Origin of the sequence: Thermosynechococcus sp. (assembly GCF_046299635.1) — a bacterium.
In the GTDB taxonomy this organism is placed as follows: domain Bacteria; phylum Cyanobacteriota; class Cyanobacteriia; order Thermosynechococcales; family Thermosynechococcaceae; genus Thermosynechococcus.
In genome coordinates this window covers 1-53,703 of record NZ_JBKBHV010000004.1, presented here as the reverse complement: position 1 = coordinate 53,703, position 53,703 = coordinate 1, and the positions used below count along the sequence as shown (strand labels likewise).

At 53.6% G+C, this 53,703-nt stretch carries 63 protein-coding genes and 1 pseudogene (1 of these 64 only partly in view); 23 read left to right on the top strand and 41 right to left on the bottom strand.

The annotated features are described in order from the left end of the window. Positions 1-780, bottom strand: the 5' portion of a protein-coding gene (locus ACK4IR_RS02620) for an RNA polymerase sigma factor, RpoD/SigA family (protein ID WP_409872193.1). 198 nt of this gene lie to the left of the window's left edge; the window shows 780 of its 978 coding nt (coding positions 1-780); its start codon is at positions 778-780; its stop codon lies off the left edge, out of view. Positions 781-1,018: 238 nt separating this feature from the next. Next, positions 1,019-1,690 (bottom strand): lipoyl(octanoyl) transferase LipB, encoded by a 672-nt coding sequence (gene lipB / locus ACK4IR_RS02615; RefSeq protein ID WP_409872190.1) that lies wholly within the window; start codon positions 1,688-1,690, stop codon positions 1,019-1,021. A 162-nt stretch (positions 1,691-1,852) separates the two neighbouring features. Here lipB and hpf point away from each other — a divergent pair, with 162 nt between their 5' ends. Further along, the gene (gene hpf, locus ACK4IR_RS02610) at positions 1,853-2,470 is read left to right on the top strand and encodes a ribosome hibernation-promoting factor, HPF/YfiA family (RefSeq protein ID WP_409872187.1); all 618 of its coding nucleotides are present in this window, start codon (positions 1,853-1,855) and stop codon (positions 2,468-2,470) included. A 163-nt stretch (positions 2,471-2,633) separates the two neighbouring features. Here hpf and ACK4IR_RS02605 read toward each other — a convergent pair whose 3' ends face one another. From ACK4IR_RS02605 to ACK4IR_RS02595, 3 genes are all read right to left on the bottom strand, one after another. Then, a complete protein-coding gene (locus tag ACK4IR_RS02605) occupies positions 2,634-3,140 on the bottom strand; it encodes a hypothetical protein (RefSeq protein WP_409872184.1) in 507 nt (168 codons plus the stop codon). Between the two features lie 118 nt (positions 3,141-3,258). Next, complete coding sequence (locus tag ACK4IR_RS02600) at positions 3,259-3,918, bottom strand: HEAT repeat domain-containing protein (RefSeq protein WP_409872181.1); 660 nt, start codon at positions 3,916-3,918, stop codon at positions 3,259-3,261. Between the two features lie 143 nt (positions 3,919-4,061). Next, positions 4,062-4,187 carry a photosystem II protein Y gene (locus tag ACK4IR_RS02595; protein WP_250682146.1) on the bottom strand — a complete coding sequence of 42 codons (126 nt, stop codon included), beginning with the start codon at positions 4,185-4,187 and terminating at the stop codon, positions 4,062-4,064. 358 nt (positions 4,188-4,545) lie between these two features. On the opposite strand from ACK4IR_RS02595, the gene ACK4IR_RS02590 reads away from it, so the two are divergent. Next, positions 4,546-5,610, top strand: a complete 1,065-nt coding sequence (locus tag ACK4IR_RS02590) for a pentapeptide repeat-containing protein (RefSeq protein WP_409872371.1) — start codon at positions 4,546-4,548, stop codon at positions 5,608-5,610. A gap of 182 nt (positions 5,611-5,792) precedes the next feature. Then, positions 5,793-6,509 (top strand): pyridoxine 5'-phosphate synthase, encoded by a 717-nt coding sequence (locus ACK4IR_RS02585; protein ID WP_409872178.1) that lies wholly within the window; start codon positions 5,793-5,795, stop codon positions 6,507-6,509. Here ACK4IR_RS02585 and ACK4IR_RS02580 read toward each other — a convergent pair. Beyond that, complete coding sequence (locus tag ACK4IR_RS02580) at positions 6,499-6,960, bottom strand: YbjN domain-containing protein (protein WP_409872175.1); 462 nt, start codon at positions 6,958-6,960, stop codon at positions 6,499-6,501. The genes ACK4IR_RS02585 and ACK4IR_RS02580 overlap by 11 nt on opposite strands. Positions 6,961-6,986: 26 nt before the next feature. Further along, entirely contained in the window at positions 6,987-7,424 is a 438-nt protein-coding gene (locus ACK4IR_RS02575) for a hypothetical protein (RefSeq protein WP_409872172.1), read from the bottom strand. A 193-nt stretch (positions 7,425-7,617) separates the two neighbouring features. Here ACK4IR_RS02575 and ACK4IR_RS02570 point away from each other — a divergent pair, with 193 nt between their 5' ends. The 6 genes from ACK4IR_RS02570 (at position 7,618) to scpB (ending at position 12,134) form a co-directional block, all read left to right on the top strand. Next, positions 7,618-8,226: a DUF3038 domain-containing protein gene (locus ACK4IR_RS02570; protein WP_409872169.1), complete on the top strand. Its 609-nt coding sequence runs from the start codon at positions 7,618-7,620 to the stop codon at positions 8,224-8,226. Then, complete coding sequence (locus ACK4IR_RS02565) at positions 8,226-8,885, top strand: DUF4335 domain-containing protein (RefSeq protein ID WP_409872168.1); 660 nt, start codon at positions 8,226-8,228, stop codon at positions 8,883-8,885. The genes ACK4IR_RS02570 and ACK4IR_RS02565 overlap by 1 nt, the downstream gene beginning before the upstream one ends. Positions 8,886-8,950: 65 nt before the next feature. After that, entirely contained in the window at positions 8,951-9,484 is a 534-nt protein-coding gene (locus ACK4IR_RS02560; RefSeq protein ID WP_409872165.1) for a gamma carbonic anhydrase family protein, read from the top strand. A gap of 110 nt (positions 9,485-9,594) precedes the next feature. Beyond that, positions 9,595-10,620, top strand: a complete 1,026-nt coding sequence (plsX, locus tag ACK4IR_RS02555; RefSeq protein WP_409872162.1) for a phosphate acyltransferase PlsX — start codon at positions 9,595-9,597, stop codon at positions 10,618-10,620. After that, the gene (locus ACK4IR_RS02550; protein ID WP_409872159.1) at positions 10,620-11,609 is read left to right on the top strand and encodes a beta-ketoacyl-ACP synthase III; all 990 of its coding nucleotides are present in this window, start codon (positions 10,620-10,622) and stop codon (positions 11,607-11,609) included. Before plsX ends, ACK4IR_RS02550 begins: the two co-directional genes overlap by 1 nt. A 3-nt stretch (positions 11,610-11,612) precedes the next feature. After that, on the top strand, positions 11,613-12,134 hold the full coding sequence (scpB, locus tag ACK4IR_RS02545) for an SMC-Scp complex subunit ScpB (protein WP_409872156.1): 522 nt from the start codon (positions 11,613-11,615) through the stop codon (positions 12,132-12,134). Here scpB and ACK4IR_RS02540 read toward each other — a convergent pair. Beyond that, the gene (locus ACK4IR_RS02540) at positions 12,094-12,972 is read right to left on the bottom strand and encodes an FHA domain-containing protein (protein WP_409872154.1); all 879 of its coding nucleotides are present in this window, start codon (positions 12,970-12,972) and stop codon (positions 12,094-12,096) included. The genes scpB and ACK4IR_RS02540 overlap by 41 nt on opposite strands. Before the next feature lie 51 nt (positions 12,973-13,023). Next, positions 13,024-13,245, bottom strand: coding sequence for a hypothetical protein (locus tag ACK4IR_RS02535; protein ID WP_409872152.1), 222 nt, complete (start codon positions 13,243-13,245; stop codon positions 13,024-13,026). Between the two features lie 588 nt (positions 13,246-13,833). On the opposite strand from ACK4IR_RS02535, the gene ACK4IR_RS02530 reads away from it, so the two are divergent. From ACK4IR_RS02530 to cysE, 3 genes are all read left to right on the top strand, one after another. After that, positions 13,834-14,388 (top strand): late competence development ComFB family protein, encoded by a 555-nt coding sequence (locus tag ACK4IR_RS02530; protein ID WP_409872149.1) that lies wholly within the window; start codon positions 13,834-13,836, stop codon positions 14,386-14,388. Further along, positions 14,385-15,995, top strand: a complete 1,611-nt coding sequence (gene cimA / locus ACK4IR_RS02525) for a citramalate synthase (RefSeq protein WP_409872147.1) — start codon at positions 14,385-14,387, stop codon at positions 15,993-15,995. The genes ACK4IR_RS02530 and cimA overlap by 4 nt, the downstream gene beginning before the upstream one ends. A 75-nt stretch (positions 15,996-16,070) precedes the next feature. Then, a complete protein-coding gene (gene cysE, locus ACK4IR_RS02520; protein ID WP_409872144.1) occupies positions 16,071-16,811 on the top strand; it encodes a serine O-acetyltransferase in 741 nt (246 codons plus the stop codon). On the opposite strand, the gene ACK4IR_RS02515 is transcribed toward cysE, so the two are convergent. From ACK4IR_RS02515 to ACK4IR_RS02475, 9 genes are all read right to left on the bottom strand, one after another. Beyond that, positions 16,792-17,325 carry a DciA family protein gene (locus ACK4IR_RS02515; protein WP_409872141.1) on the bottom strand — a complete coding sequence of 178 codons (534 nt, stop codon included), beginning with the start codon at positions 17,323-17,325 and terminating at the stop codon, positions 16,792-16,794. The two genes, cysE and ACK4IR_RS02515, sit on opposite strands and share 20 nt — an antisense overlap. Before the next feature lie 16 nt (positions 17,326-17,341). Continuing rightward, entirely contained in the window at positions 17,342-18,232 is an 891-nt protein-coding gene (locus tag ACK4IR_RS02510) for a PRC-barrel domain-containing protein (protein WP_409872138.1), read from the bottom strand. Between the two features lie 148 nt (positions 18,233-18,380). Beyond that, positions 18,381-18,851 (bottom strand): allophycocyanin, encoded by a 471-nt coding sequence (locus ACK4IR_RS02505; RefSeq protein ID WP_409872136.1) that lies wholly within the window; start codon positions 18,849-18,851, stop codon positions 18,381-18,383. A gap of 21 nt (positions 18,852-18,872) precedes the next feature. Next, complete coding sequence (locus ACK4IR_RS02500; RefSeq protein ID WP_409872134.1) at positions 18,873-19,346, bottom strand: allophycocyanin; 474 nt, start codon at positions 19,344-19,346, stop codon at positions 18,873-18,875. Between the two features lie 55 nt (positions 19,347-19,401). After that, complete coding sequence (locus ACK4IR_RS02495) at positions 19,402-20,088, bottom strand: V4R domain-containing protein (RefSeq protein WP_409872131.1); 687 nt, start codon at positions 20,086-20,088, stop codon at positions 19,402-19,404. 153 nt (positions 20,089-20,241) lie between these two features. Continuing rightward, positions 20,242-22,314, bottom strand: a complete 2,073-nt coding sequence (ligA, locus tag ACK4IR_RS02490) for an NAD-dependent DNA ligase LigA (protein WP_409872128.1) — start codon at positions 22,312-22,314, stop codon at positions 20,242-20,244. Between the two features lie 6 nt (positions 22,315-22,320). Continuing rightward, positions 22,321-23,244, bottom strand: coding sequence for an NAD(+) kinase (locus ACK4IR_RS02485; protein WP_409872126.1), 924 nt, complete (start codon positions 23,242-23,244; stop codon positions 22,321-22,323). 8 nt (positions 23,245-23,252) lie between these two features. Further along, positions 23,253-24,245 carry an NAD(P)H-binding protein gene (locus ACK4IR_RS02480; RefSeq protein WP_409872123.1) on the bottom strand — a complete coding sequence of 331 codons (993 nt, stop codon included), beginning with the start codon at positions 24,243-24,245 and terminating at the stop codon, positions 23,253-23,255. Between the two features lie 107 nt (positions 24,246-24,352). Further along, positions 24,353-24,880 carry a pentapeptide repeat-containing protein gene (locus tag ACK4IR_RS02475; RefSeq protein ID WP_409872120.1) on the bottom strand — a complete coding sequence of 176 codons (528 nt, stop codon included), beginning with the start codon at positions 24,878-24,880 and terminating at the stop codon, positions 24,353-24,355. 48 nt (positions 24,881-24,928) lie between these two features. Between ACK4IR_RS02475 and aat the strand changes: the two genes are divergently transcribed. The 3 genes from aat to ACK4IR_RS02460 all read left to right on the top strand — a co-directional run bounded on the left by aat (position 24,929) and on the right by ACK4IR_RS02460 (position 26,740). Continuing rightward, positions 24,929-25,519, top strand: coding sequence for a leucyl/phenylalanyl-tRNA--protein transferase (aat, locus tag ACK4IR_RS02470; RefSeq protein WP_409872118.1), 591 nt, complete (start codon positions 24,929-24,931; stop codon positions 25,517-25,519). 364 nt (positions 25,520-25,883) lie between these two features. Further along, on the top strand, positions 25,884-26,402 hold the full coding sequence (locus tag ACK4IR_RS02465; protein ID WP_024125793.1) for a hypothetical protein: 519 nt from the start codon (positions 25,884-25,886) through the stop codon (positions 26,400-26,402). Between the two features lie 77 nt (positions 26,403-26,479). Next, positions 26,480-26,740, top strand: coding sequence for a YkvA family protein (locus ACK4IR_RS02460; protein ID WP_409872115.1), 261 nt, complete (start codon positions 26,480-26,482; stop codon positions 26,738-26,740). Between the two features lie 3 nt (positions 26,741-26,743). Here the strand turns inward: ACK4IR_RS02460 and ACK4IR_RS02455 are convergent, their stop codons facing one another. From ACK4IR_RS02455 to ACK4IR_RS02420, 8 genes and pseudogenes are all read right to left on the bottom strand, one after another. Then, positions 26,744-27,013, bottom strand: coding sequence for a hypothetical protein (locus ACK4IR_RS02455; RefSeq protein WP_409872112.1), 270 nt, complete (start codon positions 27,011-27,013; stop codon positions 26,744-26,746). Between the two features lie 2 nt (positions 27,014-27,015). Next, entirely contained in the window at positions 27,016-27,453 is a 438-nt protein-coding gene (locus ACK4IR_RS02450; RefSeq protein WP_409872109.1) for a tetratricopeptide repeat protein, read from the bottom strand. Between the two features lie 12 nt (positions 27,454-27,465). Further along, complete coding sequence (locus ACK4IR_RS02445) at positions 27,466-27,819, bottom strand: HesB/IscA family protein (protein ID WP_409872106.1); 354 nt, start codon at positions 27,817-27,819, stop codon at positions 27,466-27,468. Positions 27,820-27,859: 40 nt separating this feature from the next. Continuing rightward, positions 27,860-29,296 carry a dihydrolipoyl dehydrogenase gene (lpdA, locus tag ACK4IR_RS02440; protein ID WP_409872104.1) on the bottom strand — a complete coding sequence of 479 codons (1,437 nt, stop codon included), beginning with the start codon at positions 29,294-29,296 and terminating at the stop codon, positions 27,860-27,862. A gap of 59 nt (positions 29,297-29,355) precedes the next feature. Then, positions 29,356-30,318 (bottom strand): DUF362 domain-containing protein, encoded by a 963-nt coding sequence (locus tag ACK4IR_RS02435; protein WP_409872101.1) that lies wholly within the window; start codon positions 30,316-30,318, stop codon positions 29,356-29,358. A 39-nt stretch (positions 30,319-30,357) separates the two neighbouring features. Further along, positions 30,358-30,607 (bottom strand): annotated as a pseudogene (locus ACK4IR_RS02430) (zinc ribbon domain-containing protein); the annotation flags it as partial. An 83-nt stretch (positions 30,608-30,690) separates the two neighbouring features. Next, the gene (locus ACK4IR_RS02425; RefSeq protein ID WP_409872098.1) at positions 30,691-32,898 is read right to left on the bottom strand and encodes a glycosyltransferase; all 2,208 of its coding nucleotides are present in this window, start codon (positions 32,896-32,898) and stop codon (positions 30,691-30,693) included. 31 nt (positions 32,899-32,929) lie between these two features. Continuing rightward, positions 32,930-34,009, bottom strand: a complete 1,080-nt coding sequence (locus tag ACK4IR_RS02420; RefSeq protein WP_409872095.1) for a PIN/TRAM domain-containing protein — start codon at positions 34,007-34,009, stop codon at positions 32,930-32,932. A gap of 244 nt (positions 34,010-34,253) precedes the next feature. Here ACK4IR_RS02420 and ACK4IR_RS02415 point away from each other — a divergent pair, with 244 nt between their 5' ends. From ACK4IR_RS02415 to ACK4IR_RS02405, 3 genes are read left to right on the top strand one after another with little or no spacing between them, the layout of a single operon-like run. Next, a complete protein-coding gene (locus ACK4IR_RS02415) occupies positions 34,254-35,276 on the top strand; it encodes an ATP-binding cassette domain-containing protein (protein ID WP_409872369.1) in 1,023 nt (340 codons plus the stop codon). Further along, positions 35,276-35,686: a hypothetical protein gene (locus ACK4IR_RS02410; protein WP_409872093.1), complete on the top strand. Its 411-nt coding sequence runs from the start codon at positions 35,276-35,278 to the stop codon at positions 35,684-35,686. Before ACK4IR_RS02415 ends, ACK4IR_RS02410 begins: the two co-directional genes overlap by 1 nt. A gap of 4 nt (positions 35,687-35,690) precedes the next feature. Beyond that, positions 35,691-36,830, top strand: a complete 1,140-nt coding sequence (locus tag ACK4IR_RS02405) for an LptF/LptG family permease (protein ID WP_409872090.1) — start codon at positions 35,691-35,693, stop codon at positions 36,828-36,830. Here ACK4IR_RS02405 and ACK4IR_RS02400 read toward each other — a convergent pair. The 5 genes from ACK4IR_RS02400 to ndhO form a co-directional block, all read right to left on the bottom strand. Beyond that, complete coding sequence (locus ACK4IR_RS02400) at positions 36,827-38,008, bottom strand: M20 family metallopeptidase (protein ID WP_409872088.1); 1,182 nt, start codon at positions 38,006-38,008, stop codon at positions 36,827-36,829. The genes ACK4IR_RS02405 and ACK4IR_RS02400 overlap by 4 nt on opposite strands. Positions 38,009-38,058: 50 nt before the next feature. Continuing rightward, the gene (locus tag ACK4IR_RS02395) at positions 38,059-38,532 is read right to left on the bottom strand and encodes a CYTH domain-containing protein (RefSeq protein WP_409872085.1); all 474 of its coding nucleotides are present in this window, start codon (positions 38,530-38,532) and stop codon (positions 38,059-38,061) included. Between the two features lie 3 nt (positions 38,533-38,535). After that, a complete protein-coding gene (locus ACK4IR_RS02390) occupies positions 38,536-39,999 on the bottom strand; it encodes a carotenoid oxygenase family protein (protein ID WP_409872082.1) in 1,464 nt (487 codons plus the stop codon). Continuing rightward, positions 39,996-41,351, bottom strand: a complete 1,356-nt coding sequence (locus tag ACK4IR_RS02385) for a folate/biopterin family MFS transporter (protein ID WP_409872079.1) — start codon at positions 41,349-41,351, stop codon at positions 39,996-39,998. Before ACK4IR_RS02385 ends, ACK4IR_RS02390 begins: the two co-directional genes overlap by 4 nt. A gap of 129 nt (positions 41,352-41,480) precedes the next feature. Then, on the bottom strand, positions 41,481-41,693 hold the full coding sequence (gene ndhO, locus ACK4IR_RS02380) for a photosynthetic/respiratory NAD(P)H-quinone oxidoreductase subunit O (protein WP_409872076.1): 213 nt from the start codon (positions 41,691-41,693) through the stop codon (positions 41,481-41,483). 174 nt (positions 41,694-41,867) lie between these two features. On the opposite strand from ndhO, the gene ACK4IR_RS02375 reads away from it, so the two are divergent. Then, the gene (locus tag ACK4IR_RS02375) at positions 41,868-43,298 is read left to right on the top strand and encodes a mannose-1-phosphate guanylyltransferase/mannose-6-phosphate isomerase (RefSeq protein ID WP_409872074.1); all 1,431 of its coding nucleotides are present in this window, start codon (positions 41,868-41,870) and stop codon (positions 43,296-43,298) included. Between the two features lie 15 nt (positions 43,299-43,313). On the opposite strand, the gene ACK4IR_RS02370 is transcribed toward ACK4IR_RS02375, so the two are convergent. The 8 genes from ACK4IR_RS02370 to ACK4IR_RS02335 form a co-directional block, all read right to left on the bottom strand. Further along, on the bottom strand, positions 43,314-43,760 hold the full coding sequence (locus tag ACK4IR_RS02370) for a divergent PAP2 family protein (protein WP_409872366.1): 447 nt from the start codon (positions 43,758-43,760) through the stop codon (positions 43,314-43,316). A gap of 54 nt (positions 43,761-43,814) precedes the next feature. Continuing rightward, on the bottom strand, positions 43,815-44,738 hold the full coding sequence (gene crtE / locus ACK4IR_RS02365; protein WP_409872071.1) for a geranylgeranyl diphosphate synthase CrtE: 924 nt from the start codon (positions 44,736-44,738) through the stop codon (positions 43,815-43,817). Between the two features lie 10 nt (positions 44,739-44,748). Further along, positions 44,749-45,669, bottom strand: coding sequence for a bifunctional methylenetetrahydrofolate dehydrogenase/methenyltetrahydrofolate cyclohydrolase FolD (folD, locus tag ACK4IR_RS02360; RefSeq protein WP_409872068.1), 921 nt, complete (start codon positions 45,667-45,669; stop codon positions 44,749-44,751). A gap of 163 nt (positions 45,670-45,832) precedes the next feature. After that, positions 45,833-46,168 (bottom strand): hypothetical protein, encoded by a 336-nt coding sequence (locus tag ACK4IR_RS02355; protein WP_409872065.1) that lies wholly within the window; start codon positions 46,166-46,168, stop codon positions 45,833-45,835. Continuing rightward, complete coding sequence (locus ACK4IR_RS02350; RefSeq protein ID WP_409872062.1) at positions 46,165-46,362, bottom strand: DUF454 family protein; 198 nt, start codon at positions 46,360-46,362, stop codon at positions 46,165-46,167. Before ACK4IR_RS02350 ends, ACK4IR_RS02355 begins: the two co-directional genes overlap by 4 nt. A gap of 77 nt (positions 46,363-46,439) precedes the next feature. Next, positions 46,440-47,084 carry a pentapeptide repeat-containing protein gene (locus ACK4IR_RS02345; protein ID WP_409872059.1) on the bottom strand — a complete coding sequence of 215 codons (645 nt, stop codon included), beginning with the start codon at positions 47,082-47,084 and terminating at the stop codon, positions 46,440-46,442. 5 nt (positions 47,085-47,089) lie between these two features. Beyond that, the gene (locus tag ACK4IR_RS02340; RefSeq protein ID WP_409872057.1) at positions 47,090-47,551 is read right to left on the bottom strand and encodes a Fur family transcriptional regulator; all 462 of its coding nucleotides are present in this window, start codon (positions 47,549-47,551) and stop codon (positions 47,090-47,092) included. A 141-nt stretch (positions 47,552-47,692) separates the two neighbouring features. Next, positions 47,693-47,986: a TMEM165/GDT1 family protein gene (locus ACK4IR_RS02335; RefSeq protein ID WP_409872055.1), complete on the bottom strand. Its 294-nt coding sequence runs from the start codon at positions 47,984-47,986 to the stop codon at positions 47,693-47,695. Between the two features lie 162 nt (positions 47,987-48,148). On the opposite strand from ACK4IR_RS02335, the gene ACK4IR_RS02330 reads away from it, so the two are divergent. From ACK4IR_RS02330 to ACK4IR_RS02320, 3 genes are all read left to right on the top strand, one after another. After that, positions 48,149-49,126: a hypothetical protein gene (locus ACK4IR_RS02330; RefSeq protein WP_409872052.1), complete on the top strand. Its 978-nt coding sequence runs from the start codon at positions 48,149-48,151 to the stop codon at positions 49,124-49,126. Further along, entirely contained in the window at positions 49,123-49,449 is a 327-nt protein-coding gene (locus ACK4IR_RS02325; protein WP_409872049.1) for a hypothetical protein, read from the top strand. Before ACK4IR_RS02330 ends, ACK4IR_RS02325 begins: the two co-directional genes overlap by 4 nt. 112 nt (positions 49,450-49,561) lie before the next feature. After that, positions 49,562-50,704: a histidine kinase gene (locus ACK4IR_RS02320; protein ID WP_409872046.1), complete on the top strand. Its 1,143-nt coding sequence runs from the start codon at positions 49,562-49,564 to the stop codon at positions 50,702-50,704. Here the strand turns inward: ACK4IR_RS02320 and ACK4IR_RS02315 are convergent. Both ACK4IR_RS02315 and lpxD read right to left on the bottom strand, forming a co-directional pair. Then, positions 50,701-51,660: a hypothetical protein gene (locus tag ACK4IR_RS02315; protein WP_409872043.1), complete on the bottom strand. Its 960-nt coding sequence runs from the start codon at positions 51,658-51,660 to the stop codon at positions 50,701-50,703. The two genes, ACK4IR_RS02320 and ACK4IR_RS02315, sit on opposite strands and share 4 nt — an antisense overlap. Positions 51,661-51,772: 112 nt before the next feature. Next, a complete protein-coding gene (gene lpxD / locus ACK4IR_RS02310; protein ID WP_409872040.1) occupies positions 51,773-52,789 on the bottom strand; it encodes a UDP-3-O-(3-hydroxymyristoyl)glucosamine N-acyltransferase in 1,017 nt (338 codons plus the stop codon). A gap of 294 nt (positions 52,790-53,083) precedes the next feature. Here lpxD and ACK4IR_RS02305 point away from each other — a divergent pair, with 294 nt between their 5' ends. Then, a complete protein-coding gene (locus ACK4IR_RS02305; protein WP_024125509.1) occupies positions 53,084-53,269 on the top strand; it encodes an NblA/ycf18 family protein in 186 nt (61 codons plus the stop codon). Positions 53,270-53,703 lie beyond the last annotated feature (434 nt).

The following is a 53,703-nucleotide window of genomic DNA, read 5'->3' as shown; positions in this document are numbered from 1 at the left end:
CAGGTTGACATCATCCCGTAGAGACTCCACTGTAGTAAATTGCTCAGGCGAAAGACTGTCATCCTCGAGCAGTTCACCGAGTTCAGTGTCCTGATTATCCCCGACCCGCAGGTCAAGGGAAACGGGTTGGCGAGCAAGGGTCAGGTATTCGCGAATTTGCTCCGGTTCGAGTTCTAGCGCGGCTGCCACCTCGGCAGGAGTCGCACTCCGTCCCAGTTTTTGCGCCAGTTCGCGTTGGGTGCGTTTGATCTTGTTGAGCTTCTCGGTGATGTGAATGGGCAGCCGAATCGTCCGCGCCTGTTGGGCGATCGCCCGCGTAATGGCTTGCCGAATCCACCAGTAGGCATAGGTCGAGAATTTGTAGCCTCGCGTGGGATCGAACTTTTCCACCCCCCGTTCCAGACCGAGGGTGCCCTCTTGCACCAAGTCCAGCAATTCAAGGTTGCGTTTTTGATACTTCTTGGCCACCGAAACCACCAGCCGCAGGTTGGCTTCAATCATTTTTTGCTTGGCGCGTTCGCCGCGCTTGATAAGATTGCGTAATTCCGTTGGAGTCAGGTTACAGGCAGCCGCCCATTCTTCAAAAGTTGGTTCACATCCTATTTCTTTGGTTAGGGCCTCGCGTTTTTCCCGCAGTGCCATCATTTGCTGTACTTGTTTACCCAGAATAATCTCCTGTTCATGGGTTAGCAGCGGTACACGACCAATTTCCTGTAGGTAGGTGCGCACCATGTCGGTGCTAACCGTAGGGGATGGGGTCTTGGAAGCGGAGTTCATCATAGCGGCACAGATTCTAAACAGTATTTGGCAAGAAGGAATGTAGATAAAAGTTTTATGGAGATGAAGGTGGCGACTCGCACTGACAAAGCTGAGGTTTGTATAGCGTTAGCCTAGCAGGTGAGAGGGAGTTGGCCTGTATCCTAATCTACTTAGACTTAAATTGTGCCCCAAAAGTTGCCAACTCATAACAGCCAATTCCTGAAATAAAGATTAAAATTTGTCAACCTCAAAACCGCGATCAGACCTTTAGCAAATCGGTAAGGGCTTTGGGGACAAACTCGATGGCAAAAACACGGCCAAAGGCAGCGACAAACTGCTGGCGCACCTCCTCTAAGTCAATGTCGGCACGAAACTGCTGTAGGTTCCCGACGGGGCGATCGCCAATGCCACAGGGGACAATGCGACCAAAGCCCTGCAAATTGTTCACCACATTGAGGGCAATGCCGTGGAAGGTAATCCAGCGGGTCACCTTGATCCCGATTGCGGCCACCTTGTATCCCTCCACCCAAACACCTGTAAGACCAGCAACGCGCTCCCCTTTAATGCCATAGTGCCCTAGGGTTTGAATCACCACTTCCTCCAACTGGTGGAGATACCAATGGAGATCGCAACGATGGCGGCGTAAATTCAAAATCGGATAGGCCACCAATTGGCCGGGGCAGTGGTAGGTGACATCGCCACCCCGCTCAATGCGCAATACCTCAATGCCTGTGGCTACAGGATCAAAGTGAATATGGGCGGTGGTTGCCCCTTGGCCAAGGGTATAGATGGGGGGATGCTCAAGGGTCAGTAAGACATCGCGGGTGGTGGGATCGTGACAGCGCTCCGCTACCAGTTGCTGTTGCCAATGCCAAGCATCGCGGTAGGGGATGATCCCCAAGGCACAATGCCAACCGAGAGCAGCTTCCATAGGGGATACCAGATTGTCAAGGGCTAGAGGATAAGAATTATCACAGAACACGAATAAAGGTGAAGAGCCTCAGGATGCCCTGTAATCCCCGATACGAAGATGTTAGGGTGGAAGTAGATCAGCCTTAGATTTATTTGTTTTTTGCTCAGGGGAGGCAACCCTATGAGGCTAGTGATTCACGGTAAAAACATTGACATTACGGATGGCATTCGCAGCTATGTGAACCAAAAAATGGAGCGAGCCACCAGTCATTTCCAAAATGTAATTAACGAAGTTGATGTGCATCTTTCCGTAGCTCGGAACCGCAGTACAGCTCCGCAACAAACCGCTGAGGTGACCCTATTTGTTAATGGCTCAGTGATTCGTGCCGAAGAAAGCAGTGAAAATCTCTACGCCAGTATTGATCTCGTTGCCGACAAAATTGCGCGCAAACTCCGTAAACTCAAAGAAAAACGCCAAGACAAGTCCCGTGCAAAAGACACTAATAGTGTGGTGGAACCCGCAGTGGTGACAGATTTGGTGGGCGATCGCACGCCGCAACTGCCCGAACAAGTAGTGCGCATGAAATACTTTGCCATGCCGCCGATGACAATCCAAGAAGCCCTTGAGCACCTCGAAATGGTGGATCACGACTTCTATGTCTTCCGCAATCGCGATACGGGAGAAATCAACGTGGTCTATGAACGCAATCATGGGGGCTATGGCGTCATTCAACCCCGCCCCACTTCTCAAGAGGAGAATCGCCACAGTACTAAAGCAGTTGCGAAAGCTCACCACTAGATTGTCAATCCGTCTTAACAGCACCTCAGCAAAGAGGAATGTTACAGCCCTTTTCTGGGACAGGTAGGGGAATGCAATCCTTACCCATGCTGGCCTTCACTGATTTGAGCATATCCTCATCCATCAGGAAAAGGGCTGTCTTAATGACGTAGGGCGCAGCTCTCTAGGGGCGCAGGATCAACTGCCATTCTTGGGTTTGGCGATCGCGCTGAAGTTCCTCATTTTCACCAATGACATAGGGGCCCCAGTAGCGTTTGGAGCCATCCAGGGTAAAGGCAAGAACAATATCCCCGGGCTGGAGGGTGAGCTTACCTTCGGGCAGTGTTAACAACAGCCCCTTGATACTGCCCTCCATGGGGGCAAAATCCCAGTGAACTGCACTTTTATCCGGATGGGCGCGATCGCGGGCAGCAAGCAACACCACACGCACAGGAAAGCCCGTTTGATTACTAATGCGCAGACCATTCCGTTGCGGGTTGGCTGGCGCTTGGGGAGTGGGTAAAGGCTTTACAGGAGTCGTTTCTGGTTCAGCCTCGACAATCGGCGGCGGTTGGGTTAGCAGGTCTGACTCCCACCAGAGCGTAAAGTGTAGTTGTGAAAGAATGATCGCACCAATTACCCCGATCAGCACTGCCACGAGGTAGGGAAGAAATTTAATTGGGATAGACATAGAGATAGGTTACTGCCGATGCCGCGCCTTCCTTTCCAGTTTAGAGATTTGTGGCAGAAACCGCAGCAGGCAAAAAAGATTGGCCTCAACGACCCGTGCCATTGCCTGAGAATGAAGATTAATCTTGCAAGCGTTGCAAAGAAATCTGTGCGGCCGTTGCCACGTGAGGATGATCGTCTTTAGCGAGGTACTCTAGGGCAGCACGGGTTTTCGGGCTAGGCAGGTTGCCCAAGGCTTCAGCAAGCCGTTGCCGTACCAACCAATCCTCTGCGGTCACAAAGGGCAAAATATCCTCAACCACACTGGGATCACCAATTTCCCCTAGAGCCGCGATCGCCCCTTGCAGCATTACGGCTTCCTCACTTTTCAGCGCCGATCGCAACACCTCCACGGCGCGGGGATCTTTAAGATTGCCCAGCGCCACAGCGGCACTAAAGCGTACCAGCCAATCGGTGTCTTCATAAAAGGCACGCACCAGAGGCTCAAAGGCACGCCCATCTTCGAGATAGCCCAAAGCGCCAGCGGCATCAGCACGAATGCCGTAGTCCGGTTCGCTCTCGAGCAACTGCACCAGAATCTCAAAGCACTCGGGTGTGGATTTAACCCCAAGGGCAAACACGGCCATTGAGCGAATCTGGAGATTCTCGTCCCAAAGGACTTTTTTAATGAGGGGTACGGCATCCGCAGAGGGGACATCCCGTAGCGCGGCTAGCGCCAGCAGGCGATCGCGGGAATTGGGACTTTCCAGTTGATGGGCAAGCTGTTCGAGGGAGGGCATGGCAGTAACCTAAAAACCAATTTACAAAAATTAACAATATATTTCCCATTATAAAAAAGTCTCCCCAAGGTAAAATCATTGGAAAAATTCCTGCCGATCTCTTGGGGAGAAGTTGCCCAACGAAAATATCTAATGTCCAAGTCCTAGGCTGCTTTTGCTTTTTGCAGGAGCTTTTGAACCTGCTTCACTGCATAGGGCAGAATGTTGCGAGCTGCCCAACCCGCAGCCAGTAGGACAGGTAACAGGACAATCAGGACGCGCCAATCCATACCCATAACCTCCCAAAACGTTTTCTGAAAACTTTATGAATTATTGTACAGCCTTCTCTAAGGAGAGAAAGGGGGGACGGGATGCAACAAAGAAAGGTTCTGACGAGAGACCTCTTCTAAACCATTGACAGGCTAGACCTAATACCGACTTTCGCAGTTTTGAGTGTGTTCTCCCCTTTGGAAAAGGTCTGTATGATTGGTTTAATTCCTTTAAGGCCAAATCCTGATGGGCGAAGACAAAATGACCCTCCGTGAAAACCAAACAGCGGTGGCTCTGCGTCTTAGTAAAGTGTTAGCAGCTCGTAATCCTTGGCGCACGGGTTGGCAGTCCCTGCGTTCCGTGTTGATGCCGATCGCCATGGTCACTGTCTTAGTCGCTTGGGGACTCGATTGGAAGGCGGTGGGTGTGGTGGCTGCCTTGGCCTTAGGGGGACTAAGTTTCCCCTTGGTCTGGACTTCGACCTACCACTGGTTTACAGAGGATCTGACGGAACAGCAACGGCAGTTTATTGTGGCCTCGCTGGGTCTGAGTCTGACAGGGGTGGCGCTCATTGCCATGACCGGGGCGATGGACTGGATCCGCGGACGGTTTCAAGGCACCAATTGGGATGCGGTGGGGGCACTTGCTGAGGGTTTCGGTGCCTTAGGGCAAATTTTAGTGGCGCTCCTAGCGGCCTATGTGGCTTGGCGACAGTACGTGATCTCGCGGGATTTGACGACCCAACAAAACCGCATTACCCAACAGCAAACGATTGACAGTTATTTCCAAGGCATTGCCGATCTCATCCTTGATGATGAGGGATTACTGGAGGATTGGCCGCCAGAGCGGGCGATCGCCGAGGGACGCACCGCCGCCATCTTGGGGGGACTGGATGCCGAGGGGAAGGCCAAAATCATTCGCTTTTTATCCGGAGCAAAGTTGCTCTCACCCCTGAAGCGCGATCGCCGGCTGGGTCGCCCCATTTTTGACGGCCTAGGGGGCTACGAAGAAGACATCGAATACGGCGTTCGGGTCATCAATCTCGGCAGTATGCTGGCAGGAGCCGACCTCAGCGGCACAGACTTGCGCTGGACCGAATTGAGTGATGCCAATCTCACGGGAACTCTCTTTCGCAACTGTAATTTGACGCGAGCGAATCTGGCGGGGGCGATTTTGCAGGGGGCAGATCTCACGAATGCTGACCTGAGTCGTGTTCGCTTATTTTATGGCACGGTCGAGCAGGCCAGTCCCCGCGATCGCCTCAATCCTCCCAATTTTCGCACGGGGGCACAAACGGGGGCAGTGCTCGAGGATGCCAACTTTACCAATGTCAAGAACCTCTCGGAAGAACAGCGCTACTATTGCTGTGCTTGGAGTGGCAGCCGTTCCCGTGAAACGATTCCCGGTGGCTGTGAGGGGATTCCTAACAAGCTCGGACGCTGAATCCAGCTAGAACGTCCCTTGAAGGAGGTGGTCGTACAGAAAACCGAGTTCTAATCGTAGTTACGCAAGGTTTTGCCTAGGCTCTCCAGGGCAAGGGGGTAACTTTTCTGTCCTGCGCCTTTCTATAACGCGCTGTTGTATGATGCATAACCTGAATGGATGACGGTACTGGGAGAATCATCATGCCTACCTTAGGGGTCAACATTGACCATGTGGCAACGATTCGCCAAGCTCGGCGCACGGTTGAACCGGATCCCGTCGCTGCCGCCGTTTTGGCAGAACTGGGGGGTGCCGATGGCATTACGGTACATCTGCGCGAAGATCGGCGCCATATTCAAGAGCGGGATGTGCGCCTGCTGCGGCAAACGGTACGCACCCATTTGAACCTAGAGATGGCGGCCACCCTCGAAATGGTGGCGATTGCCCTTGAGATTCGGCCAGATTATGTGACCTTGGTGCCTGAGCGACGCGAGGAAGTCACGACCGAAGGGGGTCTAGATGTGGTGGCTCAGCAGGCTCCCTTGACCGAAGTGGTACAAACCCTGCAAGAAGCGGGGATTCCCGTGAGTTTATTTATTGATGCCGATCCTGCCCAACTAGAAGCCGCCGCCAAAACCACAGCTCAGTTTATCGAACTGCACACGGGGCGCTATGCCGAAGCTAGGGGAGAAGCCGCCCAACAGCAGGAATTGACCGTTTTGGCCGAGGGGGTACAGCGCGCTAAATCCTTAGGGTTGCGGGTGAATGCCGGTCATGGACTGACCTACACCAATGTGGGGGCGATCGCCCGCCTTGATGGCATTGAAGAACTGAATATTGGTCACACGATTATTAGCCGCGCTGTGCTTGTGGGCATGGTGCAAGCCGTACGGGATATGAAAGCCCTGATTAGCCCTTGAACTCCGCCCGGAGGGCGTCATCGTAGTCATCAGCTAATGTCGCCACAATCGTAATTAAGCGAGAAATTTCACAGGCAGTAATGCCCCTGAGGGTGCGGGTGGTCACCACTTGCACTTGTTCCTCGGCAATGGCAAAGTGTGCCTCGAAGGTGCTGAGCCAGTTTAACGTCAGGAGCTTACGATAGAGTGCCAATTCATCCGTTACGGGCAACGGTAATACCGGTGACCAAATGGTGAGAACGTCCTCCTCTGTGTGACCACTCAACTGCACAAAGACCTCGGCACTGCCATAGCGAAACATCCAAATTTTGCCACTGTCCGTTTGGCCAACGAGGGGGGCATCTCCTTGGTGGAGACTAGAAATGACAGTTTCAATAATCTCAACCGCATTTTCTGGAGGCGCGTCAAGGGATGCTGCGGGGACGGGCTGCACTTCACTGACCATGGTCATTCCTTATGGTGAATCAGGACAACTCGTTAGAGGACTTGGTGGGTATATGCGTGTTGTTTGACATTGTCGGCAGCGGTAACGATGCGCTCGGAGTTAAGCACTCGCTTGCGTTCTGTGGAGGTATTAAAGTTGCGGTAGGTTTCACCAAGGGAAATATGGCGGGTACTTTGGGGACGGGCAATATAGGTGCGTGCGGCTGCTGCGAGGCGATCGCCATAGTCATCGCACAGATGGGCACCGGGGGGAAACTGCTGCTGCACCTGCTGCGGGTTTTGGGCTTGACCATAGGTGAGGGCATGGGCTTCACTGTAGGAGGTGGGCAAGCCATGGAGCAATGCTTCCAACGCCGCTGAGGGAATCGGCTCAATCACCTCTATGGGCTGGAGTTTTCCCGCCACCTGCACAAAACAATGAGCCAGCCCAAGCACCACGTAGGCTTCTGGGGGGGGGATCTCTTGACTCATTGCAACCTCACAATCATGTGGTTCCCCTCAAGTTTAGCCTGCTTTTCTAAAAATCAGCGTAACGGGCAACATAAAGATAGGCAGCAGTCGTCAGCGGAGAAACGGCTAAGATCATTTAGGTCTATTTCAACATGAGTCCTGTCACCATTGCTGTATAGTGAGCACTCTAGAGAGTATGGAAACGGCAAACTCAATGCCAGCAACAATCGAATCCCCTGAAGTCGAGCTATTACCCCCGATGTTGGCAGCATTGCCCAATCCCCAAGGGGTGAGTGTGTGTCCTCGGCGGGCACGTTGGCAATTGGACTTACTGTTGCTTACCCTAGAGTGCGTTGATTTGAATGCCTCTGAATTGATGCTCCAAGTGCTGCGGGATCTACAACTGCAAGTAATGATCCCCAATCGGGTCGTGTTTTGGCAAATTCGCTGCACAAATCCTTTTCGCCAAATTACCCAGCGTACCCCCTTGCCCTTGGCGGAAACAAAGGCACTCACCGCAGTAGTTGTGCAAGTAGCACGGCGGCAGACAGCTATCCTGCGGCATTTACTTTTGATGTTGGATCAATTGCAGGCACAGAATTTGCCCCCGGAAACCTATGCCCCCTTGGCGGAATATTTGGATCGCTTTCGCCGCCATTTTCGCAAACGCATGAACCTCCAGCGATCAAGCCTCTTTCTCTACAAAAATAACCAAGTCCTCAATGAGTTGGCTCTGAAGCTGTTGGCACAACTGCTGCTCTGCGCAGGCACAAAGGGCATGGAACGCCTCTGGTTTAGTTTATTTGACGGGGAAGTGAGTTAATGCTGCTGCAACGCCAGTATTCATTGCCCAATTGCACCCTGCGAATTGAAGGACTCAGCGGTCAAGCCGGCTCAGAGCAGTTGGATATTGTCACCCTTTGCGAGTGGGAAATTACCGGCAAAGATCAACGGATCAAGGGGGGTAAGGAATTCCTTGTGGCTTTGCTCAATAGTGTGCCAGCGGCGGCGCAAACATGGTTGAGTGGTGTCAAATTGCAGCGATCGCCCCAGTACCCGATTCAGATCGAAATCGAGGCCGCCAATCAAGTCTCCCTCCATATTCCCCGTAAGCTGCTGCAAGCGTCCCCCGAAGAGAATTCAGAAACACCCACCAACGATGCCGCAGAGGAAACTCTAGAAGTCCAGCTCACGTGGCTGCAACTGGCGGACTTAATCGAGGCACTGGATCAACTCTGCAGCGATAGCCAAATGCTGCCCACGCTGATCCCTACCTTCCATTCCCTCCCCCGGCGGGCGATCGCTCCTGCCGTGCCTTTGCGCAAACAACTGATGCCCTTGGGGATTGGTGCTGCGAGCTTAGCCATCATGGCCGCGATCTTTTTCCACCTGCCGCTGCCCGAACGGCGTCCCCCCAGAGAAGAAGCTCTACCCCCCACCCCCGAAGCTGTCACGCCCTCACCGGTGCCCCCCAATCCTTAAGCCAATTTCAGGCCTACCCTCAACTTGGAAACTGTCGTTTAGATGTTTGATGCTTGGGATCAACCATGGTAATTACTGCCCCTAGTGCGTTTTGGCCACCCGTTGCCAGCGATCGCGCTGCCTTTGTTGCCCCCAATGCCACCCTTGTGGGTGATGTGCGTCTCGGTGAGGGCTGTAGCATTTGGTATGGTGCCGTTTTGCGCGGTGATGTCGAGTACATTCAGATTGGTGCCCACACCAATGTGCAAGATGGCGCCATTCTCCATGGCGATCCGGGGCAACCCACAATCCTTGGGGCAGAAGTGACGGTGGGGCATCGCGCAGTTATCCACGGGGCAACGGTTGAAGACGGCTGCCTAATTGGCATTGGCGCCATAATTCTCAATGGCGTTCGGGTGGGAGCCGGCAGTATTGTGGGTGCCGGGGCAGTGGTCAGCAAAGATGTTCCGCCGCGCTCCTTAGTAGTGGGCATTCCGGCTAAAGTGGTGCGGGAAGTGGGTGACACTGAGGCCGCCGATCTGCGCCAGCATGCCCGCAAGTATGAACAACTTGCCCATGTGCACAATGGCACCGGCACCGATCTGGGGTTCCATCGCTAGAAAGAAGTTGCTCCTTAACTGACCCCCAAAGGGTTTAATGACCGCCATTCTTAGGAAAAGGACTGTCATCTGCTAGAATTCTGAAGGATTTTCTCGTAAGAGTTCAGCCAATGACTCGTGCACGGATTGCTGTGGATGCCATGGGGGGTGACTATGCTCCCGATGAGATTGTTGCCGGTGCCCTCAGAGCCAGTGAAGAATTAGATGCCGATATTCTCCTCGTGGGGGATTCCGTTCCCATTCAGCGCTACCTCAATGAACATGCCCCCACAGCCAAGCCCCAAATTGTTGAAGCCAGTGATGTTGTGGAAATGGGGGAAGAACCCCTGAATGCCCTGAAAAAGAAACCCAAGGCTTCGATTAATGTGGCGATGGATCTGGTCAAAGCAGGGGCGGCTGATGCTGTTGTTTCCGCCGGTCACTCAGGGGCAGCGATGGCTGCGGCACTATTGCGCTTAGGCCGCCTGCCGGGGATCGATCGCCCTGCTATTGGTGCCGTCCTACCTACCCTCATTCCCGGCAAATCCGTTTTGGTTCTCGATGTCGGTGCTAATGTGGACTGCCGCCCCAAATACCTTGAGCAATTTGCGGTAATGGGCTCCATCTATAGCCAGTACGTCTTGGACGTAGAAGATCCCAAGGTGGGTTTGCTCAACATTGGCGAAGAGGACTGCAAAGGCAATGATCTGGCTCTAAAAGCGCATCAACTCCTACGGCAAAATCGTCAAATTTCCTTTTTAGGCAATGCAGAAGGCCGTGATGTCCTATCCGGACAATTTGATGTCGTGGTCTGTGATGGCTTTGTCGGCAACGTTCTGCTCAAATTTGCTGAATCCTTAGGTAGTGTGCTGGTACAGATTCTCCGCGAAGAGCTACCTCGGGGCTGGCGAGGGCAACTGGGCACGGCGCTGCTGCGTCCCAATCTCCGCAAAATTAAGCAGCGCATTGATCATGCCGAACATGGAGGTGGCCTGCTTTTGGGGGTGGATGGCATCTGTATCATTAGCCACGGTAGTTCCCAAGCGCCCTCGATTTTTAATGCCATTCGTTTAGCCAAGGAAGCGGTGGATCATCGTGTTTCAGAACGGATTCAGGCCTGTTACCAGCACGCCGTTGCCGTTGAGGATCAGGCTTAGTGACTGTGCAGGGCGTTAAATTTAGCGGCGTGGGCGCGGCAACCCCCCGTCAATGTTTGACCAATGCCCATCTCAGTGCCCTCGTGGATACCTCTGATGAGTGGATTCAGTCCCGTACGGGCATTCAAGAACGGCATGTGGCGGCTCCTGACCAACGCCTTGTGGATTTGGCTAGCGAAGCGGCAGGCGCAGCCTTAGAGATGGCGGGACTAGAACCCACAGCAGTGGAGTTGCTCATCTTAGCCACCTCTACCCCTGATGATCTCTTTGGCACCGCCTGCTTGGTACAAACTCGCATTGGTGCGGTAAATGCGGTCGCCTTTGACTTAACAGCTGCCTGTTCTGGCTTTCTCTTTGCCTTGGTGACGGCGGCCCAATATTTGCGCACCGGTGCCTACCGCAGTGCCTTGGTCATTGGGGGGGATATTCTCTCCCGCTGGGTGGATTGGGGCGATCGCCGAACGTGTATTCTTTTTGGCGATGGTGCTGGCGCGATGGTTTTGCAAGCAACTGATGTCGATCAGCTCCTCAGCTTTGAGTTGCGCAGTGATGGCCGCCTCAATGAGCATCTCACCCTTGCCTTTGCCGGGACGCCCCAGACCTTAGGGGACAATCTCGCGATCGCCCAAGGGGGATTTGCCCCCATTGCCATGAATGGCCGTGAAGTTTATCGCTTTGCCGTCACCCAAGTCCCCGAGGTCATTGAAAAAGCCCTGCACCGCGCCGGCTGTACGGTTGACGACATTGACTGGCTGGTGCTGCATCAGGCCAATCAACGCATCTTGGATGCAGTAGCTGAGCGTTTAGGGATTCCTCAGGAGAAAGTGATTAGCAATGTGGGGCAGTGTGGCAATACCTCCGCCGCCTCAATTCCGCTTGCTCTGACAGCTCCAATTCAACAGGGGCATATTCAACCCGGAGATTTAATTGCCACCGCCGGCTTTGGTGCCGGTTTAACGTGGGGAGCTGCCCTATTCCGCTGGCAATAACCTATGCAAGGGGACAGCGATCTGCGGGCATTAACAATGCGGGTGGAGGCAATTTTATACCTAAAGGCGCAGCCCCTTACCCTTGCTGAACTAGCAACCCTCGCCGGCACTGACCCTGAGGCCATTGAACTGGCACTGATTGAGTTACTCAATGACTATGCCCATCGCCAAACCGCCCTTGAAATTGTCCAAATTGACGATAGATACAGCCTGCAACTGAAACCCGCCTTTCAAGAACTGGTTCAGTCCCTTGTTCCCGTTGAATTGGGGGTTGCAACACAGCGCACATTAGCCCTGATTGCCTTTCGGGGACCCATTCGCCAAGCCGATGTGATCCAACTGCGGGGTTCTAGTGCCTACCAACACATTCAGGAACTTCTCACCCTTGGGTTTATTCAGCGGCGGCGGGATAGCCAGAGTCGCTCCTATATCCTTCAAGTCACGGAGCGCTTTCACCAGTACTTTCAGGTGGATCAACTGCCGACTATTGAGGGGGAAAGGGAGGACGATTCACATATTCACTGAGCAACTGGGAGGGCAAATCATCATTCGTGGCCAATTGTAGATTCAACAGAGATACCGCTAGCTTCTCCTGTTCTAGCTTAGTGCGCCCCAAGGGCTTGAGAATGCGCCGCAGTTGGGCCGCAATTTCTGCCCCAAACATGGTGAGATTTTCATCGGGTAGTGCGGGGAGCCAATCCATTGCTCCATGTTCTACTGCCCATTGTCGCTGCATTGGGGAAATGTGGTTGTCATAGCGGTCAATGATGAAACTACGCAACTTGGGATATGTTGCCTTAATCCAATTCAAGAGGTTGCCAATATCTGGAGTTTCCAGTTGGGAGTCAAGGAGCAATAGATCAGGGTTGCGCTGCATCACGGTCACAAAATCGCTAATAATGCGGCGGCTATTGATTTGCCCCGATTCAACGATGACTTCTAGCCCCTGACTGCGCAGCAGTTCTTGCCAAATTTGTACCTGAATGCCGGGAGGTTGAATGATGAGAATAGTGGGTTGCAGGGCAACAGGCGCACCCGGAGGTGTGGTGGAAACAGCGTCATTGGTGCGAAATTCAAGGGTTGTTTTGCCGATAATAAAGCGATCGCCCGTCTTAAGCAGGGTTGGCACCTGAATCATTTGGCCATTGAGGACACAACCATTGCGACTCCCCAAATCAATGAGGTAATAATCATCATTATCAAGGCGCTGAATCATGGCATGGCGGCGGGATGCCCAGCGATCCGCCAAAACAATTGTGCAGTCTTTGCCCCGACCAATCACCCATGAACTGCCTTCGGTAAGAGGGACAATATAGGTGCTGGCCTCTGTGGAGATGACCAATTGTGGATACTGTGATAACAAGGTGATCCCTCTTGCAACTGTCTGTAGGAATGAATTCGTACTTTCAGTGCTTTATTCAGAATGGTAGTCAGGACATTGAATAGCGGCTTCGGTGGCTGCCCAATCAGGATGCAGTGAACACTTTAGCCGATAGTCTCCTGAAAAGAAACGACAGCGAGAACAGGGAATTTGATGCAAACGGCGGGCGATCGCCAACCCATCCTGTGTGAACTGCCACACATTCCACGCCATGATTGCCAGCAGCAGCCAAGCAAAACAAAAACAAATCGGCACCAGCCATGGCTCTACTCTACGTAAAAAAGATAACAACCAAATAACCATAGGCCGCAAAAGAAGAAGTTAGAATGACGTGGGCGACTGCTATCCTTTAATTATTTCCTACGACAATTTTACCAGTTATACTAGTTTCTTATAAGATTGACCCTAGTAAGCGGGTCTCAAAGTGGACGCAAATTGGAGTGCCCGATTCTTTGCGGAGCTAGTCGTTGGTTATCCAGCCTTTATTGGCGAAATCCTCCAATTGAATTGTTATTAGCTATACATGTATGAAGATTTCGTAGTATTTGGCGTTTCTTTGCAACAGTTTTTATCGTTACAACCTTTTTCCAAAATATGGGCTACCTACGGGGAGGTAATTCTCTTCCAGCCTAGCTTTCAGGGGCTTGAGCCTCTTCTATCTCCTGAAAAACAGTGAGATCTTGTTGTTGCTAGCGGGGCAAAATCAAATTGACTTGACTGTATACATTTGTATAAGTCTTACAGAGCGGAAATGCAAAATTACTCCTACCCTTGGCAGTTCCTCAGCATATACTAAATTTTGAGTGGGGGATTGCCCCTACAGCAACCACAGCGGAAACACGTATGGGGATTCAAGAGATTGTCGAACAAGCACTGCGCAATGGCTACCTAACACCAACGCAGGAGGCAGAAGTAGGACGCATTTGCGATAAAGCCACAGAACTCTCCGTGGAAGACTATATGGCCCTAGATCGCCTCATGGGTGCCCTATTGACGGGGCAAGTGGTGGCTGTCCCCCGCAAGCAATTTATCAATGTCATGGAAGAACTGGTGCTGACAGAGGCAATTACCCGCATTGCTGCCATCGAAGCGGAGCAAGAGTGCGCCCTTGATTTGGGAGATATAGCTGCCTACGCCCTCAACCGCCTCCCCCCACTCTATGCCACAACTGAAGAGGGAGCACAGTACCAACGCCAGCGTGCCGAAGAGGAACTCATGGATCTGATTCGCACCCAAGTCCAAGAGGCCATTAACCACAGCATGGCACGGCCACAATTCCATCCGGAGCGATCGGCCATTGGCAAAACCTCCGGCAAAGAGGTCTTTAGCCAAGTCAGTTCGCTGCTGCAAGCCTACGCCAATGACTACGAGCGTCCCAAGGGAGAGTCAGCACGGTGAAAATCTGGCTGTACGATACTACCCTCCGCGACGGCGCCCAGCGGGAAGGCCTTTCCCTTTCCGTCGAAGATAAACTGCGGATTGCCCGCCAACTCGATCGCCTCGGAATTCCCTTTATTGAGGGGGGGTGGCCGGGAGCCAATCCGAAGGACGTACAGTTTTTTTGGCAGTTGCAGGAAGCCCCCCTCCAACAGGCAGAAATTGTGGCTTTTTGTGCCACTCGCCGCCCTAGCCGCAAGGCCGCAGAAGAGCCAATGTTTGAGCCAATCCTAGCCGCCGGTACTCGCTGGGTGACCCTCTTTGGCAAATCTTGGGATCTCCATGTCACCGACGGTCTGAAGACCACCTTGGCGGAAAACTGCGCCATGATCGCCGACTCCATCCAGTTCCTCAAGTCCCAAGGACGGCGGGTCATCTACGATGCCGAGCATTGGTTTGATGGCTACCTAGCCAATCCGGAATATGCCCTACAGACCCTAGAAACTGCTTTGGCAGCCGGGGCAGAATGGCTGGTGCTCTGCGACACCAATGGGGGGTGTCTGCCCCATCAAATTCAGGCGGTGGTTACTGAAGTAATGACCCACTTTGGTGGCCTTGACTGCTTGGGGATTCACACCCACAACGACACGGGAACGGCGGTGGCCAATGCCCTTGCGGCGGTGCAAAGTGGGGTGCGGATGGTGCAGGGAACCATCAACGGCTATGGCGAACGCTGCGGCAATGCCAATCTGTGTACACTGATTCCCAATCTGCAATTGAAACTCGGCTATGACTGTGTCACTCCGGAGCAGTTGGCAACATTGACGGAAGTCAGCCGCCATGTGAGTGAAATCGTCAACCTTGCCCCCGATGAGCATGCGCCCTATGTGGGGCTGTCGGCCTTTGCCCACAAGGGGGGAATCCATGTCAGTGCTGTGCAGCGCAACCCCCGTACCTACGAGCATATTGAGCCGCATTTGGTGGGCAATCAACGCCGCATTATAATTTCCGAACAGGCGGGGATCAGCAATATTTTGGCCAAAACCAGTGAACTCGGCCTAGCGTTGGATCGGCAGCATCCCCTGAGTCGAACGATTTTGGAGCGTATTAAGTACCTCGAAAGTGAAGGTTATCAATTTGAAGCGGCAGAAGCTAGCTTTGAACTGCTGATTCAGGAGGTACTGGGACAACGCCAACGCCCCTTTACCCTCAAGGGCTTTGATGTTTTTTGCCGCACGGATTCACGTCAACTGGAGGCAACAATTCGCAGCCAGTCCTTGGCCACGGTTAAAGTCGAAGTCAATGGCGAGGAGATGCTCACGGCAGCGGAGGGCAATGGTCCGGTCTCGGCTTTGGATCAGGCGCTGCGCAAGGCCTTGATGTCCTTCTATCCAGAGATTGCCGAGTTTCACCTGACGGACTACAAGGTGCGGATTTTAGATGGCTATGCCGGTACGGCAGCCAAAACGCGGGTGCTGGTGGAATCTAGTAATGGGCGCGATCGCTGGGCGACGGTGGGGGTCTCTGCCAATATCATTGAAGCCTCCTACCAAGCTGTGGCCGAAGCCCTCGAATATGGCTTACAGCGCAGTCGGCGCACACAGCCTTCCCCTTTGGTGGCCTCCTGAAGACTCTTAGACCTTGGCAAAATCCGCTAAGATCAAAACTGGTGTTTAGGTTGCATCACTGCCAAGGAGCCGCGTGTGCTCAGCACCCTCAAAGCAGATTTCCAAATTATCTTTGAGCGGGATCCCGCTGCCCGCAATTGGTTAGAGGTTGTTTTTTGCTATCCCGGACTTCAGGCGATTGTTCTCCATCGGTTGAGTCACTGGCTTTGGCGGCGGCGCATTCCCTTTGTTCCCCGCTTCATTTCCCATATTGCCCGCCTCCTCACGGGGATTGAAATTCACCCCGGTGCCACGATCGGTAAAGGGGTTTTCATTGATCACGGCATGGGGGTCGTCATTGGTGAGACGGCCATTGTTGGCGATTACTGTTTGATCTACCAGGGGGTGACTCTCGGCGGTACGGGCAAGGAAACAGGGAAGCGCCATCCCACTCTCGGTGAAAATGTGGTTGTCGGTGCCGGGGCGAAGGTGTTGGGCAATCTTACGATTGGCGACAATGTCCGCATTGGAGCGGGGTCTGTGGTCTTACGGGATGTGCCCTCAGATTGTACCGTGGTGGGGATTCCGGGGCGGATTGTCTATCGTACTGGCGCCAAAATTGCCCCCTTAGAACACGGTCAATTACCGGACTCGGAGGCAGAAGCAATCCGCTACCTCTTGGATCGCATTGAACTTTTGGAGAAACAGGTGCAAACGCTGCAACAGCAAGAAAAGGTGCCTGCCCTTGTCCAAGGTGCCGGTCAGCCATCCCAAGGCCAAGCCTGCCGCCTGAGCGATCGCCCCATTGAAGAGTTTCTCAACGGCTCTGGCATCTAGGCTGGCGCGTATAACACAGGCCACAAATGCCCCAACGCTGCAACTCTTGGATGGGCGTAGGACACTGACAGCGAGGACAGAAGGGATAGTCTTGCGATCGCCGGCGCACTTGGGCTTGCCACCGCTGAAAGGCCTCTTGGGGAGTGGCCGCAGGTGGCACAGGAGGAAGCGCTTTCGCTTTCAGTAAAGGGGCGTTGTTTAGACTTGTAAAGCAGTGGGGTCGCCAATCGCGATGGGAAAAGCAAATATCGCTGAGGAGAATGCCTAGGGTCTGCTGAATTTTGCCCATCAGGGGCGATCGCGAGAACATCAGATGGTGCGCCCAAGTACTACTGGCAACCGCCACGAGCAAAACCCCTTCACTGGTCACTTCCAGCGGTACAGTATGCTCCGCCACAATTGCCCCCACAAGCTCTGGCCAATGCTCCAAGAGACGCAAGAACTGCTGCGGCTGCTGCCATTCAGGAGCCTGCTGCCATTGCTGAAGTACGGTGGCCAGTAGGGTATAGGCCATCCTAGGCTATTCCAGACTATTCGTGATCGTATTCCTCTTGCTTTTGCCGCTGCTCAAGGCGAATCGGTTGTGGTTCTTCCCAAGGATCAGCAGTGGGTTCAGATTCCGGCAGTTCTACGGGCATGGCTTGAGCAGGGGGTTTGACTTGGCGCGAGCGGGGGCGCTCTTCGTACTCATACTCCTCCTCCTCATACTCCACATACTCGGGCTGGCGGCGACGACGCCGAGGAGCTGTTTCCCAATCTGTTTCGTAGTCACTGCGGCTGCGTTGCGGCGGATAGACGGGCGATCGCGCCCCCGAAGGCAGTTGATTACTGCTCGGCGTGACCGGTTGATAGTACTCGTCCTCGTCGCTTTCCCAAGGAGGTGCCCCCAAGCCAACTCGTTCTAAGAGACCCACTGTCAATTGCCGCAGGCGGGTTTCTGCCCCCTCAAAGACAATAATGCGGTCAGGCCCTGTGCTGACAATTTCCTCAATGGGCAGCTCGTAGGTGCTAATGAGTTGAGCCGGAATCCAAGGCAAGCCAATGGAGGCCAAAATCAAATCCGTAATGTCGCCCGTTTCGGGATCAAACTTAAAGCCCCGTACCTTCCCCAGCACTTCACCGGTTTCGGTGATGATCTCACTGTCAATCAGCGTGCTGTAGTTGTAGGTATTGAGGGACTCAATCACATCATCGTCGTGCTCAACGAGAATGACATCACCAATTTGGCGAATACTGTCGAGAAGAATATAGCGTTGCTCCCCTGTAAAGAGGGTATTGCGTACCCCCAAGGCCACCACTTGCCGCTGGTCAATGTCCACCCAAACTTGATTAATGACGCCTAACTTCCGACCAGTATCACGGGTAATTACCTGTGTACCGATCAAATCTGCCCGTTGCAGCAATTGCGCCGATATGGTCATGCCTTTGTGTATCCCAATGAATCTTAGTAATACTATAGCGGCGAATACCAATGGTACGCCAAAGGCGATCGCGGGAGTGATAAATTGCCCCGTGCAATCGGTGCTTCTAGGCTAGCGCATTTTTGCCACACTGCTGAGCTGGTTCAGCCTATTTCCCTAGGATGGACTGGGTAAGTGCCATCACAGGCTGCATTAACGGTGCTTCTTCACTCGAGAGCACTTGATTGACTGTTTGGGGCAGAACTTGGTATGTCACTTGCGCCACCTTCTCATCCCTGAAGGCTTTAATGATCGTACGGTACCACAGCAAGAAGCCCTCCCGCAGGGCATCGAGATCCGCAAATAACATCGCCGCTGCCGCTAGGCGTAGCACATGCCTGCGATCGCGCCGACACACGGCTGAATAGTCGTGATTGCCCTTACGGAAAATGTGGGGACTTTTGGCGCGCAGTTGCTGCTCCACCTGATCAAGGATTTTCTCTTCAGCATCGCGGATTTTTTCGTAGGCACTAATACGCTGCTCCGCTGCCGCTAGATAATTTTTGAGAAACTCCAGTTCTTTGGCACTGGCATAGCGCCCATCGGCCTCAAGGCTCAATTTTTCCAGTTGACGCAGCATCAATCCCACTCCATGACAGCTCTATTCTGACAAAATTGAACTGCCGAGGGCAAGAACCGGCTGCATTACCCGTTGTTCTTCGGGCGTGAGCAGTTGCTTCATCATGTTTGGCAGGTACTTGCCATAGGTGGAGGAGGAAGATGTCTCGTAGTTAAAGGATTTAACGATTGTGCGATACCACAGCAGGAAGTTATCCCGCAGTAAATCCAGCTCGGAAAAAAGCATCGCCGAAGCACACAGACGAATCGTATCCACTAAGTCACGACGGCAAATTTCCGAGCGATCGCCATTGATGAAATGAAAACAGCGGGGATTTTCTGCCTTTTGCAGGGCTTGAATTTTATCCGCCATCATTTCCGCCTCAGCGCGGATTTTTTCATAGGCACTAATGCGGGTCTCCACCGAGGCCAGATAGTCCCGCAGGAAGTCCAACTCCTCAGGGCGGGCATAGCGACCATCGGCAACAACAGTTAAGTGATTCAACTGACGGAACATGGGGCAACCCTCCCAAGAAAATAAATGAAAATAAATAAACACTCTCACCTGTAGCTTATCGTTTCACCAACTCTCCTTGGCGCAGGCGCTTTTCAATATCCTTGGCCGTGGCACCCTCGTTTTGCCAAAAGGCAGCAGCATCAATGCGATCCTGTTTACCCACGAGAAACTTGCAGTAGGTTTCCCCCATGGCATAGCACTGCAGCTCGATGCACGCTAAGGGCTTTTGAATTAATCCCGTAAAGAAACCCGCAAACAGGCCGGCGTAGATGTAGCAGACCGGTTTGCCCACATCCCCTAGGGTGCGCGCCACCACAGAGTCAAAGATATTGATGAACATAAACCCGTTCTTTTGCTCCGTGAGATCCACTTCCCAGTTGCCCCAGCCTAGGGTTGTAAAAGGCCACCACCACGCCTCAAGGATAAAAGTTAATGCGGACTTGCGTAGCTCGCGCTGGTATTCCTGCTCAAAGTGTTGTTTGAAGAGAACTGCATCGCGCTTGCCCCACTCTTCGCCAATTTTGTACATGACGAGGGCAGAGGCAGAACCAACTTCCTCTTCGAGACCTTCTACCAAGCCAATGACAAAGTCTTCTGTAGCTAGAGCAATCCGCTGGTCATACCAGTCGGTAATGCTGCCCCGTTGGTTATCAAATTGGAGATAATCCCGCAGGCTATAGTGATTCGTGCGCGTCGGATGGATTTGGCGTAACTGATGCTGATAGCCCTGAGCAGGAGTCATAGCCTTGGCACCCCCGGCAGGTCGAGATGGCGTGGTAGAGACCATAGACTGAGCGAATTCCCCCCTATCGTGCTTTTAGAAACGAAGCAGCCACACCTTTTAGGCTAAAAGATTTTTCAGCGTCGTGACTCCGTACTCCCACTGATCTTTTGTCTAACGACACATTTCTATAAGTTCTGTTTCATTGATGCAGGGAATTCCCAATTCCTGAGCACGTCGCAATTTACTCCCTGCTTTTTCGCCCACCACCAGATAATCCGTTTGCCGACTCACACTTTCACTGACTTGACCCCCATGCTGCTGGATCAGCGTTTTGGCCGCTTCACGGGTCAGGCTGGGCAGGGTACCTGTAATCACAAAACGTTTGCCCGCAAGGGGTTGTCCTGTCCTTGGCGCATTGGGAGTCTCCATTGCCAGTTGTAGCCCCAAGGCTTTGAGATCCGCAATGAGGGCTTGGTGGGCTGGGTCTTGGAACCACTCGTGAACCGCTTGGGCAATTTCCTCACCAATGCCATAGACCCCACACAGATCGGCGACAGTAGCAGCGGCCAGTGCCTCCACAGACTTGAAGTGGGTGGTAAGCACTTGGGCATTGACACTCCCAACATGGCGGATGCCTAGACCATAGAGCACCCGTGGCCACGGTTGTTGTTTCGAGTCGGCGATCGCCTGCCGGAGTTTATCAGCAGACTTTTGACCCATGCGCTCGAGACTCAAGAGTTCCGCTGCCGTTAGGCGATAGAGATCCGCAGGCGTGCGCACGATTTCCTTGGCCACCAATTGCTGCACCAGCTTTTCCCCCAACCCTTGAATATCCAAGGCCTCCCGACTCGCCCAGTGGAGGATTTGCCCACGCACGATCGCCGGACAGCGAGAATTGACACAGCGACTCACCGCTTCGTTGGCAGGACGCACCACCGGCTGATGACATTCGGGACACACTGTGGGCATCGTAAAGGGGTGAGCTGTTGCCGGTCGCAATTCGGGAAAGACCCGCACAATCTCCGGAATGATTTCCCCAGCTTTGTGGATCACCACCTTATCGCCAATATGCAAATCCAATTGGACAATGTAGTCGGCATTGTGCAGTGTTGCCCGTGATACCGTAGTGCCCGCGAGTTGCACCGGCACCAGTTCAGCCACCGGGGTGAGGGCACCTGTGCGTCCCACCTGCACCGTAATCGCCACTACATCGGTAATCGCTTGCTCCGGTTCATACTTCCAAGCAATACAACCGCGCGGAAACTTTTGCGTAAACCCAAGAGCCTGTTGCAGCCCTAAATCATTGAGCTTGACCACAATGCCATCGGTGAGATAGGGAAGGCCGTGACGGGCGGTTTGCCAGTGGTCGTAGTAGGCTTTCACCGCCTCTAGGTCAGGGCAGTCGGCATGGTGGGGATTGACGCGGAAGCCAAGGCGTTGCAGTGCATTGAGCACTTCTCGCTGCGATCGGGGTTCCCCCTCTTGTTCCTCGCCGAGGGGAACAGTGCCCCCTTCAGGCAAATGCAAGGCATAGGCAAAGAAATCCAGTTGGCGTTGGGCAACAATGCGCGGATCCAATTGACGCAGGGTCCCCGCTGCCGCATTGCGAGGATTGGCAAAGGGAGCCTCTCCTTGGGCTTGGCGTTCTTGGTTGAGTTGATGGAATCGCTCCAAAGGCAAAAAGGCTTCTCCACGCACTTCAACCACAGGGGGAGGATTCTCTACAGCTAGCCGTAGGGGAATCGTGCGAATGGTACGTACATTGCTGGTAATGTCCTCACCGCGTTGACCATCGCCCCGAGTCGCCCCCCGCACCAGTAAACCGTTTTCATAGGTCAAGGCAAGGGCAAGGCCATCCATTTTGAGTTCGCAGATATATTCCACCGAGGGGATTGGCGCCTCCCGACCCAAGGTACACCAATAGCGCTGCCAGCGTTCCTGCCACGCCACCATATCGGCAAAGGTAAAGGCATTTTCGAGGCTGTAGAGGGGAATGCGATGGCTGACAGTCTCAAATGAGCCGACAGGTGCTTCGCCGACTCGCTGGGTGGGACTGTCGGGGGTAATGTACTCAGGATGAGCCGCTTCTAGTTCCTGAAGTTCGCGATAGAGTTGGTCATAAACCTCATCCTCCATGATGGGCTGATCAAGGGCATAGTAGGCGTAGCTAGCTCGCTGCAACAGGCGGCGCAGTTGTTGAATTCGTTCCGCTGCCGATGTCATTGGTTGCTGGATTGAGGCCATATTGTCCTAAGGATTGGGAGTGTTCTTAGGGCGTGGCTTGGCGACATGGGGGAGTCCCCAGCCCAATTTTTGTTGCAATACATGGAAGAATTCTGGAGCACGCAGGCGAATAAAGCGGGCACGGTAGGGGGCACGCTGTACAAAAACTTGATCCTCTGGCTGAATGTAGCAGCCCGCATTGCCATCTACCACAAGAATCAGATGCTTGAAGGGGTTGGCCGGATAGATCCACACGGGTTCACTGTTGGCAAAGACAAGGGCACGGGAGGCTAGAGAGTGGGGGCAAATGGGCACCAATTGCAAAGCCGCCACGCCGGGAGTAATCACGGGGCCACCCGCAGAGAGGGCATAGGCAGTCGAACCGGTGGGAGTCGAGAGAATCAAGCCATCGGCGGCAATATCCACGCGGGCATGGGAACCCACATCCACTTCAAAATGGCACATTCCCGTGAGGGGTTCTTTGTGGATCACCATTTCGTTGAGGGAGAGGGCTTCCCAAATGACGGTTTGATCCCGCAGGACTTGCACCGTCAGCATCGTGCGATCTTCAATCGTGTAGTCTCCCCGCAGCACTTGATCAAGGGCAGGTTCCAGATCGGCCACATAGCCCTCGGTGAGAAAGCCCAAGTGTCCGGTGTTGATGGTAAGCAGGGGAATTTCACAGGGAGCCAACTGGCGAAAGGCAGAAAGCACGGTGCCATCACCGCCAAGAACAACCGCAAAGGTCATCGAAGCATCAAAGCCGGGGGGCACCAGTTGATCAATGGGGGTATGGCAGACGGGACTATCGGGACGAGAATAGCCAAGAATGCCACCCATCCCCGTGGCCATGTGCACTTCCCAGCCCTGAAGTTCTAACCGTTGGCGGACCCGGTGGGCCAATTCGACCGCGAGGGGTTTGCCTTCGTTGTAGATGATCCCCGCCTTCACAGTAACTCCTAGGAGGTGGACTTAAAGGGACTGCGTTTTTTGCGTCCGGATTTTTTTTGTTTGGCTTTTTCGTAGTCCAATTCTTTGAGTTTACGCAGAATTCGGGTGAAATAGTCCTGTAAATAGGCTTCAAGGGTCAAGGTTTCGCTGGGATCAAGGTCAAAGGTGCGATAGACCTCCTCCATCGGGGCATTAAAGATGCGACCACTGGCAATCACTTCCGTAAAGGCGAGGCGATCGCTAATGTTCCATGTCCACTGAAACCACTGGGTCACCTGCCGCGCCGCCCGCAAAACGCCGATGGGCAAGCGGGTAATTTTTGCCTCCTGTCCTGAGAGATTTTCACACAGCTTAATAATTTCATCCGCTGTCCAAGCGCGGGTGCCCGCTAGGTCAAAGGTTTTGCCGTAGGTAGCTGGCCGATCAATAGCACGCACGGCAAATTTGGCCACGTCCTGAGTATCCATGTAGGCAATGGCAGTGGACTCTCCCAAAACCCAAATGGATTGATTTTCTAGAATCGGGATCGCATATTGACCAATTAAGCCCTGAAAAAAGCCACAGGGACGCAGGATCGTATAGTTTAGCCCCGATTCCCGCAAGAAGTCTTCAGTACAGTGTTTAATTTGCATCAGGGGCACGTGGGGATAGTCCTGCGCTCCCATAATGGAAAAAAAGATCAAGTGTTCAATATCAGCGGCTTGAGCAGCCTGTATCAAGTTGACCTTGCCTTGCCAATCCACGGCTTCGATGGTTAGCGTATCGGTGGGGCGAGTGGCAGAGGCATCAATGACCACTGAGGCTTTGGCGTACTTCAATGCCTCAAGAATACTGTCGGCAGCACAGAGATTTCCCTGAAGAATGGTGGCACCCCATTCTCGCAAAAAAGTGGCTTTGGCTGGACTGCGGACAAAACAATAGACCTGATGTCCTTCATCGAGCGCACGACGGACAATCTGCCGTCCTAGGGTACCCGTACCGCCAACAATAAAAACGTTCATGAAAAACTCTAGTCATAAATCTTAACTTTTGTAATACTTTATCAGAATTCCCGACAGGGGCGATCGCCTTTGGGGATCATCTTTCCGTCGAGCAAACTGGAGATAGACTAAGCAGCAAAGTCTTCACAGTGGAGTGTTTCCCAAGTCTTGCGCCCCGTCACGGGATTGGTGCCACTGGCGACCTTGCAGAGCTTGCGTTGGGCGTCTTCTCGCAGCTCCACATCGGTAAAGTCGGCACCGGTGATAATGGCGTCGTCAAAGTTGGTATTAAAGGCAAAGGCGCCTTCGAGGATGGCATTGGTGAGATTGGCCTTGGTGAGCCGTGCGGTGTCCAATGTGGCGTAGCGCAGGTCGGCGCCTTCGAGATTAGCCGTTTCCATGTTGGCGCCAAAGAAGCTCACCCCCTGAAGATTGGTGTGGCTAAGGTTGCTGTGGAAGAGGTTCGCTTTTGTAAATTCAGACCCCCGCAAATCCCGCCCGGAAAAATCCATGTTGATCAGGGCTTCTTTCGTATAATCTTCAGCGATCGCCCCCATGGGGGTCAGCAGAATCCACAGGAGTGCCAACAGCAATGCCACACACCAGCGCCAGTAACGGCTAATGGTTGTCATGACAGCCGAGGAGGAGAGTAGCATAGGCAACACTAGAGTTAATGTGAAGTGTCTATTGTTCAGATTATCAGCATGGAGATTTCTGAGGTCGAGTGGGTACGCGATACCTTTATTGATGATGGCTATGCCGAAGGCTACTTTCTCATGGGGGAAGGCGATCGCCTAGAGTGGTACACCAGTCGCCAGCGGGCACTCATTCCCCTTGATAACCGGTTTCGCTATCCGAAATCTTTGCAGCGGGTGCTCAATCAAAATCGTTTTCAAGTGGCGATTAACCGAGACTTTGCTGCTGTAGTTGAGGGGTGTGCCGATCGCCCGAGTACATGGATTACGCCCCGTCTCAAGGAGGTGTACCATCTCCTGCATGCCACGGGTTGGGCAGTAAGTTTTGAAACATGGCAGGGCGACGAACTCGCAGGAGGCATTCTCGGTATCGTCATTGGCGGTGCGTTTATTGGTGAGTCCATGTTCTACCGCATTCCCGACGGCTCGAAGGTGGCGATGGTGAAACTGGTGGAACATCTGCGGCGGCGGGGTTTTCTACTTTTTGATGCCCAACTGCAAAATCCCCATCTTGAGCGCTTTGGGGCATATGTTGTCAGCGATCGCGAGTATCGGCAGTTATTGGCACAGGCGATCCGCAAACCCTGTCAATTTTTCTGATGCTCTCAGAGAAATTTCTACCTGAATTAACTATCAGAAGCATTTAATTTTTCTTAAACAAAACTTAGGCATAGATTAGTCATCAATACACTCATTTTGTTTTTGTGAATGCTTTTTAGCAAAAAGGCTATACTCTAAGCTAAGACACAGACCCCTGAAAAAAGGTTCTAGATTATCCACAGCGGGAACAGGTTTGCTCCGAACTTCAATTGGGCAGTGCCTGATAACAGTTACTTGAGCCGTAGGGACGATGAGGGTGGGCATTCCTCGGGCGGGGGCGCCTCAGGTAGTTGGTAACCTGATCTACTAGATTAAAGGGCAAAATGCTAAAATAGCGTCGTTCCGTAGCACATGAGACACTCTCTTGACGCAGGCGACTAATCTTCCGGGCATTGATTCCCCCCAAATTGATGAATTTTTGCAAGAATTAGCGACAATCCAAGACTCTGGTCCTAAGCGGATTGCGCTCCTTGGCTCGCGTCACGTCCCGATCACCCATCAGCACCTCATTGAAATGATGAGCTATGCTCTCGTGCTGGCGGGTAACCGCTTGATGACCTCAGGTGCCGTTGGAACCAATGCGGCGGCGATTCGGGGAGCCATGCGGGCAGACCCCAATTTGCTGACGGTGATCTTGCCCCAGAGTCTAGAACGCCAGCCTCGCGAGTCCCGCCAACAACTGGATAAGGTGATGCACTTGGTGGAAAAACCCGAAAATGATCACCTCCCCCTCGCAGAAGCCAGCTCCCTCTGCAATCAGGAAATTATTTCCCGCTGCCAGCAACTGATTTGTTTTGCCTTCCACGATAGCCACACGTTGCTGCAAACCTGTGAACTGGCGGAAGAGCAGCATAAGGTGGTTACCCTCTTTTACTTTGATTAACCGGGGGCGGTTTTCCCCACCTAGGGCAATTGAATCTCTATGCCAGAATAGGAGCAGCGTTCAAGGTTTGTACTGCAATGAGCGGCTTCTATAACTGGTATCGGAATGTGTTGCGGCATCCTAAATATCGCTGGTTGATTATTGCCGCAAGTTTGATTTATTTGCTCAGTCCCTTGGATATTTCACCAGATCTGGTGCCAATTCTTGGCCAGTTGGATGATGTGACGGTGATGATCATTCTTGCCAGTGAACTCACCCAATTGCTGGTGGAGCGAGTGAAACAAAAGCGATCGCCCAACATCACTACAACGGTAGATGTGGAAGCAGAGCAAGTTTAGGGATTAGTCTCGCGATCGCAAGTCACTACCAACGGAGCGCAGCAGCCAGCGGTTTTGTACATAGCGGAGGGCACCATTAACCAGTGCGGCTGCCATCAATACGCCAATGGCTGGCAGGAAGAGGGGTTCCCAGAGGCTCATCCAGAGGTCAAATCCCAAGGGCAACTCAAAGGAGCGCCCAATAAGGGCAACCACAAACCAGCCAAAACTGGCAAGGACAAAGAAGGTATCCGCCACCAACAGCCAATTCATTACTTCCCGCAACCGTGCCATGGCTATTCTCCTAGAACCCACTGTTTGACGCGGGCGAGGCTTTCCCAATCGGGCTTGCGCTTCAGGCCGTCGGCAAAATTATCCACGACCTCTTGACGTAACTCAGCCACAGCGGCAACAACAGTTTGCGCCAATTCAATGTGGGGACGAACCCCCTTTTGCCCTGTTTCGAGCATCGCTACCGCAAGGTTAATGCGGGCTTGAGGGTCTTCGGGGTTGAGTTTGACGGCTTTTTGGGCAGCCTTTAGGGCAGACTGGGGTTTGTCATCGAGGAGATAGAGCCACGCCAAGCACGTCCAAGCAGAGCTACTTTTTTGAGCACGCTGGCAAATCTCTTTGAATGTGGGGATCAGCTCCGCAGGCGGTGCCCCTTCTTTGTAGCGGGCGATCGCCGCCTCAAATTGACGTTCAACGTCACTCACAGGTTGAGATGTGGTCAAGGGCAGGACTCCTTAGGCAGAAAACGAGGTACCACAGCCACAGGTTTGAGTGGCATTGGGATTCGTAAACTTAAAGCCACCACCAATGAGGGCATCACTGTAGTCGAGCACAAGGCCATAGATGTAGAGCATACTCTTGGGATCTGAGACCACCTTGAAGCCATCGTAGTCAAAAACTTCATCCTCAGGGCGGATATTGGCGGGGTCTTCAAAGTCCATTGTGTAGGACATCCCCGAGCAACCACCCCCTTTGACCCCTACTCGCAAACACAGGTCTTTGCCGTGCTTATCGCGAAGTTCGAGCACATGCTTGAGGGCAGCGTCCGTCATCATGATTCCCTTAGCAGATTTTGTGGCCTGTGTCATTACCCACTCCGCAAAGACTCCACACTTTATCGTAGCAAGTTCAGCGGTGGCTCACCATCGCATGGGCACGCTTAAAGGCTTCGTCGAGCACCTCAGAGAGGGTGGGATGGGTATGGACATTAAAGGCCAAGTGGCTCACTGTCTGGCGATCGCGAATGGCATTGGCGGCCTCTTGAATTAAGTCCGAGGCATGGAGGCCAAAGATATGTGCCCCCAGCAGCTCACCCGTATCGGCACGGAAAATCACCTTGGCTAAGCCGTCGGTTTCTGTTTCTGCCAATGCTTTGGAGTTGCCCTTAAAGTAGGTGCGCACCACCTGCACCTCAAAGCCTTCTTTTTCCCCTAGCTCCCGCGCTTGCGGTTCGGTCAAGCCGACAAAACTCATTTCGGGGTGGGTAAAGGCCGCCGCCGGAATACTGCGATAATCCACTTGGCGAGGCCGCCCGACAATTGTTTCCACGACGGCAATCCCTTGTGCCGCAGCGGCGTGGGCCAGCATCATTTTCCCCGTGGCATCGCCGATCGCCCACAAATGAGGAACCGGTTCGCCGTCTTTGGTAACCGCCAGATAGTCATCCACGGGAATAAAGCCGCGCTTGTCGGTCGTCACGCCCACCCTCTCCAAGCCAATGTCTTGGGTGGCAGGAATGCGACCGGTGGCCACAAGGCAGGCATCCACTTCTAGGACATCCACGACTTCTTTCGTTTTCGCATCTGCCAACTCAATGACGACCGGGCTACCGGGAATGACGCGCTTGGCCAAGGTACCGCTGTAGGTTTCAATGTCGCGGGGGGCAATCAAGACCCGCTGTGCCTGCTTGGCAATATCCGGATCAAAGGTGGGCATGAGTTGATCCAGTGCCTCAATCATTGTTACTTCGCTGCCGAGGGCGGTGTAAATATCGGCAAACTCTAGGCCAATGTAGCCACTGCCAATAATGGCCACCCACTGCGGCAACCAATCCAGCTTAATAGCATCGTCACTGGTATAGACGGTTTTGCCATCCACTTCAATACCGGGGGGCACCCAAGGCACCGACCCCGTGGCAATGATAATGTCCTTGGCGGTAACGGTTTTTTCCCCTGTGGGCGTGGTGATGCTCACCTTTTGGGGACCGACCACTTTCCCGCGGCCAATGAGTGTCTCCACACCGAGACGCTTGAGACTATTGGTGAGATCACTGCGGATTTTTTGCACCAAATTCGCGGCATGGGCAGCAACGCCGGCGCGATCCACCTTTACTTGCCCCAGTTGAATGCCCAAAGCTTGCCAATGATCGGCTTGGCGCAGTTCCCGCACGCGCCCGGCTGCCGCCAGCAGTGCCTTGGAGGGAATACAGCCGCGATTGACGCAGGTACCCCCCATTTCGGCGGCTTCGACAATGGCCGTTTTTAGACCGACACTGACGGCATGCAGGGCAGCCCCATGCCCCCCCACACCGGCGCCGATAATCACCAAATCGTAGTCAAAGCTCAAGGACGCTTCTCCCCAACGGTATTCCCTTAGCTTAGCAAAGGCTGCTCCCCCGTGAGAACTTAGGCTTTTTGGCTGTAGGCGGTTAGCGGTTCTTTGATCCAGCGAATGTAGAGATGTTTGAAGGTGGATTTGAGAACCCGCGGCGCACCAAAGTCAATGGGCATCATTTGCTGCGGCAGTTGCCAATCGTGAATGGCCAACTCATGGGGCTGGGCGAGGGGAAAGTCAATCTTACCTAGCTCGTAGTTGTAGCCAAGGGCGGTGGCGGCGCGTTGGGTGGGAATGCGCTCAGGATCCACGTTGAGAATGGCCACAAGGGCGCGATCGAGGGCAAACACATCACGACTGGCGCCCAACACATTAAGGCGTCGCGGCGTGCCGCCACTGGGGCCGTTGCCCTCATGGCCGATAATGCCATCCGCAATTGTGAGGTCAGGGGCGATCGCCCGCGCGGTTTCCACCAGCATGCGGCCAAAGCGATCGGCATCCTTACCGGCTTCCATGTGCCACCAAGCCTTCATTTTACCGGGAACGCAGCCAAAGAGATTCTTCACGCCAAGGGTGAGGGTGAGCTGCACGTGGGATTTGACCTTGGGCAAGTTAATGACCACATCGGCGGCCATGGCCTCTTTGCTCAGGCGCAGGTGGGCAAATTCGGGGTTATCGGTGGCATAGCGATCGCCATGGAATTCAATGACAGGTAAATCTAACTCCCGAATAAAGGGCAAATAGCCATTATTGCGGGCGACCCCCAAGGCCGAGCCAAAGGCAGGCCCATCCCCTAGAAATGGTTGTCCCCCTACCGCCTGTACCATTTTGGCGACGCAATAGACCAGTTCTGGACGGGTAACGCATTCGTGTTTTGGCCGTGCGCCGGTGAGTAGATTCGGCTTGAGCAGTACGCGATCGCCCGGTTGAACGATTGCCGCCATTCCCCCTAAGGGAGCTAGAAGTTCCTCAAGGGATGCACTCAGGCGATCGAGGTCGTAGGATGTGGCTCGCAGTAAACTCACACTTGGCATAGGAGGCTCCTGATCACACTGAAACTATATTAAGCATGACTACTCATTGCTGAGCAGGAAGGCGGCATCCCGCAAAGTCCTGAGGAAGATTTCCAGAGCACCTTGATAGTCCCGAAACAGAGTGTGGTGGGGGGCATCAAAATACCTTTTGTCCACCTAAGCCGGTGTGAATAGAATTGCAACGAGTGCAGGTTTTACTAGTGTAGGTTTCAGAGACTCCACCGACCACCACATCACACTTTTGCGCCTGCCACTTGAGGAACTGCTTGAACCGATAATGTGAACACGTCTGGCGAGAATACGTTAACGTCTCCCCTATTGCCGAAATTTTGTTGTCCCCTAGAGCAAATTTTTGAGCTGTAAGGCTACCGGTCAGTTATTGCTATGGAGGCTAAAGAGCGATCGAAAGTCGAATAGCCGAATCAACATTGGCCAAAAAGCATCTAGGCCATGGGGCGCTTTTGGTTTGTGCCACCATGTGAGGCCACCGTAGAGCAGTTGTACGAGGCGCTGTTGTGCCTCATCACTGACCTCTAAAAATCGCAGGTACACACAGCAACGCTCCTCTTCGGCGCGGGTACGCACTACGGCGGCGGTCACACTAAAGTCTTGTTCCAAAAAGGTCAGGATGCCCACGGTATCTCTTTGGGCTTCGATAAAACGCCCGGCGGTCAGCAATAGGGCAGCACCGGTCTCTGAGACATCGCGGGTATAGCCCCAGTAGGTTTGATCTCCCAATTGCAAACGACACACAGTGCAAACGGGGAAGCGATCGCTTTGACGACGGCTTGGCTGATCAATGGAGGACAAAACGGCAATCAAGGCAATAAAGGCGTTGTAGAGCGTCCAAGCCAACATCACCTCTAAGCCCGCCCGTTCATACTCCATTGGCGGCCAGATGTGGAGCCAGTAGCCCCCGTAGCGAATGAAGATACCCAGCCCCACCGCAATTACAAAGACGACCAGTGGCCATGTCAGGTGCAAATTCAACCGCTTCCGATTGGAGAGCGTGCCCTTGTTGGTGACAATACTGCCAATTTTGCCAAAGGGATTCCGCAGGATTTTAATCAGTTGCACCATCGCCGGAAAAGCAGAGGCAACTTCATACACTTCACCCCAGACGGAAAAATACCGCCCTTCCGTTGCCCAGCTAAAGGTGGCGATCGTCAGCAGGGTATAGGGCAGGGCATAAAAGAGATATTCACTAAACGTGGCCACCGTCAAGGAAATGCCGGTCATCAGGCTTAAAAAAGGACCGATGAGAAAGCAAGTACGGATGAAAGGATTGATATTGTACAATATCAGCGAAAGGTGGCAGCTGCGCTGAAACCACGACAACTTAGACCAAATGGGGAGATCATCGCCACAGAAATAGATTTGCATATTCCCCTGTAGCCACCGCAGCCGTTGCTCTAGATGATCTTGGAAGTTGCGAGGTGACTCCCCCATACTGAGAATTTCATTTAGATAAACGAGGCGATAGCCGGCAATCTGCATTCTGGTTCCGGTTTGAAAATCCTCGACCACACAGCGGGTGTAGTATCCGCCCACGGCTTCTAAGTCCCGGCGGCGCACCACGTAGGAGGTACCACAGCAGATGATGGCGTTGCCAAAGTCTCGCCCCGGCTGAATAAAGCCAAAAAAGTACTCCATGTCGCCGGGCATCATGTACTCAATACCGAGGTTCTGGGCGTGGTAGTCGGGGTTAAAAAAGTGCTGCGGCGTCTGCACCATGGAGATGCCATCATCTTGGAAGAAGCCCACGGTGCGGGCGAGGAAGTTCTGAAAGGGAATAAAATCGGCATCAAAAACGGCAATCAGTTCACCGCTGGTGTGTTTTAAGGCATGGTTGAGGTTGCCGGCCTTGCGGTGTTCATTGCTGGGGCGGGTGAGATAGTTGACCCCTAGCCTTTGACAGAGATCCGCAATTTCCGATCGCCGGCCATCGTCGAGGACATAGATTGTTTTATTGCTGTAGTTCATGGCCTGACAGGCCACAATCGTCCGCCGCAAAATATAGGGAGGTTCATTGTAGGTGGGAATAAACACATCCACACTGGGGCAGTATTCGCCACTGAGAACTGCCTGCTGATAAACATCGGCCTGTCGCGATCGCCATTCTGTGGTTAGCCACGCCGTCTGATAAACGTAGAGGAGGTAGGTCAAAAAGTAGATCACCTCCAGAAGATAAAAGCCCAGACTGGCAACAAAACTCAACCAGTGGGCATCGTTGAGCGTCACCCAGCCGCGCCATACCACATAGCGAAAACCAAAGAAAATGACAATAGAGCGAATCATCAAGCGTGTGACATTGTTGCTGGGAATAAAATTGAGGGCAACTGCCAGTACGCCCGCAAAAACTACCGGCCACCAGACACTTAGGTCATCCCCCGGCAGTTGCAAGATATCGGGTAACGGCCGCAGCTGATCTGGATTCACCAAATCAATGGGAAAGAGGGTTGGTCGCCACACCGTTGCCAACAGCACGCCAAAGAGGAATAGGATGCTGAACACAAAAAATCCCCATACCCATGGGGAAACCAGCTGCGGTGGTGAAGCAGGCTTGGGCGGTTGGGTCATCAGTATCCCTAGAGGTAAATAAGGAAGCCATTTAGGCCATCGTCGGCATTTGCAGGCGGGCAAAAATCATGCGGCCTGCCGAAGTTTGCAGAGCACCGGTGACGACCACCGACAACTGATCGCCGATGTGATCCACCCCCTCTTCCACCACCACCATCGTGCCATCCTCAAGATAGCCCACCCCTTGAGCCGGTTCTTTGCCTTCCTTGAGAATTTTTAACTCCAGCGTATCGCCGGGAAGATAAATGGGACGCAGGGCTTGTGCCAACTCGTTGACGTTAAAGACATCCACTTTTTGGAAGCGGGCAACTTTGTTCAGATTCAAATCATTAGTGACCAAGGTGCCGTTGATCTCTTGGCACAGCCGTACCAGTTTGGCATCCACGGTCGTTAATTCCGGATAGTCCGCTGAGTGAATGACAATGCGATCGCCCAAACTGGCTTGAAGACGGTTTAAGACATCCAGCCCCCGCCGGCCACGAATCCGTTTTTGTTCGTTGCCCGCATCGGCAATCAGTTGCAACTCTTGAAGCACAAATTGGGGCACAATGATTTGCCCTTCGAGTACCCCTAGATTCAACAGTGCCTCAATGCGGCCATCAATAATGCAACTGGTATCCAGTACCTTCGCACGAGCAGGCTTGATCATCCCCTCAGCCAAGAGGCTGCTGGCAACAGCATTGGGGTTAATTAACCGCAGCAGGGCAGGGCCATGGCTATCGGCCAAGGTGGTTCCCGAGTAGGCGAAGACAATGCTAGTGAGAACAGCAATCAGGGGTTTAATAAACGAAAAGTCCTTGGGAATGGGCAACAGGAAAATCGGTGCCAGCATTAAATTGGCCAAGAGCAGCCCCACCACCAGACCTACTGCCCGCGACAAGAGCGTTTCCGGCGGGAGTTGACGAATACTGCGCTCCAGACGATGGTAAAAGGACTGCAATAATAAACCAAGGGCAATGCCTATAATTGCTCCAAAGCCGGCCATGACCCACTGCAATCCCCGTACATTGGCAACTTGAGCAAGCACCGTGGCCGGCAGAAGGTCAATGCTGTTGAAGCCAACGGCAATACCCATGAGGACGACGATGAGGAGTAAGATTGTGTCGAGCATCCGTCTGCTCCTGTCGCGTGGGACATTCTCAGGTTCTGGTAGGCCTTTCCCTTAGAATTATACTTTCTTTCCTCAGGGCTGCGGTGCTAAGCCGTTGCCTCTTCCAAGGGCCTCAATACCCAAAAGAGTTGGATTGCTGCCGGCGAGGGCAGCAGCCTGAATGCCCTTTGACATTTAGCCCACCTTGCCAAGGACAAGAGAATATCTGTCAAAATGTTAGGGGAATCGTACCCAAAGAATGACCATGACAGCCACGGTAAAGGTCGAACATCTCAAGAAGTCCTACGGTGCCATTACAGCGGTGGCCGATGTCTCCTTTACGGCCTATCAAGGGGAAATTTTCGGGGTGCTTGGCCCCAATGGATCGGGGAAAACGACAACGCTGCGCTGTCTGTGCACCCTCTCGCGACCGGATGCCGGCGTGTTGGAAGTCTGTGGTCTGTCGGTTCTGCACCAACCCCATTTGGTGCGCCAAAAATTAGGCTATGTGGCTCAGGAGGTGGCGCTCGATAAAATCCTCACGGGTCAGGAATTTCTGGAATTGCAGGCCGCTCTGTACCACATTCCCCATGCCCTGATTGCGGAGCGCATTGAGGCGGTGCTGGCGCGCTTGGATCTTCTCCAATGGCGCGATCGCCCCTGCGGCACCTACTCCGGTGGCATTCGCAAGCGCTTTGATCTGGCAGCAGGGCTATTGCATCAACCCCAAGTGCTGGTCTTGGATGAACCCACCGTCGGCCTTGACATTGAAAGTCGCCAGGTAATTTGGGATGTGCTGCGGGATCTCAAGGGGCAGGGACTGACAATCATCCTGACCAGCCACTATCTGGAGGAGGTGGATCTGCTGAGCGATCGCTTGGTGATTCTCGATAAGGGGCGGGTGATTGCTAGCGGTTCGCCAGAGGAACTCAAAGCCAATATCGGGGGCGATCGTGTGACGTTGCGGGTGCGGGAATTCACCCCCCGTCAAGAGGCTCAAAGGGCACAGACCCTTCTTGCTCAACTGGACTGTGTGAAATCGGTCATCATTAACGCCAATCAGGGCAACTCCTTGAATCTGGTGGTGACAGACGTGGCTGCGGCGATTCCGGCCATTAAGACAGCCCTAGACGCCGCCGAACTTCCCCTCTTTAGCTTGGCGCAATCACGACCCAGTTTAGATGATGTCTATTTGGCGGCAACGGGGCAAACCCTCTTGGATGCAGACTTGGCCGCAGCGGCGCAGCGAGACAGCAAACAGTTGAAAAAAGAGGCCATGCAACGCTAATGGGGCAGCCAATTCTTTGGGTTCATGGAGACTGCCTCGACCCCAAGGCACCGATTTTTGAGCGCTATCCGAATGCGCCGGCCATTTTTGTCTGGGATGTGGAGCTGCTAAAGACTTGGCACATCAGTTTTAAGCGGTTGGTGTTTCTCTATGAGTGTCTGCTGGATCTACCGGTGCAAATGTACCGGGGCGAGGTAGCCCCCTTGGTGAATGCCTTTGTTGAGGTGCACGGGGGCGATCGCGTGGTGACGATGGCCAGTCCAAGCCCCCGCTTTCGCGCCATTTGTCAACAATTGGCCTATTCGCTGGAGATCCTAGAGCCAGAACCCTTTGTCACGCTACCTGCCGATGTGGATTTGCAGCGATTCTTTCGGTATTGGAAGTTAGCCAAGCCCCGCTTGGGGTTGTGAAAAAATGCCGGCGATTGCCCGACCCCTTCAAAAGATGCCTTGGCAGCTGCGAGTCTCCCTGTTGGATCGCTATATCCTGCGGGAGATGATCCGCCCCTTTGTTTTTGGTTTTGGCGTTTTTACGGCGATCGCAGCGGTGATTGGCACGGTGTTCTACCTGATTCGCAATATGGTGGAGCACAACTTGGGGATCCTTAGTGCCCTGCAAGTTTTTTTTCTGCGCTTGCCCACCTTTGCAGTGCTGGGGATTCCCATGGCGATGCTCTTTGGGTCGCTCCTTGCCTATAGTCAACTGTCGCGCCGCAGTGAACTGATTGCCTGGAAAAGCTGTGGGGTTAGTCCGCTGCGGTTGGTGCGGCCGGCGCTGTTGGCGGGGTTCTGTGCTTTACTCTTTACCTTTGCCCTCAATGAACTGGTGGCGCCCCCCATGGCCTACCGCGCCATCCAAACCTTGGAAGCGGCAATTCAGCGCCCCCAGCCCAGCTTTCAAACCAACAATATCTTCTACCGCCGCTTTGCCGAGGGGCAGCTTCGACAACTGTTTTTTGCCCATCGTTTTGACGGCAAGGTGATGGGTGAGGTGACGGTGGTGAACTTCGAGCAGGGACAACTGCAGGAGATTATTACGGCCAAGGAGGCTGAGTGGCAAGGTAGGGCGTGGCTGTTTCGGCAGGGCACCTATCATCGGCTGCGGCGCGATCGCGACTATGACGTGGCCGAGACCTTCTCAGAGCGCAGGTTTGCCTACCCGCGCACTCCCCTAGAGTTAGCCCTAGAAACGCGGGCACCGGAGTTTATGACCAGCCGCGAAATCTATCATTACTTGCAGATTTTGGCCGAAAGTGGTGATGCCAAGCGGTTGCGGCAGTGGCGGGTACAGCTACAGGAAAAGCTCTCCCTGCCTTTTTTGTGCCTTAGTTTTGCCCTTGTCGGTGCTGTCTTGGGTATCAGTTCTCCCCGGCAAGGCCAAGGGCGTGCCTTTGGTCTCAGTGTGGCGATTATTTTTGGCTACTATTTTGGTGCCTTTATTTTCACCGCCTTTGGGGAGGGGGGGGCGGTGTCACCCATCTTGGCCAGTTGGCTCCCCAAGGTTATCGTCGGCGCGATCGCCCTCGGAATGCTCTACCATGCCAATCGCCACTAGTAGGGGAGCTGCCAATAGCGACAGGCGGCATGGGCGAGGGTCATCACCCCCACGGGAATGGCCTGTTCGTCCACATCAAATTCCGGGTGATGCAGGGGATAGTTGGGGCGATCGCGAAACCCCACCCCAAGGCGAAACATGGCACCGGGGGCATGCTCTAGGTACAGGGCAAAATCCTCTGCCCCAAGGGAGGGTTCGGGCAAAATATGCACATGGGAAGCCCCCACCACATCGGTTGCCGCCTCCGCCAGCAGTTGCGATAGATAGGGCGTATTTTCTACCCCTGGTATGCCCCGCCGGTAGTCGAGCCTATAGCGGGCACCGTAGGCATGGCAGACATTGGCCACAATTTGCTCAATCCAGTCGGGCAGATTAGCACGGGTCTCCGGGTGGAGCGATCGCACCGTTCCCTGAAGCGTCACCTGATCGGCAATGATATTGGCCGCCCGTCCCCCCTGAATTTTGCCAAACGTGAGCACCACCGGTCGCAGGGGATTCTGGGTGCGGCTAATGGCCTGTTGCAGAGCACTGACCACTTGAGCAGCAATCCAAATGGCATCCACTGCTTCATGGGGGCGGGCACCATGGCCGGATTCGCCCAAGATCGTTAATTCAATGTCATCGGCCGCCGCCGTCAAAGCCCCATAGCGCACCGCCACTTCCCCCGCCGGCAGGTTGGGAAAAACATGGAGCGACAGGATGGCACTCACCCCTTTCATGGCGCCATCGGCAATCATCCAGCTTGCCCCTTGGGCAATTTCTTCCGCAGGTTGAAAAATAAATCGCACGCGGCCGGGAAACTCCTCTCTGAGAGCCGCCAACACCATGGCCGTGCCAAGACCCACCGTGGTGTGGACATCGTGACCGCAGGCGTGCATTACTCCCCCATGCTTTGAGCTAAATTCTAGGCCGGTGCGCTCTTGGATTGGCAAGGCATCCATATCGGTGCGAATGGCCAAGAGCCGCTCCTCCTTGGGGTTCCCCACCAGCTCGGCCATCACCCCCACTTTGCCCACATCCTGCTGGACGCTTAGGCCTGCTGAGGAAAGCACCCCCGCCACATAGGCAGCGGTCTGATGTTCTTGGCCACTCAGTTCGGGGTAGCGGTGCAGGTGGCGACGAATCTCAATGAGACGGGGGGTGAGGGTTTGGGTAATTCGGCGAATGCGGGCAAGCATAGGGCAGCTGGGGCAATGTTTTTGTGTCCTATCGAATCTGAGGGGAGAATTTAGCTTGACCACTCCTGATAGGGATGTGCCGCTAGATAGGCATTGGTATAGCGGGGGTCGTCGGTCACCTCTGCGCCAATCCAAGGGGGTAGCGTCAGGGGATAGTCGGGGTGGGGCACTTCAATTTCTGCCAAAATCAGGCCGGCACAGGCTCCGGCAAATTCATCCACTTCCCAACACAGATCACCCGCCGTGATGCGATAGCGGTTTTTCTGAATGATCGGTTGCAGGCACAATTCCTCGAGCAGTTCCCTTGCGTCAGTAACAGGAATAGGATACTCATACTCACGGCGTTGGCCACCCTTGGCTTTGCCCTTGATTGTGATCCATGCTTCATCACCTGCAAGGCGCACACGCACGGTGCGCTCAGGAACTGTTGACAGGTAGCCTTGGGTCAGTTGGGACACAGCGGTGGCTAAGGGTCGCCATGCTTCGCCGATGACAAGGAACTTGCGCTCAATTTCAATGCCCATGCCCTAGACCGCTGTGGTAAAGGAACCGTGCAGCCCGTAGGGAATGTGGTGTTTTAAGCGCAACCGTGCCACCGGTCCGGCGCTGATGGTTGCCGCGTCAAAAATCAGTAACTGTGACTTGTGGCAACTGGCATCATAGACAAGCTGCAAGAGCCAGCCCTCATCTTCCCCTTGGGCACCCTGCCAGAGGAAGTCCCCTTTTTGCAAACCGCGGGGAACAAAGATGGGTTCGCCGACAAATCCCCGTGGGGCTGCTGACCAAACCTGGGTCTCGCCTGTCTGGCGATCGTAGCGCCACAGAGCCTGCAAAGGGGCGTTGATCTTGGGATCATGGCCTGCAGCTAAGTAGAGATAGCGATAGGGTTGCCCCACTTTGGCCGGATGCACTACCGGAAATTCGCAGGGGCGATCGCTCACCACTTGCCAATCCACCGCCTTGGTTTTGGGGTTCAATTGAATCCGCCACAGCAAGCTAGCAGGCAGTGCCGCAAAATTCACCTCCCGAAAATCCATCCCCGGTTCGAGATTGGGAAAGTGGTTGTAGGCAATGGCGTCAAGATGAATCTCCTCCCCTGCTTCGTAGGCATTGGCATGGTGAAAAACAAAACAGGCAGGCATCGTCAGCAGTTGGGGCATTCCCCCCTGACGCGGCAGCAGCCAGATGCGCGTGGGTTCCTGAGCATTGAAGTGAATACACTGGGCAGCGCCCCGCAGTCCCAAGAGATAGGGCAGGGGATTGAACTGCACCGGATTTTGAAAGACGATGGCGTAGTTGGGGGTGAGGGCAAAGTCATGGATAAAGGCAAACCCCGGTATCCGAAAGAGCGGCTGCGAGACACACCGACCCTCGGCATCAAATTCGTAGAGGGTAATGCGGGTGCTCAAACCCGGCTTAACGCTAAAGTTCACCAGCCGCTGCGTCTGGGGATCCAAGCGGGGATGGGCAGCAAAGGCATTACTCTCTTTAAGAAGACCCCCTAGGTTGTCAAGGCCAATGGTTTCTAGGCTTACCGGATCCAAGCGATGGGGCAAACCGGCTTCCCACAGCGCCAGTAACTTTCCGCCCCAGTAGATCACATGGGTATTGGCAATGTTTTTGACCCGGGTATCGAGGAAATTGGCCAGCCACCCCCCCGGCTTTTGGGTGCCAAAGACACCGCGATAGAGTAGCCGATTGGCCTTTTCCTCCTGCAAAAATCCGGCAGTGCGCACGTAGCGATTGCGAAAATGCACCCGTCCCTGCTCAAAGCGAAAGGTGCAGATCATGCCGTCGCCATCAAAGGGATGGGCTAAAGGCACCCCGCCACGCTCCAAGAGGCCGGGACCGTTGCGGTAGAGCGTCCCCACCAAATCCGGGGGTACCGTACCTTCAACCTCCTCAATCCAATAGTCGTATTCTTGGGTGAGGGATTCGGTTCCCCCCCGCCAATCCGCCATGGTGTAGGGGCGATCTAAGACTCCGGTCATGAGACACTTGGCTCCAATTCAACACTGACAGAGGAGGGGGAGGCAGGCGGCGATACCTGCGGCGGCAACCAGTTCAAGAGGGGTAGCGGCAGTAGCGTACTCAGGTTGGTAATGAGCACCAGCAGCCACAGGCGATCGAAGTTGTGCTCGGTAATGCCTAGCCAGTGGGTCAGCAGTGCCCCCAACTCGTGGGAGACCAGATTGGCAAGGTTGCTGATGGACATCAAAAGGGCAAAGAAGGTGGCCTCAATTCCCGGCGGACACAGCCGCGCCGCCAACACCAGTACCGGCATAAAGGCAATTTGCCCCATCACCGCCAAAATCAGGCTATCCCCCAAGCTAAACCAGCGGTCACTAATCCCCCACTGGCGATTGAGGTGGGTGACCAAAATCAGGCTAGAGAGTCCCAGCAGGGTCGAGAGAATCGTACTCCAAAAGAAAATTGTCCGCAGGGGCAGCGTTTTCAGGTAGCGCTGGAAAATCCACACCCCCAACAGGGAGGCAATGCTGGTCACAAGGCGCACCCGCCCTAAAAACTCGGCCTCAAAGCCCAATTCATTGGTGGTGAAGAAAAAGAAAGCCGCTTCCGAGCCGGGGGTTGCCTGCCAGAGGAAAAGAAAGGTCACCGGCAACCAGATGCGCTTTTGTAGCAGGGTTTGGCGCACTCGGTTGATGTGCTCCCACGTCTGACGCAGCTGGGGTCGAACCGTAACCCGTGCTTCGGCAATCGCCCCCGCCACCCCCGACACCAACAGTGGAAACAGCGCCGTGATTTGAAACACTGTCTGCGGACGAAACCACTGCAACAGTTGCCCACTAAAGTAAGCGGTGAGGATACCGCCTACCGCTGTGGCTGCCCAGCTTAGGGATTGCAGCGTTCCCAGTTCCGTTGCCGATTCTTGGCGTGCTCGCTCCACCACTAGGGAGTCCACAATTACATCACTGAGGGCGATCGCGATCGAAGCAACCAAAATCGCTGCCGTTGCCTGCCAAGAGGTAGCCACCCACGTCCCCAAGCTCAACCACGCCCCGCAGCCCAACAGGCCCGACAAAACAAGATAGGAGCGGCGGTGAAATCCCAATAAAGGGACACTATCGGAGAGAAGACCAAACAGCGGCTTTACCACCCAAGGCAGGGCAGCCACCCCCATCAATGCCGCCACTTCCGCCGGGGAAAGTCCCAACTCATCCTTAAAGAAAAAGCTAATGGCTAGGCGTGCCAAGCCCAAAACCCCTTGGACAAAATAGACCAGCAAAATGGCCAAGAGTTCGCCACTGGGTTCTTGCCCAAAAAGAAGCGTCTCCTTGAGCCACTGAAACCAGCCTTGAGGTTGCGAAGGTTGAACTAACATTACCAAATGTTAAGCAACAGCATTGCCTCCATCATATCCAGACAAGCTGAAAATTGCTAACACCGGTGCCCTTCACCGATTCACGGAGGCTCACAGAAGAACAAGAGAGACTCATTGCAGTTATTTCGGTTATTTAGCGACCTCCAGTTGATCAAGGCGCAGCCAAACCGTGGGGGTAGGCACCGGAAATTTAATTTGCGCATAGTCACCGCGAATTTCTACCACCTCACCCCGTCCCTCAAAGAGATAGGGGGGATAGCGATGATCACTGGCCAAGGCCTCAACACTATTGGCCAACTTTTCCGCAACAACCCTTACCAAATCTCCCTTTTTAATCGCCATAGGAAAGCCCAACGTTGATCAGCCCACATTTTATCGTAAAGAGAATAGTGAAGGGCTTTAAGTCTGTTGATGACTAAAATTGCTAAATCTTAACCGAAGAGGGGTCTGAAACAAGGCGAAGTTCTTTGGCTACACTACGCATATACAGTGGCAGAACGGTTGGAGAGCCTCGTAATGGAGTGTATTCCGGTGATTTTATCAGGGGGAGCGGGGAGTCGCCTGTGGCCATTATCCCGCCATGCCCATCCCAAGCAGTTTATGCGTTTAACCCCCGAAGGACCGAGTCTACTCCAGCAAACGTGGCAACGCTTGCAGGGCTTGCCCCAACTTCAACCGCCGCTGGTGGTGGCCAATGAGACCCATCGCTTCCTTGTGGCGGAACAATTTCAGGAACTGGGGGTGACACCGACACGCATTTTGCTCGAACCCTTGGGGCGCAATACCGCCCCTGCCATTGCCCTTGCTGCTCTTTATGTCACGGAAGTTCTTGCCACCGATGCTATTCTGTTGGTGCTGCCGGCAGATCACCTGATTCAGGATGTGGCCGCCTTTCAGGAGGGGCTACAACGGGCACTGGCACCGGCCACGAAGGACTGGTTGGTGACATTTGGCATTCGACCCACCTCTGCCCATACCGGCTATGGTTACATTCGCCAAGGGGAAGCGCTCGGTGATCCCTACACCTACCGCGTGGCCGCATTTGTGGAAAAGCCCGATTTGGCAACGGCGGAGACCTATCTGGCGGAGGGTCACTACCTCTGGAATAGCGGCATGTTTCTCTTCCGTGCCCAGAGCTTTCTGGCGGAATTGGCGCAGCAGCAGCCAGACATTTTGCACTATTGCCGCTTGGCCTTGCGGGAAGCTCGCGAAGATTTGGACTTTATCCGCTTGGCCGAAGACCCCTTTAGTCAGTGTCCCAGTCTATCGGTGGACTATGGGGTGATGGAAAAAACCCAAAAAGCAGCGGTCGTGCCCCTCGAGTGCGGCTGGAGGGATGTCGGCTCTTGGTCAAGTCTGTGGGAGGTGACGCCCAAGGATGAATTTGGCAACAGTTGCCAAGGGGATGTCCTCACCCAAGACACTAAGAATTGCTTTGTCCACAGTCAGCACCGCTTGGTGGCCTTACTGGGAGTGGAAAACCTCATTGTTGTGGAAACTGCCGATGCCGTGCTCATTGCCCATCGGGAGGCAACGCAACAGGTCAAACAAGTGGTGGAGCACCTGCAAGCCCTAAATCGCAGTGAAGCCTACCATCACCGGGTGGTCTATCGTCCATGGGGGCATTACGACGCAATTGACGGCGGTCACCGTTTTCAGGTAAAGCGAATTACGGTTAAGCCGGGGGCGAGTTTGTCGCTGCAACAGCACCATCACCGTGCTGAACATTGGATTGTGGTCAGGGGTACGGCGGAGGTCACCTGCAATGGCAAGACGTTTCTGCTGACGGAAAATGAGTCCACCTACATTCCGGTGGGCGCCGTGCACCGCTTGGCCAATCCGGGCAAAATCCCCCTTGAGATGATCGAGGTGCAGTCGGGGGCATACCTTGGCGAGGATGATATTGTCCGCTTTGAGGATTGCTACGGTCGTAAGACGGCGCAATAAGCAGTGGGCAACCCCCTAGACCGCCAGCCAGGCGATCGCCACCCCCAAGGCAGAGCCAACAATGACTTGAATGGGGGTATGCCCCAGTAATTCCTTGAGGCGGGCTTCTGCCAATTCGTGCCCCTCTTGGAAAAATTCATCCACAATTTGGTTGAGAATGCGGGCCTGTTTGCCGGCTGCCTGGCGCACCCCGGCCGCATCGTACATGACAATACAGGCAAAGACCACAGCGATCGCAAACTCGATGCTATCCCAGCCCCGCTGCAACCCCACCCCCGTCGCCAGAGCCGTGACAAGGGCAGAATGGGAACTGGGCATGCCTCCCGTTTCCACCAGCACACGGAAATTGAGCTTACGGTGTTTGGCAACGTCAATGAGTAACTTCAACATTTGGGCGATCGCACTGGCGGCGAAGGCGACCCAGAGGACATGGTTAGCCAGTAGCTGACGAAGACTGTCCATCATGGTTGCGGACAAGGACAAACTCTGCGCCCATCCTAACCCACTTTGACATCATTAATGACTGCGGCTGGTAATATAGTCAGCGATCGCCTGTAATGGAATGGCGGCTGCCCCATACACGGCCAATTCTGCCTTTGCCTCTGCCACCAAGCGTTCTGCCTCTTGGCGAGATTTTTCTATCCCCCACAGGCGTGGATAGGTCATTTTTTGGGCGGCTGCATCTTTACCAACAGTTTTACCCAAAACATCGCGGGTCGAAGTAATGTCCAAAATATCATCCACAATCTGGAAGGCAAGACCAATATTTGCTGCATAGCGGGACAGACGGGTCACGTCAGAGTCCTCCGCTCCGGTCAGCAGTGCCCCCGACACCACAGAGGCCTCCAGTAATGCCCCCGTTTTGTGGGAGTGGATAAAATGTAGCGTTTCCAAACCAATGTTGGGCTGCCCTTCACACTCCAAGTCCACCACTTGACCCCCCACTAGCCCCGTCGCTGCTACCGCATGCCCTAACCGCGCCACAATTTTCAGAAGATATTCTGCGGGCACATTTTTCGTTTGTTCCACCACATATTCAAAGGCATAGGCCAGTAAGCCATCCCCCGCCAGAATGGCAATATCCTCGCCGTAGACCTTGTGATTTGTGGGTTTGCCGCGACGGTAGTCGTCATTGTCCATGGCCGGTAGATCATCATGGATGAGTGACATCGTGTGGATCATCTCTAGGGCACAGGCGGTGGGCAGGGCCATTTCCACAGTGCCCCCCATCAGTTCACAGGTGGCCAAACAGAGAATTGGACGCAGCCGCTTGCCCCCCGCCATCAGTGAATAGCGCATCGCATCGTAAATTTTCTCCGGATAGGCTATGGGAATTGCCGCCTCAAGGGCAGCTTCCACAAGGGCTTGGCGTTCTTTGAGGTAAGCCTTGAGATCAAAGGTGGCGGCGGGCTGGACTTGGGGGGGATCGGCGGAAATCATGAATATCTCCTCAGCGTGCGGGCGGCATAGAGGTCAACGAAAGCAGAGGCTTGTGCCAGTTGTGACGGCAACAATAGCTCCATACAGTATTGTGCAACAACATGGCAACGGTCATCGGACCGACGCCCCCTGGAACAGGGGTAATATAACTGGCCACAGCACAGGCAGCCTCATAGTCCACATCGCCCCAGAGACTCGATTTGCCGTCGGGGCGTTGAATGCGATTAATCCCGACATCAATGACCACTGCTCCCGGCCGGATCATATCGGCAGTAATACGCCGCGGCTGTCCCATCGCCGTTACTAAAATTTCGGCATTGCGGGTAACGTTGGCCAGATCCGGGGTGCGCGAGTGGGCGATCGTCACCGTGGCATTGGCAGTGAGCAACATCAAGGCCAAGGGCTTACCGACCAAAATACTGCGACCCACGACCACTGCCGAGCGACCTGCCACCTCAATGCCATAGGCGGCCAAAAGCTGCATCACCCCCGCCGGCGTACAACTGCGCAGTCCCGGTTCATCGCGTACTAAGCGACCTAAGTTTTCCGGATGCAGGCCATCCACATCTTTATCGGGATGAATGGCATACAGCAGCGGGCGAGGATCGAGGTGGGGTGGCAGGGGCAGTTGCAGGAGAATGCCATCCACCCGTTCGTCCTGATTGAGCGCGGTAATTTTGGCCAATAACTCTGCTTCGCTGATGGTGGCCGGCAAATGGGCACCAAAAGACTGAATGCCAACGCGGCCACAGGCCTGTTCTTTGGCACGGACGTAAACCGCACTGGCCGGATCATCGCCCACCCGCAAGACGGCTAGCCCCGGCGATCGCCCCCACCGGACTTGAAACGTCTGCACATGGTCGGCCAACTGACGTTCAATGGACTGGGCTAAGGATTTGCCATCAAGGCAGGAAGCGGAATTTGCAACCAAAGGACACCTTAAAATTGATAAATCACGAAAGTCTAGGATTCAGTTGCCCAATGTGTTTTCATCGGTTGGCAACAACATCGAACTAGTTTACCCCAAATAGAGATCACGGGTGCCAGCTTTGATCAAGCTTTTCAACTAAGTTCTACCAAAAGCTGAAGAATCGCTAGGGGCGATCGCCCGAAGGAGAAGTTCGCTCCACTTCAATTTTGGAAATGGCAGGGGTCGTACACAGGTACGTCAACACATCCTCCGCACTCATCAGGCGTTTTAGCACCACTTGGCCGATGGTTGAGGCAGGATCAGGATGACTCGGCTTGACTTCCACCATGAGAACCCTCTCCTCCACTTGGTACAGCCAGAGCTTTTCCTCCCCTTCTAGAATGTAGAGGCAGGTACGGGTAATCACGGGCGATCGCCGCCACGCTTGCTCATTCCAGAGGCCTTGGGGTTCCCACACGCGGCCAATCTGCCACCCCTCAGTGAGGAAAAAGTATTTCATGCCACGGGTGGCGATTCATTCCCTTGGGCACTGGAGGTCTCCTCAGGCTCCATGGAATTAAAACAAGCTGCCGCTATCAGCAAAAAAGGGGTTCCCGGCACGAAGGGTAAAATAAAGCCCACCACCCCAATAATCCCAAAAATCACACCAAGAACCATACGTGCTGTATTGCGGATGCTTTTAGTCACAGGCATTCCTTTCCAGTTCCAATAGGCGAGGATGATTCACCTCTACCGTAGCCTGAACCTTGCCTTTTCACAAGTTGCTGAGGCTAAGCTTTATCGAGAATCGCATCCCGCAGATCCATGCCGTCCATTTCTGCTTTGTAGAGGTTTGCCCCCCTAAAGTTGGCACGGCGGGCATTGGCCTTCGACATCTTGGCCGCAATGAGAACCGCCTGTTCAAAGTTCGCCTCAATGAGACTGGCGCTTTCCAGAATGGCCTCTTGCAAAATCGCGCTCTTGAGATCGGCCAAGTGCAGGTTGGCCTGAAAGAGATTGGCTCGGGTAAGATTGGCATAGGCAAGGGTTGCTTCCACTAGACTCACCCGCCGCAGTAGCGTGCCCACCAAGTTGGCTTGGCGCAGATCGGCCATGGCAATATTTGACTTGTAGAGATCGGCACCCGCTAACGTCGCCCGCTGCAAACAGGCACCCTGCAAGTCCGCTTCAATTAGGTCGCTCATGTAGAGGTTTGCACCAGCCATGTAGGCATCCTTGAGCAAAGCGTTGCGCAGATCAGCCCCAGCTAAATTTGCCTGATCGAGATTGGCATTGGTGAGGTTGTACAGTTCCAAATTGGTGCCGGTGAGATCTGCCTGTCCCAAGTCCGGTCGAATGTCACTGTTTTGTTCCCGCCATTGATTCCAAGCGGTAACCCCCTGCTTGAGAAGCTGGAGATGTTCGGGATTGGCCACGGCAGTTATCCTTGGGCATTCGGCTCAGTCTGTTGATAACCGTAAAAATCAATGCGATAGTCAACAATTTTCACACCCGTTTTTGCTTCAATTTCAGCGATGAGGGAGGGGGGTAGCTCAACGTGAACGTCAATAATCTTCTGGCTATCGAGACAGTTAACATGGCTGTGGCTATCACTGATATTGCCGTAGAGACGCCCATCGGCACGCTCAACACACTCAATAATGCCATGCTCTGAAAGGGCTTCGAGATTTTGGTACACAGAGGTATGGCCGATGTCTTTGCCGGCTTGATTCAGGCGATCGTAGATCTGCCGCGCTGAGAGGTGATCCTTGGCATCCCAAAGCAGTTCGAGAATGGCGCGCCGCTGCCGACTGAGCCGCAATCCTAAGCGCTGACAGCGATCGATCGCATCCTCAAGGGAACGAATGGGCGGTAGGGGACTGGGAGCAGGAGACGTGAACACGGCGCTATCCTAAAAAAGTAAAATTCAAACAGCAGATATTGCTTGGTTAAGTAGCCGATTGCGGTTAAATCGCAGTTTTAGGGTTATACATTTGCTAACCTGTAGTCACTATGATAATCAATCCTCTCGCTATAATCAAATTCACTCCTTGTCAAGGCTGTCAGCCGTCGTTTGAGACAGCAAATAAAAACCCAGAAACGCAAACATCATGGCGGCGATCGCCTTCACCACTTTCACAGGCACTAATGTGGCAATCCCGCTGCCTAAAAGTACACCCAGAAATGTCGTACACACCAAGCCAGAGGCCACCCCTAGAAACACGGCAGTAGCGGAGCGGGCATTACTGCCCAAGGTAATCGCCACCAGTTGACTCTTGTCTCCCAGTTCTGATAGGAAAACAATCGCAAAACTCACGGCAAAGGATTGCCAGTCCATCCAGTTTCTCCAAAGGTGTTGTTGCTATAGGGCAGCTTAGCGATAGCGGTCATTGTGGTCAACGACCGAGCGTGGATGGTTGTGGCAGGATCAGCTTAAAGCAAGTTACAATCCTTAATATTATTTCTGCTTATAGCCCTGTTAGAAATGGTGGAGGTGCTCATGTTGAATACCACTGATGGATCGAGCGCGATCGCGCCGGACACCACCTCGTTGAGGAGTTTGGCTCAAGCTTGGGCAAAGCGCTACATCACCAACCTCAACACCACTGCCCTTGGGGACGAGGATCCGGCAGTGGTTGCCCCTCGGCTTTTGGCCGAACTGCGTAATGCCAGTGTCAAGGCTTGGCAGCGCACCGAAGGGTTTTTGGCCGGAGAGATAATTCGCCATGGTATCCCAGCGGAACTCGTCGATCCTTGGAGCATCTCCAAAGACATCCACGACATTTATCAGCGCACCCTCAAACTCTACGAAGCAGGCAAGGGCACCCAGCAAATGACCGCTAAGGTGGCCAGTGCCATCAGTGAGATTCGCAGCCGCTATACCGCCGTCGATCCTCGGGTGATTGGCTTTGTCAGTATGCAGTTTCACCACACGGGGGTATTACTGCTAGAAGTCGCACCAATGAGCCAACGCCCCCTCCTCAGCCGTTTTTTTAAGGTGATTGACGACCACCTCTACATGCCCTTGCACCGTGCCTACAAGGCGGCAGCCAATTACGACTACAACGCCCCTGTCCTAGCCTTAGTGCGCCATCTCTTACCTCAAAGTACGGCGATCGCCACCGCCATCTGTGACCGCGTCGCCGAACTCAATCCCCAGCACCGCTGTTTTAGTGGCGCTTTAACCCAAGCCAATGTGCGTGTTTCCAGTATTCGCGATGTCGAGATGTTCCAAATCTACCTCTGGGTGTGTCTTTTGGAGCAAAGTCTTGAGGCCCTGCAACGGGAACTCTTTCCTCTGTGTTTGATGCTCTATCCTTCGTTCAATGTGACATGGGAGCTGGTGTTTCAAATGGTGCACCTTTTGGGTAAAGAAATACAAACCCGTGCCGCCGGGCATGATACAAGTGTCTTTACCCCCTACTATTTATCTCTGCGAGAAATGTTCGATCCCAAGATTTTTCAAGGACTCCTATGATTCTCAATTTGCAGCAGGTTTCTCTTTCCCCCATTGCTATTGCCGGGTCTGGCTTGTGGGCGATCGCCCTCTACTGGGGCTTTTATCCCACAGGGCAAGCCTTCATGCAGCGTTTAGCAACATGGCTAGGGGGTGAAGCAAGCCAAAGTGCCGAATTCTGGGCCGGGATGGTGGGACTCATTCCCTTCATTCTGGTGGGGGCGGGTTGCTTTATTCTCTGTAGCCTAGGGCTGGGTCAAAGTTGGGCCTTGAGCTTAGGCCTGATGGCAACCATCGGTGGAGCAATCTACGAACTTGGACGACGGGATGGCCAGCAATCGTAGGTTGGGTTGCGAGGGAGAATCGGCTAACATTTAGTTAATCTTTTGGTTGCTCTAGTGTTTCCTGCATGGAAAGCGCAGTTCATGGCCCTTGAGAACACTCGCTGGTGATCCAATGAAAGCATCTGCGGAGGCCAGTTCTACCCAAGAGATGACACCGCCGCTCAGTTTGCTCCTGTTTGTTGCCAATCGGCCGGGCGATGAAGAGGAAACCGCTGCCATTCAAGCTCACATTCAGCAACTTCCGTCGAACTTTCGTTATGAGTTAAAAGTGGTGCCCATTGGCGAGCAGCCCTACCTCCTAGAGGAGTACAAGCTGGTGGCCACCCCTGCTCTGATTAAAGTCCGCCCTGAACCGCGTCAAACCTTGGCCGGTCGCAAGCTCCTCCAAAAGGTGGACTATTGGTGGCCCCGCTGGCAGCGAGAAGTCGCCCTTGGCCTCCAGGCGGATATGCAAAAGTCGGCGGCGGAGCAGTCGGATTGCTCTATGGAACTGAGCCGCCTCAAGGATGAGCTATTTCAACTGCGCCAAGAGCGCGATCGCCTTGCTGAACAATTGCAGTTCAAAGATCGGATTATTAGCTTGCTGGCTCATGAGTTGCGTAACCCTCTTACTGCTGTCGGCATTGCCTTGGAAACCCTAGAATCCAACCTCCAAGACGAGACCAGTCAGCAACTCCACATTGAGGATATGCAACGCCTGTTTCATCATGCTCGCAGTCAAACTCAGGTGATGGGGCAACTGATTACGGATTTACTCTTGGCGGCTCGCGGGCCACAGGACAAGCTGCAAATTATGGCACGGCAACTGGATCTGCGACAACTGTGCCAAGAAACGGTTGAGGATGTGCGCCTAAATTTTGAGCGTAAAAAGCACCATTTTACCACTGACATTCCCTTGGATTTGCCACTGGTTTATGGCGATGGCGATCGCATTCGTCAGGTGCTCATCAATCTACTGGACAATGCCTGTAAGTACACCCCCGAAGGGGGCAAAATTCACCTGAGTGCGTTTCACCGCATGACTCAAAAAGTACAAGTCACCGTCTCTGACACTGGGCCGGGGATTCCCATTGAGCAGCAGGAGAAAATTTTTGGCGAAACGGTTCGCCTTGATCGCGATCGCTCGATCGAGGGATACGGCATCGGCTTGGCTCTTTGCCGCCAGATTATTCGTATGCACTACGGCCAAATCTGGGTGGACTCCCAACCGGGAAAAGGCAGCTGCTTTCACTTCACACTGCCCGTTTATAGCTAGCGCGATCCTTCCTTGACCATGCGGGCAATTGTTTCAGCGCGCAGATAGGGATCAGGCCCAAAGGGCAAAATCTCGTAGAACTCATTATCCGGCAGGCGCATCAGTTGGAGCGACTCCTGCTCGCGATAGATCACATAGACCCCCGGTGGCCACGTTTTGGCACTGCGCACAGGCACAGGAATGTCGCGGCGTTCTTCGCCGACACAGGCTAGGCGGACTACCTGCGTATTGGGACGATAGATCACCTTATCTTCACGGGTGCGCCGAAATAAAAAGCGATCCAAAACCTTCGGCAAAATCTCTGTTTCTGTGCCCCCCAACTTCAAATTCAACTCTAGCAATTTGTCTTCGAGGGTGAGTTCAATGATATGGGGTTCAGGAACTAGGGGCTGGGAGTGAATCTCAGTGGTTTCCTGCGGGGGGTCAGCGGGTGGTTTCACCTTCTGGACAATCTGGCTAATGTATTCCAGATCCACTGTCGTAATTTTTTTGAATGTAACAAACCAAGAGAGCAAACTAATAGCCACTCCCGGTTCCAAGGTCGTAATCAAGGTTGCTAAGTCTAGGTCATCAAGGCGAATGGCCTTAAGAGCGGCGTCGGTTTGCCCCAAGATAATGGCCTCATCCCCCGGACTGAGGTGTTTGAGGCTGCTGTAGAGCAAGCGTAGATCAATCGTTTCTTGGCAGCCTTGGGTCGAAATGCGATAGGTGATGTCGTACAGCCAATCCAGTGTCACCAAGTCATGGTTGAGCATCCAAAGGGCATAGTTAAAGGCAGTTTGGGGAAAGGCAGCTTGGGCAAGACTTTTGACAATGACTTGGGCGCGATCGCGCTGGAGCAAGGCAAGTAAGGCCGCCTGTTTTTCTGCCTTGGTGGTCAATTCATGGTAGCCAAGGAGCACTTGGAACAGTTCCTGATCAGTGGGCAGTAATCGAACGGCGGCCGGAGGATTCATAAGCTTAGTGTTGCAGATCTGATGTGACTCATTTCCCCTCACCCCATGATGAACGCTAAAAAAGGCAACGCTGACCCCTAATTCCACTATAGAAGGTGGCTAAGGCTCTATGCTATTCCCCCACCTTTGCTTCTAATTTGCGCACTCGCTTGAGGAGATCGGGCAGTTGCTTCACAGCGGCTGAAACCTTGAGATAGAGTGTTTGATCCATCGCCGGAATCCCTCCCATACGGCTATTTGGGGGGACAGAGCTGCTAATGCCCGATTTAGCAGAGACAACGGTGCGATCGCCAATGGTCAAATGACCTGCTGCCCCCACCTGTCCAGCAAGAACCACATGATTGCCAATATGGGTCGAACCGGCTAAGCCCACTTGGGCACAGAGAATTGCATTTTCACCAATAGTGCAGTTGTGAGCCACCATCGTCAGGTTGTCAATTTTCGTACCATTTGCCACAGTGGTCTCCCCTAGGGTGGCGCGGTCAATCGTTGTGCCGGCACCAATTTCTACGTCATTGCCAATCACCACGGTGCCCACCTGGGGAATTTTATAGTGACGACCATCGGGCAGGGGGACGTAGCCAAAGCCATCACTCCCTAAAACAACGCTATTTTGCAGGATGACGCGATCGCCCAATCGTACCCGCTCCCGCAGGGCACAGTGGCTATAGATACGGCAATCGGCGCCAACCACCACATCATCGTAGAGCGTACAATGACTATCAATGACCGTGCGATCGCCAATGCGCACGCGATCGCCAATCACGGTATAGGCACCAATCGTCACATCTGTTCCTAGAATGACATCAGCACCTAGAATTGCCGTGGGGTGAATTTTGCCAGACGGTTTGGCTTGCGGATAAAACCATTCAATACATTTGGCAAAGGCAAGGTAGGGATGGGGCACCCGCAGCAGAGGACAGGCCGCCTCCCCTTGAAAATCGGGGCGCACAAACACAGCAGCCGCTTCTGTGGTCTGCAATAGCGCGGTGTACTTAGGATTGGCCAAAAAGGAAATATCCGTTGCTGTGGCGGTTTCCAAAGGTGCTACCCCCAACACCGGGCGATCGCCCTGCTCTGGGCAATCGAGGGTTGCCCCAAACCGTTCGGCTACATCTGCCAAGCGCATCTTGCCGTCCTCATCATCGAACTTGAGTTTTGCAGCCCTATGGTACAAGAAGGGGACGTGAGTCTTTCCTGTGATAGCTTTCACAGTTTTGAGTATGTTTCATCCCTGTAAAAAGGACTGTAGCTGAGTCTATCAGGTCTGCTTTTTTAAACCCACGAGGAATTTTGTGAAATCGTTCATACCGAACATTTTATCCCTTTCACGGGTGATATTCATTGAGTGGCAGCTTTGTCAATGCGCTTGTTATATTTTTTAACACGTATGCCCTATCACATGGAGTAAGGAGTACCTTCTATGGAGCAACGCTTCCCTGAACTAAATGTTGACCTCAGCTTTGAACAGGAGTTTCAAATGCGGGTGATGGAGGAGCAAGTGAGTGCCATGAGCCTTCAGGAAGCTCGTGAGCTACTGTTGCAAGCCTCTCGCCTCTTGATGATGAAAGACAACGTCATTCGCTCCTTGGTTAAACGCGCCGCCTAGATCACAAATGTGTGGGACAGACCTCTTTCTCCACCTTGCTTCCTCTGTCGAATCAAGTAGGGGATATGGGGCTGCACCACAATTTTCCTGCCCAAGAGTCTTCACACTGCAAAAAGCTTTGTATCGGCGAATCACGCCCATCACTTTTTTGGAGTTTTCTGAGATCTCATTCATCGACAGCGTTTCAGGGTCACATCCATCAAACTTCGCCCAAAGACAGTCTCAAACCGAAAAACTCTCCAATTCCTAAGATAGAGGTAGGGAAGGCTTCCCCTGCGATCGCTCCTAAGCTCCTAAGAGGTATTCAGTATGAGTCATCCACTGCTGATGAGTGTGGTGCTGACGGTAATCTTTCATCCGATACATTTTCGTTAACTTTCGCTAACAAATACATAGGTTAAGATTTTCTCTTAACCAAGGCGTATCAACCAATG

What these genes read in the sequence shown, in the direction of transcription:
- lipB (WP_409872190.1), bottom strand. Translation starts at nt 1,690, where the DNA reads ATGGAAGCTGCTCTCGGTTGGCATTGTGCCTTGGGGATCATCCCCTAC.
- hpf (WP_409872187.1), top strand. Translation starts at nt 1,853, where the DNA reads ATGAGGCTAGTGATTCACGGTAAAAACATTGACATTACGGATGGCATT.
- ACK4IR_RS02605 (WP_409872184.1), bottom strand. Translation starts at nt 3,140, where the DNA reads ATGTCTATCCCAATTAAATTTCTTCCCTACCTCGTGGCAGTGCTGATC.
- ACK4IR_RS02600 (WP_409872181.1), bottom strand. Translation starts at nt 3,918, where the DNA reads ATGCCCTCCCTCGAACAGCTTGCCCATCAACTGGAAAGTCCCAATTCC.
- ACK4IR_RS02595 (WP_250682146.1), bottom strand. Translation starts at nt 4,187, where the DNA reads ATGGATTGGCGCGTCCTGATTGTCCTGTTACCTGTCCTACTGGCTGCG.
- ACK4IR_RS02590 (WP_409872371.1), top strand. Translation starts at nt 4,546, where the DNA reads ATGGTCACTGTCTTAGTCGCTTGGGGACTCGATTGGAAGGCGGTGGGT.
- ACK4IR_RS02585 (WP_409872178.1), top strand. Translation starts at nt 5,793, where the DNA reads ATGCCTACCTTAGGGGTCAACATTGACCATGTGGCAACGATTCGCCAA.
- ACK4IR_RS02580 (WP_409872175.1), bottom strand. Translation starts at nt 6,960, where the DNA reads ATGACCATGGTCAGTGAAGTGCAGCCCGTCCCCGCAGCATCCCTTGAC.
- ACK4IR_RS02575 (WP_409872172.1), bottom strand. Translation starts at nt 7,424, where the DNA reads ATGAGTCAAGAGATCCCCCCCCCAGAAGCCTACGTGGTGCTTGGGCTG.
- ACK4IR_RS02570 (WP_409872169.1), top strand. Translation starts at nt 7,618, where the DNA reads ATGCCAGCAACAATCGAATCCCCTGAAGTCGAGCTATTACCCCCGATG.
- ACK4IR_RS02565 (WP_409872168.1), top strand. Translation starts at nt 8,226, where the DNA reads ATGCTGCTGCAACGCCAGTATTCATTGCCCAATTGCACCCTGCGAATT.
- ACK4IR_RS02560 (WP_409872165.1), top strand. Translation starts at nt 8,951, where the DNA reads ATGGTAATTACTGCCCCTAGTGCGTTTTGGCCACCCGTTGCCAGCGAT.
- plsX (WP_409872162.1), top strand. Translation starts at nt 9,595, where the DNA reads ATGACTCGTGCACGGATTGCTGTGGATGCCATGGGGGGTGACTATGCT.
- scpB (WP_409872156.1), top strand. Translation starts at nt 11,613, where the DNA reads ATGCAAGGGGACAGCGATCTGCGGGCATTAACAATGCGGGTGGAGGCA.
- ACK4IR_RS02530 (WP_409872149.1), top strand. Translation starts at nt 13,834, where the DNA reads ATGGGGATTCAAGAGATTGTCGAACAAGCACTGCGCAATGGCTACCTA.
- ACK4IR_RS02515 (WP_409872141.1), bottom strand. Translation starts at nt 17,325, where the DNA reads ATGGCCTATACCCTACTGGCCACCGTACTTCAGCAATGGCAGCAGGCT.
- ACK4IR_RS02510 (WP_409872138.1), bottom strand. Translation starts at nt 18,232, where the DNA reads ATGACCATATCGGCGCAATTGCTGCAACGGGCAGATTTGATCGGTACA.
- ACK4IR_RS02505 (WP_409872136.1), bottom strand. Translation starts at nt 18,851, where the DNA reads ATGCTGCGTCAACTGGAAAAATTGAGCCTTGAGGCCGATGGGCGCTAT.
- ACK4IR_RS02500 (WP_409872134.1), bottom strand. Translation starts at nt 19,346, where the DNA reads ATGTTCCGTCAGTTGAATCACTTAACTGTTGTTGCCGATGGTCGCTAT.
- ACK4IR_RS02495 (WP_409872131.1), bottom strand. Translation starts at nt 20,088, where the DNA reads ATGACTCCTGCTCAGGGCTATCAGCATCAGTTACGCCAAATCCATCCG.
- ligA (WP_409872128.1), bottom strand. Translation starts at nt 22,314, where the DNA reads ATGGCCTCAATCCAGCAACCAATGACATCGGCAGCGGAACGAATTCAA.
- ACK4IR_RS02480 (WP_409872123.1), bottom strand. Translation starts at nt 24,245, where the DNA reads ATGAACGTTTTTATTGTTGGCGGTACGGGTACCCTAGGACGGCAGATT.
- ACK4IR_RS02475 (WP_409872120.1), bottom strand. Translation starts at nt 24,880, where the DNA reads ATGCTACTCTCCTCCTCGGCTGTCATGACAACCATTAGCCGTTACTGG.
- aat (WP_409872118.1), top strand. Translation starts at nt 24,929, where the DNA reads ATGGAGATTTCTGAGGTCGAGTGGGTACGCGATACCTTTATTGATGAT.
- ACK4IR_RS02460 (WP_409872115.1), top strand. Translation starts at nt 26,480, where the DNA reads ATGAGCGGCTTCTATAACTGGTATCGGAATGTGTTGCGGCATCCTAAA.
- ACK4IR_RS02455 (WP_409872112.1), bottom strand. Translation starts at nt 27,013, where the DNA reads ATGGCACGGTTGCGGGAAGTAATGAATTGGCTGTTGGTGGCGGATACC.
- ACK4IR_RS02445 (WP_409872106.1), bottom strand. Translation starts at nt 27,819, where the DNA reads ATGACACAGGCCACAAAATCTGCTAAGGGAATCATGATGACGGACGCT.
- ACK4IR_RS02435 (WP_409872101.1), bottom strand. Translation starts at nt 30,318, where the DNA reads ATGCCAAGTGTGAGTTTACTGCGAGCCACATCCTACGACCTCGATCGC.
- ACK4IR_RS02425 (WP_409872098.1), bottom strand. Translation starts at nt 32,898, where the DNA reads ATGACCCAACCGCCCAAGCCTGCTTCACCACCGCAGCTGGTTTCCCCA.
- ACK4IR_RS02420 (WP_409872095.1), bottom strand. Translation starts at nt 34,009, where the DNA reads ATGCTCGACACAATCTTACTCCTCATCGTCGTCCTCATGGGTATTGCC.
- ACK4IR_RS02415 (WP_409872369.1), top strand. Translation starts at nt 34,254, where the DNA reads ATGACAGCCACGGTAAAGGTCGAACATCTCAAGAAGTCCTACGGTGCC.
- ACK4IR_RS02410 (WP_409872093.1), top strand. Translation starts at nt 35,276, where the DNA reads ATGGGGCAGCCAATTCTTTGGGTTCATGGAGACTGCCTCGACCCCAAG.
- ACK4IR_RS02405 (WP_409872090.1), top strand. Translation starts at nt 35,691, where the DNA reads ATGCCGGCGATTGCCCGACCCCTTCAAAAGATGCCTTGGCAGCTGCGA.
- ACK4IR_RS02400 (WP_409872088.1), bottom strand. Translation starts at nt 38,008, where the DNA reads ATGCTTGCCCGCATTCGCCGAATTACCCAAACCCTCACCCCCCGTCTC.
- ACK4IR_RS02395 (WP_409872085.1), bottom strand. Translation starts at nt 38,532, where the DNA reads ATGGGCATTGAAATTGAGCGCAAGTTCCTTGTCATCGGCGAAGCATGG.
- ACK4IR_RS02390 (WP_409872082.1), bottom strand. Translation starts at nt 39,999, where the DNA reads ATGACCGGAGTCTTAGATCGCCCCTACACCATGGCGGATTGGCGGGGG.
- ACK4IR_RS02385 (WP_409872079.1), bottom strand. Translation starts at nt 41,351, where the DNA reads ATGTTAGTTCAACCTTCGCAACCTCAAGGCTGGTTTCAGTGGCTCAAG.
- ndhO (WP_409872076.1), bottom strand. Translation starts at nt 41,693, where the DNA reads ATGGCGATTAAAAAGGGAGATTTGGTAAGGGTTGTTGCGGAAAAGTTG.
- ACK4IR_RS02375 (WP_409872074.1), top strand. Translation starts at nt 41,868, where the DNA reads ATGGAGTGTATTCCGGTGATTTTATCAGGGGGAGCGGGGAGTCGCCTG.
- ACK4IR_RS02370 (WP_409872366.1), bottom strand. Translation starts at nt 43,760, where the DNA reads ATGGACAGTCTTCGTCAGCTACTGGCTAACCATGTCCTCTGGGTCGCC.
- crtE (WP_409872071.1), bottom strand. Translation starts at nt 44,738, where the DNA reads ATGATTTCCGCCGATCCCCCCCAAGTCCAGCCCGCCGCCACCTTTGAT.
- ACK4IR_RS02355 (WP_409872065.1), bottom strand. Translation starts at nt 46,168, where the DNA reads ATGAAATACTTTTTCCTCACTGAGGGGTGGCAGATTGGCCGCGTGTGG.
- ACK4IR_RS02350 (WP_409872062.1), bottom strand. Translation starts at nt 46,362, where the DNA reads ATGCCTGTGACTAAAAGCATCCGCAATACAGCACGTATGGTTCTTGGT.
- ACK4IR_RS02335 (WP_409872055.1), bottom strand. Translation starts at nt 47,986, where the DNA reads ATGGACTGGCAATCCTTTGCCGTGAGTTTTGCGATTGTTTTCCTATCA.
- ACK4IR_RS02330 (WP_409872052.1), top strand. Translation starts at nt 48,149, where the DNA reads ATGTTGAATACCACTGATGGATCGAGCGCGATCGCGCCGGACACCACC.
- ACK4IR_RS02325 (WP_409872049.1), top strand. Translation starts at nt 49,123, where the DNA reads ATGATTCTCAATTTGCAGCAGGTTTCTCTTTCCCCCATTGCTATTGCC.
- ACK4IR_RS02320 (WP_409872046.1), top strand. Translation starts at nt 49,562, where the DNA reads ATGAAAGCATCTGCGGAGGCCAGTTCTACCCAAGAGATGACACCGCCG.
- ACK4IR_RS02315 (WP_409872043.1), bottom strand. Translation starts at nt 51,660, where the DNA reads ATGAATCCTCCGGCCGCCGTTCGATTACTGCCCACTGATCAGGAACTG.
- lpxD (WP_409872040.1), bottom strand. Translation starts at nt 52,789, where the DNA reads ATGCGCTTGGCAGATGTAGCCGAACGGTTTGGGGCAACCCTCGATTGC.
- ACK4IR_RS02305 (WP_024125509.1), top strand. Translation starts at nt 53,084, where the DNA reads ATGGAGCAACGCTTCCCTGAACTAAATGTTGACCTCAGCTTTGAACAG.